This window comes from Alphaproteobacteria bacterium LSUCC0684 (genome assembly GCA_041228335.1).
In the GTDB taxonomy this organism is placed as follows: domain Bacteria; phylum Pseudomonadota; class Alphaproteobacteria; order Puniceispirillales; family UBA1172.
In genome coordinates this window covers 1,949,730-2,006,724 of sequence record CP166130.1, presented here as the reverse complement: position 1 = coordinate 2,006,724, position 56,995 = coordinate 1,949,730, and the positions used below count along the sequence as shown (strand labels likewise).

Genomic DNA, 56,995 nt, shown 5'->3' with positions numbered 1-56,995 from the left:
ATCCGTGCCATGGCATCGCGGATACTGTCTCCGGAAGCGGAACGCGTGCCCGTGATGCCCGTTATGGATACATAATAGACGAAACCGCTGGAATTTGCCATCACCTGCGGCATGCGCGCATCATCTGTTGTGGGAGTGATGAGCCGGATGAAATCAAGTCCCGCAGCCCGGGCCGGAAGGCATAATTCGTCGTCTTCCTCCGGCGGTAGATCCACCATGATCAATCCATCAACACCTGCCTTGATTGCATCGGTGATGAAACGGTCAACGCCATAGATATAGATGGGGTTGTAATATCCCATGAGGATAAGCGGCACGTCCGGATGTCGGGCCCGGAACGCACGGGCCAAATCGAGAACATCGCCAAGTCTGGTACCGGCACGGAGAGCACGCAAGGACGACGCCTGTATCGCCGGGCCATCGGCCATCGGGTCAGAAAATGGCATGCCAAGCTCGACGAAGTCAGCGCCATGATCCGGTAATCCAAGCAGGATTTCCCTTGACGTTTCAAGATCGGGATCGCCGCCGGTGACGAAAATCCCGAGGGCGGCGCGATTTTCTTCCTTTGCTTTGGCAAATGCTCTGGCAATACGCATCAGAGTTTCCCCCTGGCTTCGAGCATCGGCAACACGGCGCCAAGATCCTTGTCGCCGCGGCCGCACATGTTCATGATAACAATCTGGTCTTTATCCATCTTGCCGATCATGGTGGCGATGAAAGCGAGCGCATGGGCAGGTTCAAGCGCCGGAATAATTCCTTCAAGACGAGAGCAGAGCTGGAAATATTCGAGCGCCTCCTCATCCGTGGCGCTGACATAATTGACACGGCCGGATTCATGCAGCCAGGCATGTTCCGGACCAATGCCGGGATAGTCAAGTCCGGCCGAGATCGAATACGCATCCTTGATCTGGCCGTCGTCATCCTGAAGCAGATATGTCCGGTTGCCATGCAGAACACCTGGCTTGCCACCGGTGAGTGAGGCGGCGTGATCACCGGTTTTCAAGCCCTTGCCAGCGGCTTCGACGCCGTAAATCGCGACATCCTCATCATCAAGGAAGGGGTGAAACAGGCCAAGGGCATTGGAGCCGCCCCCGATACAGGCGACCAGCGCATCGGGCAGACGGCCGGCGGCTTCCATGATCTGTTGCCGGGCTTCAATGCCGATGATGGACTGGAAATCCCGAACCATGGCAGGGTAGGGATGCGGCCCTGCTGCGGTACCGATAATATAGAAATGGGTTTCCGCGTTGGATACCCAGTAGCGCAAGGCTTCGTTCATGGCATCCTTGAGGGTGCCGGTACCAGAGGTGACAGGATGAACCTTCGCGCCAAGCAGCCGCATCCGGTCTACGTTGGGCTTCTGTCTTTCAACATCTTCAGCGCCCATGAAGACTTCGCATTCCATCCCGAAGAGGGCGCAGGCGGTGGCCGAAGCGACGCCATGCTGGCCTGCACCTGTTTCGGCAATGATCTTCGTCTTGCCCATTTTCCGCGCAAGCAGGGCCTGGCCGATGACGTTATTGATCTTGTGGGCGCCGGTATGGTTAAGCTCATCGCGCTTCATATAGAGCCTGGCGCCGCCAAAATGTGCCGTGAGGCGTTCCGCAAAATACAAAGGCGAGGGACGCCCGATATAATGCTTGCGATAGTATTCCAGTTCATTCTGGAAATCCGCGTCGGTGAGGGAATCTTTCCAGGCTTCCTCAACCTTGAGAATCAGCGGCATCAGGGTTTCTGCAACGAATCTGCCGCCATGAATGCCGAAACGTCCATCTTCATCAGGTTGGTTGCGCCACGAATTCGGCGATTGCTCATTCATAAAGGCATCTCCGTGAGATCAAATCGTATGATTATTCCGTTTTAGCCGAAAGCGCGGCAGAGACAAAGCGCTGAATAGCCGCATGATCCTTAATTCCCGGGGACCGCTCAACCCCGCTTGAAACATCCACCGCTTCAGCGCCGCTGATCCGGATGGCTTCGGCCACGTTACCCGGTTCAAGTCCGCCTGCCAGCATCCAAGGCGTGGTGCCGGTGTAATGCTGCATCAATCCCCAGTCAAAGCGGTGGCCGGTGCCCCCGGGAAGATCGGTATTTATGGGAGCGGAATCAAACAGCAGCATATCCGCCGCCCCGTCATAAGCGCGCGCGTTGATCAGGGTGTCCGGGCCGGTAACCCGCAAGGCCTTCATCACCGGAATGGCAAAGCGATCCCGGATGGTGGCGATTTTCTCCGGGCTTTCACTGCCGTGGCATTGAAGCATGTCCGGGTTTGCGTATTCGGCGATTACGGCCAGTCTGTCGTCATCCGCATCAACCACCAGCGCCACGAGATCAGGGGCGTTTTTGAGCTCATCCGCATGCTGGCGAAGGATTCGGGCATCTTCATAGCTGATATGGCGCGGTGATTTTTCAAAGAAAACCATACCCGCCCAACGGCCTTTTGCTGCAGCCACGATGGCCAGGTCTTCCGGTGTTCGGATGCCGCAGATTTTGGTTCTGGCCATGGGTTTGCCTAAAACTGGGGTGGAGGGAGTGCGGATTGTTCCTGATCGTCTTTTTCTGTTTCGTGCTGTTTGCGCTCAAGGTCTTTCATCTTCCGGGACAACCGGCGCCGTTCAAGGCTGCTGGAGGTTAGCGGAACAAGCATGCTGAACGCACCGAGAAGAAGACCGATGGCAACACCGCCTATTCCCACAACCCAGAGCGGGACCAGAAGTCGCGCCTCAAGAGGCCAGAAGCCAAGCGAAACCGAATCGGAATTGCTGATCGTGAACAGGATCGTGAAAACGATCACCGCCAGGGTCAATGCCAAGCCAAGCAATCTGCCAAGAAAGCTGAAAATGGAAAACTCCACCTTTTCTGGATCATCCTTTTATGCGGAGATCTACTGATTCAGGCGCTCACGCATGCCCTTGCCCATTTTGAAGAAAGGGACATTTTTCGCATCAACATCAACACTTTCGCCTGTTCTTGGGTTGCGGCCCCGGCGGGCATCGCGGTGACGGATGGAAAATGCGCCAAAGCCGCGCAACTCAACCCTGTCTCCCCGGGCCAACGCGTCGGAAATCGTATCAAAGAAACAGTTTACGATGCGTTCAACATCGTGGTGATACAGATTATCGTATTTTTCCGCGAGAACAGCAATCAGCTCAGACTTTGTCATCCCTACCTCCGAAACGATAGGGTTAGATGATGCCCACTCCCCTTTTTTTTGTCAACTGTTTCAACACGTTGTTAAGGGGAGTGGGAAAAAGATATGTGGCCGTCTATTCGGAGGCCTCGCCGCTGTCTTCGTCTTTGGCGGCCTTGCTCTCTTTGGCAGCTTTCTTCGGGGCTTTTTCCGTGGTCTCGCTGTCACGTTTTGCGAGGGCGGCACCAAGGATGTCGCCAAGGCTTGCACCGCTGTCGGAAGATCCAAATTCAGCCATGGCCTGTTTTTCTTCCGCCATTTCACGAGCCTTGATGGAAAGGTTCAGCTTGCGTGCTGAGGCATCCACCGTGGTGATTTGGGCATCCACCTTTTCGCCAACGGCAAATCGATCCGGACGCTGCTCGCCCCGATCACGGGACAAATCGCTTCGGCGAATGAACCCGCTGACACCTTCGCCAACCTCGACTTCAAGACCGCCATCGGTGACGGCGCTGATCGTGCAGGTGACGATATCGCCCTTCTTCATGTTGGAGAGAGATTCGCCAACCTGATCTTCGGTGAGCTGCTTGATACCAAGGGAAATACGTTCTTTTTCCACGTCGACTTCAAGCACCTTGGCCTTGACCATATCGCCCTTCTTGTAGGACTGGATGGCTTCATCGCCCGCCACATCCCAGGAAATATCAGACAGGTGAACAAGGCCGTCAATCTCTTCGTTGAGGCCGATGAACAGACCAAACTCAGTGATGTTGCGAACTTCACCTTCGATCTCATTGCCTGCTGCATAGGTGTCCTTGAAGGATTCCCATGGATTCGGGTTGCACTGCTTGAGGCCGAGTGAAATCCGGCGCTTGACGCTGTCAATATCAAGCACCATGACTTCGACTTCCTGGCTGGTTGAAACGATTTTGCCAGGATGAACGTTTTTCTTGGTCCAGGACATTTCAGAAACGTGAACCAGGCCTTCAACGCCGTCCGCCAGTTCAACAAACGCGCCGTAGTCGGTGATGTTGGTGACGCGGCCGGTTACCTTGTTGCCGATCTGGAAATTCGACTGCGCGGCTTCCCATGGATCGGACTGCAACTGTTTCATGCCAAGCGAAATACGCTGGGTTTCCGTATTGAAACGGATAACCTGAACTTCAACGGTTTCGCCAACCTGCAGGGCTTCAGAAGGATGGTTGATCCGGCGCCAGGCAATGTCGGTCACATGAAGCAGGCCATCGACCCCGCCAAGATCGACGAACGCACCATAATCGGTGATGTTCTTGACCACGCCGCTGAGAATCTGGCCTTCCTGAAGGTTGGACACAAGTTCCGAACGTGCTTCGGCGCGTGATTCTTCGAGAACGGCACGACGTGACACAACGATATTGCCGCGTTTCCGGTCGATCTTGAGGATCTGGAAAGGCTGCGGGGTGCCCATGAGCGGGCCGAGATCACGCACCGGGCGGATATCAACCTGACTGCCAGGCAGGAAGGCGGTGGCGCCGTCGAGATCAACGGTGAAGCCACCCTTGACCTTGCCAAAGATCACGCCGGTAACACGTTCCTGCTTTTCATGTGCAGTTTCAAGCGCGGCCCAGGCTTCTTCGCGGCGCGCCTTCTCCCGGCTGAGCATGGCCTGACCGTTCCGGTCTTCCATGCGTTCGATATAGACTTCCACTTCATCACCAACCGAGATAGACGGCTGCTGGCCGGGTGGGGTGAATTCCTTGATCGGAACACGTCCTTCAGATTTCAGGCCGACATCGATGATCACGGCCTCCTTGTCAACGGCAACAACAATACCGCGGACAACACTGCCTTCAATGGTGATCGTCTCATCGAAGCTTTCTGCCAGCAGGTCGGCAAAGTTTTCATTCATCGCATTGGCGATGGCACTATTGGTTTCAGTCAAGATTTTCTCCGTGTGGTGCCGTCTCAAGGTTTCAGCAAGGCTGAAGCCCCGCCCTGGCTGGTTCAGGGTGCCCATGATGCCAAAGCTGCCCTTTGGGGGCCACCACGGATGCTCGGCTCTGCATATCCAGCAATCCGAAAGTTACAGGGTCTTCCGTGGCTTTGGTTCCAGAAGACGGAAATGTCAACGGTTGAGCGCTGACAGCGCGAACGCCACCATCTCTTCTATGTTTTTTGCGCTCGTGTCAACAAAAATGGCGTTTTCGGCCGGGACAAGTGGGGCATGACTTCTGTTCCGGTCCCGATGATCCCTTTCCTCAAGCTGTTGCCTGACTTCATCAAGGCTGAGCGAACTCCCCGATTCATGAAGCTCCTGATGGCGGCGGCCTGCGCGGATATCGATATCAGCATCCACAAAAAACTTGGCATCGGCATCCGGCAGAACAACCGTGCCGATGTCGCGACCATCGAGAATGACGCCGGATTTATCCGCGGGATGATTCCGGGCAAATTGCCGCTGGTAATCGAGAAGGTGTGCACGAACCTCTGGCAGTGCCGCTATAATTGAGGCCATCTGGCCGGTTTCCGCGCTTCTGAGCGCATCATCAGCCATCAGGGCATCGTCGATCCTGCGGGCAGCCGCCACCGCGATGTCGGGGGTGACGTCTTTTGCCGTATATCCTTCATGCAAAAGGCGAAGCCCGACGGCACGATAGAGCGATCCGGTGTCAAGATAGGCAAGGTCAAGGCGCCGTGCCAGATGCTTTGCGAGTGTTCCCTTGCCTGAGGCGGCCGTGCCGTCCACCGCGATGATCATGCGTCGTCCGGCCGTATATCGGCGCCGATCTCATTCATCAGCGAGGTGAAATCAGGGAAACTTGTGGCAATGGTTTCGGTGCCCTCGACGCGAACAGGCTGATCGGTGCGCTGGCCGAGGACAAGGAAGGACATCGCGATTCGATGATCGTGGCAGGCATCGACGGTCATGCCGCCCCGGATATGGTCAGCACCCGTCACGGTCATGCTGTCTTCGGTGCTGAGAACAGTGGCGCCGGCGCGGACAAGTCCTTCTTCCATCAGGGCGATGCGGTCGGTTTCCTTCACCCGAAGCTCGGCAATGCCGTGCATGCGCGTCGTGCCTTCGGCAAAGGCGGCAGCGACCGAAAGAATGGGATACTCGTCGATCATGGACGCGGCGCGTTCAGCGGGAACATCTACCCCCTTGAGGCGAGAGGACCGGACGGTGATATCGGCGACAGTCTCCCCGCCTTCTATTCGCTGGTTCGCAAGGGTGATATCGCCGCCCATTTCCTTCAAGGTTTCGAAAAGCCCGAAACGCAAGGGGTTTGTACCAATGCCCGTCATGGTGATTTCCGAGCCTTCGGTGATCAGGGCAGCAACGGCTGGAAAAGCGGCCGAAGACGGATCAGCCGGAACATGAACATCCGCTGCGGTGAGTTGGGCATCGCCGCCAATCGTCACGGCCATACCGCCGTTTTCCGTTGGCGATTCCTCAACGGGAACGCCAAAATGCCTCAGCATGGCTTCGGTGTGGTTGCGGGAAGGTCGCGGCTCCACCACCCGGGTCTCACCCCGAGCGGTGAGCCCGGCGAGAAGAATGGCGGATTTGATCTGGGCCGATGCATGGGGGCTTTCATAGGTGATGCTCAAAGGTTGAAGAACACCTTCGATCAGCAGCGGCAGATAGGTGCCGTCCCGCGCTGAAACCTTCGCTCCCATTTTTTCAAGCGGGGTGGTAACCCGGGCCATCGGCCGCGCGGAGAGCGAGGCATCCCCGGTAAAGACAGCTTTTATCCCGCTGCCGGCGACAACCCCCATGAGCAGCCTTGCGCCCGTGCCCGAATTGCCGAGATCAAGAGGTGAATGTGGTTCAAGAAACCCGCTCAGGCCAAGCCCGTCGATGATCCAGCTGCCGTCGCTGTCCTTTTTGATATTTGCACCAAGCTGACGTAGAGCCCCGGCGGTGGCGAGAACATCCGCCCCTTCCAGCAGGCCGCGAACCCTCGTCTGTCCCCGGGCCAGCGTCCCCAGGATCAGTGCCCGATGCGAGATGGATTTATCCCCGGGAAGGATAATCGTCCCATGCAAATTGCCGGTGCGATGGGAAATCAGTATTGGCATGATGGGTAATTTCCTCAGAACCTTGACGGATGCAGAGTTTTACCACTTGATTGATGAAAAAATCAAATTATTGCTAATGAAGATTTTTGCTTGACCTTGTTTTGATTTCTTATGAAAAGAGCTTCATTAACAAACAATCATTAACACGTTCGGAGTTGTCCATGGCATCGAAGAAACTGGGTACCAAGAGGCACTGCCAGTCCTGTGACGGGAAGTTCTATGATTTAAACAAGCCTGAGATTGTCTGCCCGATGTGCGGAACGGTATTCGATCCTGAAGTGCTGCTCAAAAGCCGTCGGTCCAAGCCGATGCCCCAGGCCAGCGTCAGAAAAACCGAAACCGCCGATGATGCCGATATCAATTCAGATGAACTCGATGACGATATTGACATGGTCGATGATGACGCCGATGCGAGCGATGACATGCTCGATGATGATGACGCGGATCTGATCGTTGTCAAAGGTGATAATGACGATGATGAGAGTGTCTCAGGTGCGGATGATGCGGCGGATATCGATGCTGACCTCGATGCAAGCGAGGATGATGACGACGAATAGCAGGGCGAGCCTGCCGCAATTTGGGCTTGCACTCTGATCCGGTTGCCGGTAAAACCCTTTCAGAATTTGGCAAGGGGCTATAGCTCAGCTGGGAGAGCGCTACAATGGCATTGTAGAGGTCAGCGGTTCGATCCCGCTTAGCTCCACCAAATTCCCGAAACCCGCCATATGGCGGGTTTTTTCATTTCGCGGGTTTTTAACGCATTTCAACAAGAAACATCCAGCCATATCCGATCAACAATGCCGGGATGGCCGAATAGAGTGTTGCGATGATCGCGACCTTCGGGGCAATGGCTATGGCCGGGAACAGCGCATCGCCATCGTTCGAGATGGCATTGCCGATCTGTGCCGATAACGGTATTGCCCCGGCGAGATACAAGGTGGTGACAAGCACTTGTGGCCCGCAGCCAGGCAGAAAGCCAAGCAGAACGGCAATCATCGGGGCAAAAACAATATAGCCGCTGAACAGATCCTTAAGATCAATGTCAAAGACATAGACGCTGACCTCAAATGTCAGAAAAGCCAGCACAACCCAGGCGGTCACAAAATTCGTATCTGCAATGACCCGGTTGAATATGCTTGGCGGCTCAGGCAGGGGGGTGACTGATTTTGGGGCGAGGCGGGTAAGTATCTTCGGCAGGAGGAACATCATTACCGAAAGGATGCCCCCCGCGGCCCCGAGTGCGAGGCTGGGCGAGGGCAGAAATTCGCTGCCGAACAGCGCATCAATATCTATCTGCAGCGCCGCCATGATCCCAAAAACCAGCCCCGGGATGAAGAGCGCGATCCAGAAACGATCAAGCCAGCCACCGATGCCTATATGTTCCGGGCCGAGATCCGAGACCGACGAAACCGCGGGCTGGCGAAGAAAATCAGGTCCATGCAGGGCATTCACCGCATATCCCGAGACGACGCCAACGCCAAAACCCATTGCCAGAATGGAAAGGCCGGTCAGGGGTTCCTGGGCGATCAGAAGAAATGCCGCATCGCCCATGGTTGCCGTGAGGGCAGCCATCACCGCACCAAAGGAAAGCCGGCCCGTCACATATTGGGTGATAACGATAATGGCGCCGCCACATCCGGGCAGAGCGCCGAGAAAAGCTGCCATCACAACCTGGCTTTGCCTGGATTCGGCCAGCATCTTTTCTGCATCAATGCCGGTGAGCTTTTCTGCGGCATAAAAAAGAAAAAGGGTGGCCGCGACAAAAGACGTGACCTGGATATAGGCATCTGCCAGCGCTTTGAGCACTACGTCGGTCAATCCTGACGGCGCCAGAATGCTGAGCTGGAACGCAAATAAAGCCATCAGCACGATCACCGCAGATTGGATCTGTCGAACGGGAAGGGCTGTTGCATGCATGTCCAGATATTTCCTTCGGGTTATTAACTTAGTTTAGGCAAAGTTTTAATCTATCTATTTATATATGTAGCCTGATATGATTGTCAATTCGGCAGAATGGGAAAGCATGTCATTTTCAGCCGCGTGTTTTGGCGCTACACTCCCATCATGAGCAAGGACAGGACACCTACGGTCTTGAAATACGAGAGCCCTGTTGTGCTGGTTGGTGGCGGAGATGTTGATGCCGGGTACCTTCGGGCATGGGGGCGGCAATATCCCGTGATCGCGGTGGACAGCGGGGCCGATGAAGCGCGAACCCTTGGTCTTGAGCCGGAGGCGATTACCGGCGATATGGATTCGATCTCGTCCCCCGATGCCTTTCCCCGGAGCCGTATTCTTCCCACACCTGATCAGGATCAGACGGATTTTGCGAAGGCGCTCGCCCTTGTGGATGCGCCGCTCATCCTCTGCCTCGGCTTTCTCGGCCGGCGATTTGATCATGCGCTGGCGGCAATCAATACCCTGGCGCGGGCGCGCCAGGACAGGATCGTGCTGGTCGGGCCCAGTGATGCGATTGTCTTCCGCCGTGGTGATACCGCCCTTCAGCTTGCCCCGGGCAGCCGTATTTCGATCTGGCCGATGGGGGAGCAATCTTTCCTTGGCTCCGAAGGGCTTGAATGGCCGCTTGACGGGCTGTGCATGAGCCCCGGCGGGGCAATCGGCACATCAAACCGTGTGGCCCGGGGTGATGGTGAGGTTCGTATCAAGGCAAATCCGGAAGGTGGCGGATATCTGATCATCACCCCGGTCGATGCGGTCAACAGGCTGATCTCGGCCATTGCGCCGGAAGACGATCATCCAGCGGTGGTGGTGCCGTAGGTCAAATCGCGCAAATAGGCGGTGATTTCGTTACGTCCGGAAAAGCGTCCAAGTTCTTCGGTGCTGACCGGCTTGCGGATGGTCACGTCGACATTGGTGCCGATGCGGCGGACAATTTCCCGGAACATCAGCGAATATCCCAGCGTCTGGCTGACCTTGCGGGCTGCCTGATAGCTGATGCTGTTCTGACCGGTGAAAAAGACCGGCAGGATGGTTGTGTTTTCAATCAATGCCAGTTTTGCCGCAAAGGTTTTCCATTCCACATCCTGGGCCGGGCCGATGACTTTCGGGGCAAGCGAGATGCCGCCTGCCGGAAACAGGATCAATGCCCCGCCATCCTGAACCTGGCGGATCGCATCTTTTCGTGTCTGCATATTGGTGTGGAGGGCATGTTCGGTTGTGTCGAAATCAATTGGCAGGATCTGATGCATCACCGCCGGGGCCTGCCGGAGAACCTGATGCGTGATGATTTTGAAATCCGTGCGAACCCGGGATATTTCAGAACAGATGACCAGCCCGTCAATGACGCCGAAAGGATGGTTGGCGATAACCACAAGACGTCCTTTTTCAGGGATGTATGCGCCGGGATCAAACTGAATATTCACGTTGAGATTAAGCCGCTCCACCGCATCCTGCCAGAAGAGATGGTTGGGCCGGTCGTCGTTGACGTAATCAACATAGATCTTCTTGATACGCGGCTGGCCGGTGAATTTTTCAATGCCCCGGATGAGGGCGTTTGAAATCGGTCCCAGTTCACCATTGGCGAAGGAAAAAATCGGGATGCTGTTTTTCTTCTGTGCCAGATCCATGCCTAGAAATACATCATTCAACGAATAGCAAGTTCGAGTGTCATACTCGATTATAGCAATATTTATAACATTTATATGACATGAATTAAAATAGTTTGACGAAAGTTAACCCGCGGATGCACGAGGGGGCAGATTGCACCATCCGGCAGGGTGATCATCACGCGGAAAGTCATGGCCGGATCCCCGCATATGGCAGGTTTTCCCTAAAGCCTGATCGCGTGCTTCAGGTGATAATCGTTACCGCCGTATTATCGTTCACCGGGTCCGGAAGTCGGGCATTTCCTTCATCATCAAGATCATCAAGGCCGAGATCGACAAGGGTGTCCTCACTGTCCAGGACTTCGGCTTCGCCGGTGCTTTCAATGATTTCAATCAGCCGGTCTTCAGGAGAAATATCCGCATCATGGATGATGGTAATTGCCACCAGCGCGGCAAGTGTAGTGGCTTTCACGTTCTGGGAGGGAAATTCGGGTCTTGCGAAAGGCAGAATTACGCATCCTTCACGGATGCCAGTTTCCGTTTTTGGCATTGAACGTCTCCATGATTTGGATTGATGGTTGGCGGACAGTACCACCTGCACCGAGATTGGCGCTTAAAGGAATCCATCCTTTGATACCGTCATCTTTCATCATCTACCATTTGACGGAACTTGCAACCGCTTGTCAATGAGCAAAGGCTTATCTGCCACAAATTTCACAAAAATGTTAAATATGCCACAAGATGTAGTGGATGCTCCCATGCTCCCTGGAGGCAGGCGAGATGCGGATGTCAAGAAATGGCCCGGGTCCGGCAGGCCAAATCCTGGCTGTCGTGAAGCGGTATGGCTTTAATCAGGAGCCGACGCGGCGGACGGTGATCGTGCCAACCGGCGCGTTGTTGACGTTCTTGACCGCGTTGGAAGGCTTGCTGAAGATCACGGTTTCGACACCGAATGTATCCACCACCGTGGCCTTGGCGCGGATCTGCATACCGACGAAACTCTGATCCAGTTTGATCGTGGTCGTTGACGGCATGTCAAGGGCGCGCCAGTTGCGGCCATCCTTTGAATGTTCCCAGGATACCGAAAGACTGGCGATGCCGTCTTCGTCGGAAACATTGTCGGTGCGGACAGATAATGTATCACCCTCGATGGGGTTGCCGGAAAGGAGAATTTCGCCTTCCACCGGATCATCGACGTTGAGCACGATCTCCGAGACATTGGAGATCATCACTTCGCGTGTGTTGTAGCGATCAACATAAGTGATGATGGCGCGATAGGAATAGCCTACATTCTTCTGGCCGAGACGAAGAACCTCCGTCGTTGCATCGGGGTAGGTCTCCCATTCGGTTTTGGTGGAGGAGCGCTGCCAGATGACATCGTAAAGTCCCATCCCGTCTTCATCATAGATGGTGCTGGTATCGACCACCAGCGCATCACCTTCCATGGCGGTGCCTGAAAGTATGGGCGATCCCGTGGGCTTGTCATTCACGTTCTGCACCGGGTTCGAGGCCGGGCTGCGCAGGACTTCCATATTGCCCTGCCCGTCAACATAGTTGATCATCACCCGCAGGCGCTGGCCAACATGCTTCTGCTGGGGGGTGAAAGACTGCTGAACGGCACCGGTGATATTCACCCATTTATCATCATCCGAACTGATCTGCCATTGAACGGAGACCTTGCCCATGCCATCGTCATCCATGATGGAACTGGTATCAACGATCAGCGGATCATCTTCGATGGCGATGAATCCGCCCGCACTCGACCCGCCATTTGAGTTTGCGCTGGACGAGGATGAAGAATTCGATGCGCTGGATGAAGATGTGCCGGACGAGCCGGAGGAGAAGTCAGAAGACGAGCCGGATGAAGCAGTTGAGCTGGTATTGGCCGATGAAGAGGTCGTTCCACTCTGCCCGCCAGATGCACCGCTGTCGGTAACCGATGACGATGTTGAAGTGGCGGAATCTGTCTCCGTTTCCGGTGTTGGTGATCCACCAGCAAAGGCGGAAAATGCCGTGACTGTTGTCAACACAAAGGCTATTGAGCGGACAGAACTACGCATATCAAGACCCTTAATCTTTTCTTAATTCCATGCTCTAAAAAATGCATACTAAAGGAATATTAGCAAATAAGATAATGAAAATGAAAATAATTTTGTTTCACGTTTCAATTTAATTCAGCAAGACAATTATTAAAAAATCATTAAATTCACAAAATGCGAGCTTCCGCTACACCCCCTAACATGCTTTCGGGCATGCAGCCATAACCCATAACGGCTAAATCTCCTCCAAAAAACAGGGGGGAGGGCCCGGATGGTGGCGGCGAGCGGGCCGAGGCAAACCAGCCGAGGCAGGCCATGGTGGCGGCGAGCGGGCCGGGGCAATCCAGCCGAGGCAGGCCATGGTGGCGGCGAGCGGGCCGGGGCAAACCAGCCGAAACAAACCAGCCTAGACAAACCAGCCGGGGCAATTCGGCTGTGACAAACCAGCCGGGGCCACCCGTGGCGGGCCACCCGTGGCGGGGCCACCCGAAGCAGGCCAGCCGAAACAAATCAGCCTAGACAAACCAGCCGAGGCAATTCGGCCGGGGCAGGCCATGGTGGAGCAAGACGGGGCAAGCCGTGGTGGAAAACAGTGTTGTTTTCCTTGCCTCACCTGCCCGGGGGCGATCAGGAACAGCCCTGATCCCATCACCTGGACAGTCTTGCCTTGAACGACTTTCCCTGACGCGCCCGGAGGACATGGAGCTCGTCTTACCTGCCCGGGGGCGATCAGGAACAGCACTGACCCCATCACCTGGACAGTCTTGCCTTCAACGACTTTCCCTGACGCGCCCGGAGGACATGGAGCCCGTCTTACCTGCCCGGGGGCGATCAGGAACAGCCCTGATCCCGGCCTATCGGTTGGACAGTCTTGCCTTGAACGACTTTCCCTGACGCGCCCGGAGGACATGGAGCCCGTCTTACCTGCCCGGGGGCAGATCAGGAACCGCACTGACCCCATCACCTGGACAGTCTTGCCTTCAACGACTTTCCAAGACCTGCCCGGAAGACGTTAAGGCCGTCCTGCCTGCCGCCGCGACAAAGACCATATCGCGGACAAGATGATTGCCGGACAAAACCAGTATCGGTGCCGGTTTTTTTTTCATCATGTAAATATACCGGCTGGCCGGTCGCCGCCGCGATGCCCCCGGGATCAGGCTGGGCCTGTACCTGGACGAGCCTGTACCTGGACGAGCCTGTACCTGGCCGGGTCTGTGTCTGGCCGGGGCTGACTGGGCCTGATGCCGGGATGGCTTCACGTCGCGTCGATACAGGGAGAATCTACTTCGGCGATGAAGCGGGTTCAATCCCCATCATGGCAGATCAACGGTACCTGAAACGGTTGGTTCCAGCGCAAGAAACAGGAAAATGGGTTCGTTTCGGGAAAAAAGGGTTGGCGGCGGCAGGACAGCGCCTCGCAGCCGTCGATTGACCATGTATTATTGTTATATATCAATAGGTTAGATAATAAATGCGCTTTTCTTTCCTCTTGGCGGCGGCGCTGGCCTTCTTTCGCGTGAGGTGCCCCGGGGGCGAGATGTTGCGCCCCACGGGTTCGGATGAGGGTTGGGGGGATGCTTCAGGAGGCGGCGGGATTCCAGCGCTCAAGAATAGACCTTGCTTCGGGGTTGCCCGGGAAAAGCATGTCGTCGTGGTTGGGTTTTTTCGCGGTCAGTTCGACCACATACCCGTTCGGGTCCCTGAAATAGATCGACGAGATGAAACCATGGTCCGAAATGCCCCGGGTTTCAATCCCCTCGGCCTTGCCACGTTCAAACATGTCGTGGAGTTCCTCCATGCTCACTTCAAGGGCGAGATGAAGATCATAATCATGGTGGTCCTTGAATTCGAAGGCGCGGTCCGGGGCTTCGAAAAACGCAATATAGGACCCGTCACCCATCTGGTAGAAGGAATGCAGCACACGGGTTTCACGGCCGGTTTTGGTTTCCTTGATTTCCAGGGCCCCGGCGAGCGGAAGGCCGAGAAAATCTTCATAAAAAGCCCGGGTTTCATGGCTGTTCCGGCAACGATAGGCTTTGTGGTGAAGACCTTTGATCATGATATGCTCCTTTTTCCATCTTTTATATGGGAGCATGGCGGCGGAATTAAACCTGCGGTGATGCAAAAAAGCAGCCACGAGGGCTGCTTTTTCAGGTTTTGTGCGATGGAGCTCTAGCCCGGGATTTTGCCGTTGACGCCCTGGAGGTAGTAATTCATCCCCCAAAGCGCGCCGTCATCAAGCTCTTCCCCGGCGCCGATCACCTCTTTGCCGGTATTGTCCTTGAGCGGGCCGGCAAAGATCTTGATCTTGCCTGACCGGATGCCTTCCATGGCATCCCGGGCGGCGGCGGCAACATCTGCCGGCATGTTCTTGAACTCCGAGAGGACAAGCATGTCGCTGGCAAGACCGCCCCAGGTGTTGCCGGCCCAGTGATCAGGGCCGTCGCCGGTGGACCAGCTGCCGTTGCGCAAGGCTTCGATCCGCTCAATGTAATACGGACCCCAGTTGTTGATCGAGGCGAACAGCTGGGCGTCCGGTGCAAAAGCTTCCATATTGGTGGACTGGCCAAAACCAAGCGCGCCATTCTTTTGTGCAATCTGGAGCATGGCCGGGCTGTCGGTATGCTGGGCCAGAATATCGGCACCTTCGGCAATATGAACCTTGGCGGCGTCGGCTTCCTTCACCGGATCATACCAGGTATTGGCCCAGATGACGGAAATCGAGGCGTCAGGATTGGTTGAACGAAGCCCCTGGGCGAACGCATTGATCCCCATGATGACTTCGGAAATCGGGTAGGCGCCGATATAGCCGATCTTGTTGGATTTGGTCATCATCCCGGCGACAACACCCTGAACATAGCGGCCTTCATAGAACCGGATATTGCCGGTGGCCATGTTCGGGGTCCGCTTGTACCCGGTCATGTGTTCGAATTTCACATTCGGGAATTCCTTCGCGACCTTGAGGGTCGGGTCCATATACCCGAAGGAAGTGGTGAAGATGATCTCGTTCCCCTGCTGGGCAAGTTCACGGATCACGCGGGTAGCGTCAGGGCCTTCGGGGACATTTTCAACATAGGTGGTGACCACGTTGTTGCCGAAATGCTTTTCGACCATCTGCCGGCCCAGCTCATGAGCGTAGGTCCAGCCGTGATCTCCCGGGGTTGTCAGATAGACGAACCCGACTTTTGTCGGCTCAGCCGAAGCCGTGGCGGCAGTCAACATGGCGATGATGCCTGCTGTCAGGGCGATGAGTTTGCGAAACATTAAATCCTCCTTGAAATGGCAAGGCACAGGGCTGCCTTGACCGGTCTCCTTCTCTTTCCTAGCTGCCTGGATGGAAAGGTTTCCCGATACAGGCGGGCACGGTCAGATACGATGATCTTCCACGCATCGAAATCAGAACCAGCGCGATGATAGTGGCAAGATATGGCAGCATTGACAAGACCTGTGATGGAATAGCCCAGCCCCGCGCCTGACCTGCCAGCTGCATGATGGTGATGCCGCCGAAAATCAACGCCCCGATAATCACCCGCGACGGCATCCAGGAGGCAAACACCACCAGCGCCAGCGCGATCCATCCGCGGCCTGCGGTCATGCCTTCGGACCAGTGCGGGGTCAGCACCAGCGGGATATACGCCCCGCCCATCCCGGCGCAGAGGCCGCCAAACGCCACCGCCATCCAGCGCACCCGGGCCACCGAATAGCCAAGCGCATGGGCGCTGTCGTGATTGTCGCCAACCGCGCGGAGAATCATCCCTGATCGCGTCTTGCGAAGAAACCAGGACGTGCCCGCGATGATCAAGAATGCGAGATAGAACAAAAGATCCTGGGCAAAGAGAATTTCACCGACCCCCGGCAGATCCGACAGGAAGGGAATGATGATCCTGGGGAGTGATTCGCTGGTCTTGCCCACGAGCGGCGCCCCGGCAAGCCCCGAAAACCCGGTGGCAAAGATCGTCAGCGCAAGGCCGGTGGCGACCTGATTGGTCAGCAGCGTCACGGCAAAGAAAGCAAAGATGAGCGATACCGCCATCCCGGCCAGCGCGCCCGCGATGATGCCGGTATAGGGGTTGCCTGTATAGAGAACCATGCCGAGCGCCGCCACCGCCCCCATCAGCATCATGCCTTCCACCCCGAGGTTGAGCACGCCTGATCGTTCGGCAATCAGCTCCCCGTTAGCGGCGAGAAGCAGCGGGATCGAAGTGGCAAGCACGGTGAGAATCAAGGCGGTCATGATGATGTCTCTGACGGTTGTGTCTGCTGCAAGCGAGGTTGCCAGATGATGCGGTAATGCTGAAGCGTGGCCCCGGCCAGCAGGAAGAAAAGCAATATCCCCTTGAAAAGCCCGGTCACCACTTTCGGGATGCCAAGGGCTATCTGGGCATTGTCGCCGCCAAGTTCAGCCATGGCCACCAGAAGCCCGGCGAAAATGACCCCGACGGGATTGAGCCGCGCAAGAAAGGCGACGATGATCGCCGTGAACCCGTAGCCGAAGGAAACATTGGGCTGGAGCTGGCCGATATTGGCGGACACCTCGATCATGCCCGCCAGCCCGGCCAGCGCGCCGGAGAGAAGAAGCACGGCAATCGTTGTCCGGGCCTGGCTGAAGCCGGCAAACCGCCCTGCCCGGGGAGAGGACCCCATGACCTTGACCTGGAAACCCGGCAACGTCCGGTTAAGGAGCCACCACGCCAGCGGCGCCAGCGCAAAGGCGATCAGCACGCCGTAGTGAAGCTGGCCGATATAGCCAAGCCCGGGCAGCGGCATGCGGGAGATGAGCCCGGCATCGGGATACATGGGCGTCAGCGGAAAGCCGAAAGCCATCGGATCACGAAGAGGGCCGCGGACCAGCACATCCATCACCAGCGCCGCGACATAGGAGAGCATCAGCGTGACAAGAATTTCATTGGCGTTGAAGATCGTCTTGCACAAGGCGGCGATGGCCGCCCAGGCCGCCCCGGCAAGAAGGGCGATGGCCATCATCCCAACAAGAAGCAGCGGCGAGGTGGCATCCGGAAAGGACAGCGCCAGCCATCCCGCCGCCAGCGCGCCGATGATATACTGCCCTTCGGCGCCGATATTCCAGATATTCGCGCGATAGCAGAAGACCAGCCCCAGCGCGATGATCATCAGCGGGCAGGCCTTGACCACCAGATCGGTGATCCGGTCAATACGGCTCAGGGGCGAGATGAAGAAATGATAGAGCGACTCCGCGGCGTCATATCCAAGCAGACCGAAGATGAGCGCCCCGGCCAGCACCGTTGCAACGATGGCCGCAACCGGGCTGATCACGGCAAGCCATGGCGAGGGATCTGTTCGCGGGACAAGACGGATCATGCGCGCGCCTCCTCTTCGGATGCAGCACCGCCCATCATCAACCCGATATCTTCGGCGGTAAGATCGGCGGCGGGATATCCTTCGGTCAGGCGGCCGTTATTGAGGGCAGCAATGCGCGTGGCCAGCCCGAAAATCTCTTCAAGATCCTGGCTGATGAGAATGATGGCGCAGCCAGTTTCGGCCAGTTGCAGCAACGCGCGGCGGATGGCTGTGGCCGCGCCCACATCCACGCCCCAGGTCGGCTGGGATATCACCGCCACAAGCGGCCTGGTCGAAAGCATCCGGCCCATGATGAATTTCTGCAGGTTGCCCCCCGACAGCTGGTTGGCCCGGGGGTTGGAACGGGGGGTGCGGACATCGGCGGTGCGGATGATCATCTCGGTCGCGTCCTGCCCGAGGCCGGGATGGGCAAGCTGACGCCGAAGCCATGAAGTGCCGGTGCTGAAGCGGAAATACTGGGTAAGAAAGGTGTTTTCCACCATGGTCATATCCGGGACGGCGGCATGACCGTTGCGTTCTTCCGGCACGGTTTCAAGCCCCATCTGGCGGCGGCGCTCCGGCCCTGTATGGCCGATATTCTCCCCATCAAGCCGGATCATCGCCGGATCGGGGGAAAGCCATTCACCGGAGAGCGCCTCAGCCAGTTCTTCCTGGCCATTGCCGGAAATGCCGGCGATGCCGAGGATCTCACCCGGCCGGACGCTGAGATGGATATCCCGAAGCGGGGTTGCGAAAGCCGAGGCGGCGGGGCGATTCAATCCGATCAGTTCAAAGAGCGGCGGCTTGCTTGTGTCACTATCATGGGTTTTGCGGCGTTCGATCCAGTCCACGGCATCCCCCACCATGATCTCCGCCATATCCCGGGTGCTGCTCTGGCGCGGGATGACTTCACCGACATTCCGGCCACCGCGCAGGATGGTGGCCTTTTCGGTGAGTTCCATGATCTCATCAAGTTTGTGGCTGATATAGAGGATCGCGCAGCCATCGGCGGCAAGGCGCCTCAACACATCGAAGAGACGCAAGCTTTCCTGCGGCGTCAGCACCGATGTCGGCTCATCCATGATGAGCAGTTTCGGGTCCTGCAGGAGGCAGCGCAGAATCTCAACCCGCTGCTGCTCCCCCACCGACAGCTCCCCCACCGGCCGATCAGGATTGATGGCAAGACCCCAGTGGTCTGACGCCTCCCTGATGCGGTGGCGCAAGGCCGAAAGCGTATCCGCATCATCCATGGCAAGGGCGATATTCTCCGCCACCGTCAGGGCCGGAAAAAGCGAGAAATGCTGGAAAACCATGGCAATGCCAAGGGCGCGGGCCATTTTCGGCGACGTGATCCGGAGAGGCCGGCCCTGCCAGAAAAAACGGCCTTCATCCGGCTGAAGCACGCCATAGAGCATCTTGACGAAGGTTGATTTTCCGGCGCCGTTCTCCCCAAGCAAGGCATGAATCGAACCTGGCTCGATGGCAAAACTCACCTCATCATTGGCGGCGAAATGGCCAAATTTCTTGGTGATGTTCTCAGCAGAAAGCAGAGGCATGGCAAGACGTCTCGCGGCAGTGATGAGCAAGGCACTGACGTGAACTTATCGCCAAACAACGGATTTGACCAGTCTCAATCCTGCCCTTTTCGGGCATTGACGGATTCCCGGTGGAAAAGATAGAGCCCCGAGGCAACGATGACGGCAACACCGAGAATGGTTTCAAGATCAGGGATATTGTCAAAGACGAGATAGCCGAACACCGTTGCCCCGATGATCTCAAGATACTGGAAGGGCGCAAGCAGGCTGGTGGGCGCATCGCGCACCGCCAGAACCAGCATCAGATGCCCCACCGTTGCGATCAGGCCAAGGCTGAACACCCAGGCGATCTCAATCCCTTCGGGCAGGGAGGCCCTGAACACATCAATGCCGGAGAATTCACCCAGCACCAGCGCAAGAGACATGACGGTCAGCGCCGACAGCCCGACCATCCACTGCATCTGAAAAGGATTGACCCGTTCGGTCAGGGTCCGGGTCAGCATCACATAAAAGGCAAAGCACACCGCCGTTGCAAGAGGCAGAAGCGCCGGCAAACCGACCGCGGCAAAACTTGGCCGGATGACGATCAGCGCGCCGACGAAACCTGCCAGAATGGCAAAGATCCGCCGCATCCGGATGGTCTCACCCAGAAAGATGACCGAGAGAATGGTCAGGATCATCGGTTCAATGAAAAAGATGGCAATGGCCGCCGCGATGGACAGATAGTTCAGCGCCGCGAAGAAGAAGAGGGTGGCCGCCGCGATCAGCACCCCGCGGGCGATCTGCACCTTCACGGTGCCTGGCGACACCCGCCATTCCCCGAGATAAAGGATGATCGGCGTGATCAGGAGGCTCTGGACGAAAAAGCGGAACCACACCACCTGCCCCGGTGACATCGTCTGGCCGAGCAGTTTGGCAAACACATCGATGGCGGGAATCATCAGCATCGCCAGCGCCATGAGGACCATCCCGCGAAGAGAATGGCCATCCCTGTTGCCGGTTGCCGGAAAGGCCTGGGTTCGTGCTGATTCCTTCAAGACAGATCCACCAAATGTTCATCGGACGCCAGTCTGGTCCCATTTTTTAACCTTGGCTAGCCAAATAATCAGGAATAATCAAACCTGCTTGTGATTTTGCCCGGACGCAGTAGAGTAAGGGCCATCACCATTTCACTAAGGGGAATTAAAGATGACGGAACCTCATCTTCTCGTGCATCACGATGGAGACAATGTCGGCGTTGTGGTTGTCGAAGGCCTGAAGGCAGGGACGGAGATGCTCTGCGTTGTGACCGAGAACAACACCGACTTCACCATGACGGTCAATCACGATGTGCCAATCGGACATAAAGTGGCGCTCAAGGATCTTGCCGAAGGCGACACGGTGATCAAATACGCACAGGATATCGGCCGCATCGTCGCGGCAACGGGCAAGGGTGATCACATTCATGTCCATAATCTGAAAACCAAGCGCTGGTAGGAGACACAAATGGCATCCAATAATTCGTTTTTTGGCTACAGACGCGAAAATGGCCGGGTCGGTGTTCGCAATTATGTTGCCATCCTGCCGGTGGATGATATCTCAAACGCCGCCTGCGAATCCGTTGCAAACAACATCAAGGGCACGATGGCGCTGCCCCATTCGTATGGTCGGCTTCAGTTCGGCGAGGATCTGGAGCTGCATTTCCGCACCATTATCGGCACCGGCGCCAACCCGAATATCGCCGCTTGTGTCGTGATCGGGATCGAACCCGGCTGGACCCAGCGCATCGTCGACGGGATCGCCAAGACCGGCAAGCCGGTCGCGGGGTTCTCCATCGAGCAGAACGGGGATATCAACACCGTTGCCGCTGCCTCCCGGACGGCGAAGGAATTCGTCCACATGACCAGCGAATACCTGCGCGAGGAATGCGACATGTCCGAGCTGTGGGTTTCCACCAAATGCGGTGAAAGCGATACCACCACCGGGCTGTCTTCCTGCCCCACCGTCGGCAATATGTACGACAAGCTTCTGCCCAGGGGGATCTATGGCTGTTTTGGGGAGACATCGGAAATCACCGGTGCCGAGCATCTGTGCAAGGCCCGCGCCGCAACCCCCGAAGCCGGTGACAAGTTCATGAAGATCTGGCAGGCCTATCAGGATGAAGTCATCGAGCCGTTCAAGACCTCCGATCTTTCGGAATCCCAGCCGACCAAGGGGAATATCGAAGGCGGCCTGACGACGATTGAGGAAAAGGCCCTCGGCAATCTCGAGAAGATCGGCCGCACCTCCACCTATATCGATGCACTTGGCCCGGCGGAATCACCGGAAAAGGGGCCTGGCCTCTATTTCATGGATACGTCATCGGCGGCGGCGGAATGCGTCACCCTCATGGGAGCGGCAGGCTATGTCGTGCATACCTTCCCCACCGGCCAGGGTAACGTCATCGGCAACCCGATCGTCCCCGTCATCAAGATCAGCGGCAACCCGCGCACGATACGCACCATGGGCGAGCATGTCGATGTCGATGTATCCGGTGTCCTGCGCCGGGAGCAGACCATCGATGAGGCGGGCGATTCCCTGATTGAAATGATCCGCCGGACGGCGAATGGCCGACTGACCGCAGCCGAAGCGCTGGGTCACAAGGAATTTGTCATGACCAAACTTTACCGGAGTGCTTGATCGGGTGAACCCGGATCTGGTGATTTCGGAATTCATGGAAGAACGGGTGGTGGCTGAACTCAGCCGCCTGTACCGGACGCTCTATGATCCCGATCTGGTCCGAGACAGGCCCCGGCTGATGGCGGAACTCGCCACCGCCCGGGGGCTGATCGTCCGCAACCGGACCGAAGTTGACGCGGAACTCATCGCCGCGGCCCCCCGTCTTTGTGTCATTGGCCGGCTTGGAGTGGGCCTTGACAATATCGATCAGGAAGCCGCCTCAAGACGTGGCATCGCCGTGTGCCCCGCGACAGGCGCCAATGCCGACAGCGTTGCCGAATATGTCATTGCCGCCAGTCTTCAGTTGCTGCGGCCGGTGTTTTCCTCCACGGCCGAGATGCTGGCCGGAACATTCCCCCGGGCAAGGCTTTCCGATGGCCGGGAGATTGCCGGATGCATCCTCGGGCTGGTGGGCGGCGGGATTATCGGCCGCGCGGTTGCGGCGCGTGCTTCGGCCCTGGGGATGGAGATCCTCATAGCTGATCCGGCACTTGGATCGGGAAGGACAGCGGAAGGCTGGCAGGTCACCTCGCTTGAAGACTGTCTTGCCGCGGCCGATGTGGTCTCCCTGCATCTGCCCCTTACCAGGTCCACGGCCGGGCTTTTTGGTGCCGAACGTCTCCGCTCCATGAAGCCGGGATGCGTGCTGATCAACACGGCAAGGGGCGGGATTGTCGATCATTCGGCCCTCGCCGAATTAATGAAAGCCGGTCATGTTTCCGGGGCGGCGCTGGACGTGTTTGAAGAAGAACCCGCCGATGCGGCCTCCCTTGCCATGTTCGAAGGGGTTGAAAACCTGATCCTGACCCCGCATATCGCCGGATTGACCCATGATTCCAATATCAGGGTATCGGAAATGACGGCCCGTAATGTTCAGGCCCATATGGGACCTGATGGAGAAGGCAGATGACCACGATTACTGAAACTGACCTCGAAGATCTTGTTACCAAGGCCCTGACCCGGAGCCGGACATCCGAAGCCAATGCCCGTTCGGTTGCGCGGGCGCTTGTGCTTGCGGAAATCGATGGCAAGAAAGGCCATGGCCTGTCGCGGGTGCCAAGCTATGCCGGTCAGGCGCAGAGCGGCAAGGTCGACGGGATGGCTGTTCCGCAGAGCCGCCAGCCCCGGTCCGGGGTGCTGGCGATTGATGCGGGCCATGGTTTTGCCTATCCGGCCTTTGATCTCTTGCAGAAAGAGGCCCCGGCTGTCGCCCGTGAGGCCGGCATTGCCATGGCCGGGATATGCCGCTCGCATCATTACGGGGTTGCCGGGCATCACGTCGAGGCCATGGCGGAGGAAGGCCTGATTGCCCTTTTGCTCGGCAATACCCCGGCGGCGATGGCTCCCTGGGGAGGCAAGACGCCGCTTTTCGGCACCAATCCCATCGCCTTTGCGGCACCTCTCGCCGGTCGGCCGCCGCTGGTGATCGATCTTGCCACCAGCCGTGTCGCCCGCGGTAATATCCTGACCGCAAAGCAGAAGAACGCGCCAATCCCCGAAGGCTGGGCGCTGGATGCCGACGGCCAGCCCACAACCAGCGCGGAGGCCGCGCTCAAGGGCTCGATGGTGCCCATGGCCGAAGCCAAGGGCGCGGCGCTGGCCCTGATGATTGAAATTCTCGCCGCCGGCCTCACCGGGGCGAATTTCGGCGTTGAGGCAACATCCTTCTTCGAGGCCGAAGGCCCGGCCCCGAATACCGGCCAGATCATGATCCTGATCGACCCGGGCGTCATGGCCGATGGCGTGCCGGAGCGGCTGGCGGAATTTGCCCGGCTGATCGAAGATGACGGCGCGCGCCTGCCCGGAGGCAACCGGCAAGCCCGCCGCCTTACGGCCCGGGCAGAAGGGTTGAGCGTGGATGACGCGGCCCTCGATGCTGCCCGCGCCCTCGCATCCGGGGGATGATCTGCCGCAGGCGCCCGGCCTCAAATAAGTTGGAAACAGCCCGCCGCTTCGCTAGACTGGCCCCGGAATGAATGGGAGCGGAAAGATGCAATGGCAACACTGGAAACTTGAAACCGATGATAGAGGTATCGCCCGGCTGACCATCGATGTCAGGGAAAAGTCGGTCAATGTGCTGACACGGGAAGTGGTTGCGGAAATGGCCGATGTCGTCACCCATCTGGAAGGTGCCGCCGGGATAAAAGGGCTCTGCTTTCGTTCAGGCAAGGAGGTCGGCTTTGTTTACGGCGCCGATATCAATGAATTCGAGGCTCTTGAAACCGAAGAGGAGGTGGCCGCCCTCCTCGATGAGGTGCATGACACGTTCAACAGATTTGCCGCGCTGCCTTTCCCTGTCGTGGTGGGGATTGATGGCTATGCTCTTGGTGGCGGGCTTGAAATTGCCCTGCTCGCGGACCGGCTGGTGCTGACGGACTCGCCCAAGACCCAGGTCGGGTTTCCGGAAGTCAAGCTCGGGCTGATGCCGGGCTATGGCGGCACCGGCCGGGCTTACGGACGTGTCGGGGCCTATATGGTGCTGGACATGATGCTGACCGGGCGGATGGTTCCTGCTGCCGAAGCGCTCAAATCCGGTCTTGTCGATGCTCTCGCCGACGGGCGTGAACACTTGGACGATGCCATGATGGATATGCTGATGCGTCTGGGGGGAGAGAAACCGCCGCGCCATCAGATCCGCGGGGAGGATACCGCAGCCGAGGTCGCGAAAGCCCGCGAGGCCTTTGCCGGGCGGGTGCGGCCTGATCATACCCCGGCGCCCTTCGCCATTCTTGATCATATTGCTGCAAACGCCCCGGATCCGGCGGCAATCTCCGATGCGGAAAAGATCATCTTCCCGACCCTGATGGTGAGTGATGCGTCGGACGGGCTGCGCCGTGTCTTCCAGCTCACCGATGCCGTCAAGAGGACAGCACGCGGTGATGCCGCGATCCAGCATGTTCATGTCATCGGCGCCGGCGTGATGGGCGGTGATATCGCTGCCGTCGCGGCGATGGAAGGGCTGACCGTCACCCTGAGCGATCAGGATGATGCCGCGATCGCCCATGCGGTGGAGCGGGCGCGGAAACTCTATGAGCGTCGGCTCAAGACCCCGGCGAAGATCGACGCCGCCATGGACCGGCTGATCGCCGACAGGACCCAGGCCGGGCTTGCCGAGGCTGACCTGGTGATCGAAGCCGTGGCCGAACGTCTTGACGTCAAAAAGGCGGTGTTTGCCGCCCTTGAGCCGAAGACCAGACCCGAGGCGATCCTCGCGACCAATACCTCGGCCATTCCCCTTGAAGAGATTGCCGCCGCGCTGGCGAGGCCGGAACGGCTGATCGGGCTTCATTTCTTCAATCCGGTTCCCGTGCTGCCGCTTGTCGAGGTGATCTGGTCAGAGGTGTCGGATCAGGATCTGGTGGCGCGGGGGATGATGTTTGCCGGCCGGCTCCGGAAGATGCCGATCCGCTGCAAATCCGCCCCGGGGTTTCTGGTGAACCGGGCATTGCTGCCCTATCTGCTCAAAGGGATTGAGGCGATGCTCGATGGCATGGATCCCGATCAGATCGACGAGGCGATGGTGAATTTCGGCATGCCCATGGGGCCGGTGGAACTGGCTGACCAGATCGGGCTTGATGTCACCCATGACGCTTCCGTGCCGCTCGGCATGCCGAAAAAGGTGGCGGCGGCGCTGAAGGAGAAAATGGCCGCCGGAACAATCGGCCGTAAATCCGGGTCTGGTTTCTATGACTGGGACGGCAACAAGGCGGTGCGGGCCCGGGCGGTCTATGATACAAGGGCCCAGGAGGCGCTGGCCCGCGAGCTGCTGGCCCCGATGATCGAGGAATGCCGCAAGGCGGTGGCCGAAGGCGTGGTCGACAGCGCCGACATGGCCGATGCCGGCATGATTTTCGGGGTCGGTTTCCCCTCCTTTCGGGGCGGGCCCCTCCATTACCGGAACAGATATCAGGATTAACCGAAAAAGGTCAGAACGATGTATACCGCCCCCCTCAAGGATATCCGTTTTGTGCTCAAGGATGTTGTCGGCATGGAAAATGTCCTTGCCCGGCTCGGACGTGCAGATGATATCACGCCTGATCTTGCCGAGGCGGTGCTCGAGGAGGCCGGAAAACTTGCCGCCGATATCATCGCCCCCACCAATCATCCAGGTGATGTGGAAGGGTGCATTCATCATGACGACGGGTCGGTGACCACGCCATCGGGGTTTGCCGACGCTTACCGCGCCATGGCGGAAGGCGGCTGGACGGCCATGGATGCGCGCGAGGAATTCGGCGGCCAGAACATGCCGATGATCATCTCATCGATGGTCAACGAGATCTGGCAGTCAGCCAATATGGCCTTTGCACTCTGCCATCTTCTGACGCAAGGCCAGATCCATGCCCTGCAGAAATCGGCAAGCCCCGAGCAGCAGCAGATCTTCATCCCGCCCATGGTCGAAGGCCGCTGGACCGGCACCATGAACCTCACCGAACCGCAGGCCGGAACCGATCTTGCCGCGATCAAGACCCGGGCCGTCCGGGAAGGCGAGCATTACCGGATCACCGGGCAGAAGATCTATATCACCTATGGCGAGCATGACATGGCGGAGAACATCATCCACCTTGTTCTTGCCCGGACACCGGATGCGCCGGCCGGGGTGAAAGGCATTTCGGTCTTCGTGGTGCCGAAATTCCTCATCAATCCGGATGGATCGCTCGGTGAGCGCAACGACGTTCACTGCATTTCCATCGAAAAGAAACTCGGCATCAAGGCCTCGCCCACGGCGGTGTTGTCCTACGGGGATAATGGCGGCGCCATCGGTTATCTGGTGGGCGAGGAAAACGAAGGGCTCAAGATCATGTTCGGCATGATGAATCACGCCCGGTTTTCCGTTGGCCTGCAAGGGCTTTCCATATCCGAACGGGCGCTGCAACAGGCGATCTGGTATGCCATGGACCGAAAGCAGGGTGCGCCGCTTGGCGGCAAGGAGGGCGATGCCATCATCCATCATCCCGATGTCCTGCGGCTGATCACCACCATGAAAGCCGAGATCGAGGCGATGCGGGCGCTTGCCGCCATGGGTGGTGCGGCGCTTGATCTTGGTCATCTCGACAATGCGGAGGATGCCGCTTTCTGGGAGGAACGTGCGGCCCTGCTCATCCCTGTCATCAAGGGCTGGCTGACGGAACGGTCGCTTGATCTGACCTCCCGGGCCGTGCAGGTGCATGGCGGGATGGGATTCATCGAGGAGACAGGCGCAGCCCAGCATTTTCGCGACGCGCGGATCCTGCCCATTTACGAAGGCACGACCGCCATTCAGGCCAATGACCTTGTCTTTCGCAAGACACTCCGCGATGAAGGCCGGGCGGTGACCACGCTTCTCGATGAGATCGATGCCGAAATGGAGCAGCTCTCCGGGCATGAAGACAAGATCGCTGCCAATGCCGCCGCCGCCGTTTGGGAGGCAGTTGGCGAAACCCGAAAAGCTGTCGCGCATCTCCTGGCCACCTCAAATGATCCGCGCAAGCCTGCTGCCGGCGGGGTCAATTACCTGATGATGCTCGGCTACCTGACGGGGGGATGGCTGATGGCCAGATCCGCCGGTATCGCCGCCGATATGATCAACAAAGATGGCGCGGATACCGAATTCCTCGCCGCCAAGATGGTGACGGCGGATACGTTCATCACCCATTCGCTGCCGCAGGTCATGGCGCTCGTCCGGACAATCCTTGCCGGAGACGAGGCCGTTCTGGCCATGCAGCCCGCCTGGCTTGCGAGTTAGCGCCAATGACCGAAAATCGCCAGGCGCTGATACTGATGGCGCTGTCGATGACCCTGCTGGCGGCGGGGGATGCCGTGGTGCGCACCATCGGCGAAACCCTGCCCAGCGGCCAGATCATCGGCATGCGAGGTGTTTTTCTGACCGCCATTCTGGTGATCGGGCTGAGGTTGTCCGGGCGCCGCCCGGGCTGGCCTGATCTGGCAAATCGATGGAATCTGGCGCGCGGGCTTGCGGAGACGGTTTCCACCTATTGCTTCTTTATCAGCATCCAGCTCCTGCCGATTGCGATCTCAACGACGGTTGTGTTCATCTTTCCGGTGCTGCTTACGCTTGTCTCGATCCCGCTCTTTGGCGAGAAGGTCGGCCCCTTCCGCTGGCTTGCGGTCCTGATGGGGTTTGCCGGGGTGGTGATGATTTCAGCGCCGGGAAAGGGGACGTTCAATCTTGCTCTCCTCCTGCCTATGGGCACGGCCTTCGGGCTGGTGGCGCGGGATCTGATCACCCGCAAGATCCCGGATCATATCGATTCCGGTACCGTTACCCTGACCACGGCGATGGTCACGACGATCATGGGATTTGCAAGCCTGCCGTTCGGCTGGGTTGACGTGACCATGCGTGAGATCCGGCTGCTGCCCCTCGCGGCGGTGCTGGTGGCCTGTTCCTTTCTCGCCTATATCGTTGCGATCAGGCGGGGCGAGCTTTCGATCATCGCCCCGGCCCAGTATCTCGTCATTCTGTGGGCGACATTCTGGGGGGCGCTCATCTGGCAGGAAATGCCGGATCAATATGCGCTGGCAGGTGGCGGGCTCATCATCGCGGCAGGATGCCTCATCCTGTGGCGGGAACAGGTGGCGGCCCGGCGCGAAACCTAGCGTTTCTTTTCGGGGATCAGCCCCCTTGGGGCAAAACGCAAGACCAGGATCAGCACCAGCCCCATGGTCATATGCCTTGTATGGGAGGCGTTTTCGATGAGATGGGCCTTGAGCCAGCTGTCTTCGGCCATGCCCGCGGTGAGGGCGGCGATGGCCCAGAGCCCGATCGGTTCAGCCTCAATCCAGAAAAACCAGATCAGGAAGCCGCCAAGGATGGAGCCGGCATTGTTGCCTGACCCACCCACAATCACCATCACCCAAATCAGAAAGGTGAAGCGCAGAGGCTGATAGGATGCCGGGGTGAACTGGCCGTCAAGCGTTGTCAGCATGGCACCGGCGAGACCGACAATGCCCGAGCCGATGACAAAAACCTCAAGATGACGGGAGGTGACGTTCTTGCCCATGGCGTTGGCGGAAACCTCGTTGTCGCGGATGGCCCGCATCATCCGGCCCCAGGGCGAATCGAGCGCCACTTCAGCCAGACGATACAGCACCGCCAGCACCACGACGAAAAACGCCGCGTAAGAGATCTTGACGATCAGCGATGATGCGTCGATCACCGAGATATCGAACCGTTCCGACAGCGAGATCAGCCATGGCGCGGCCTGAAGATCCACCTCATAGGGGACGGGCCGCGGCAGGCCGTTGACGTTTTTCACCCCCCGGGCCAGCCAGTCTTCGTTTTTCAGCACATAGATGATGATCTCGGAAATGCCGAGGGTGGCGATGGCCAGATAATCCGACCTGAGCCCGAGGGAGATCTTGCCGATCACCCAGGCCACCGCGGCCGCCATCAACGCACCGGCAATCCAGGAGATGAGGATCGGCAGTCCAAGCCCGCCGAGATATCCGGTCTTTGCCGGCTCAACCGCCTCGATTGCCTCAACCGCGGGATCAAGAATAAGGCGGAAGAAAACAAGCCCGGCCAGCAGCACCAGCGCCGTTCCCCAGATCTGCCTGCGGCCAGCCCCGCCCAGACGTCGCCAGGTGAAGACCGAGGCAAGGATCGTGATGATGGCCGTGATCAGCGCCAGCAGAATCCCGGCGCCGCCAGCGGCAACCGCTTCCCGGACCGGCGGCATCGCCACCAGCACCCCGGCAAGCCCGCCAAGGGCGGTAAAGCCCATCATGCCGAAATTGACCAGCCCCGCATACCCCCACTGGATATTGACGCCAAGGGTCATGATCGCCGATATCAGGCAGAGATTGAGCAGCGTGAAGGCGACGTTCCAGCTCTGGATCATGCCGACAAGCGCCAGCAGAACGGCCATCACCAGGAACAACAGCGCGGAACGGTGCCGGGTTGCAAAAACAGGATCGGTCATAATGTCTTGCCTCCGATGAGGCCGGTGGGTCGCACCAGCAGCACAATAACAAGGATGACAAAGGAAAGCGCGATCTTGTAATCCGTTGACAGAAGCTGCATCAGCCCCGAGGGCTCCAGGCTTTCCGGCAGAAGATAGGCAAGAAACTTCTTATAGGCAAAGGTGAGGGTCAGCTCGGAGAAGGCAATCACGAAACCGCCGGCGATTGCCCCGACCGGATTGCCGACCCCGCCGACTATTGCTGCGGCGAAAATCGGCAGCAGAAGGGAAAGATAGGTAAAGGGCTTGTAGCTTTTATCAAGCCCGTAAAGCGTGCCCGCCGTAGCCGCCAGCGCCGCCGTGATGATCCAGGTGATCAGCACCACCCGCTCCGGATTGATCCCCGATAAAAGGGCCAGATCCTCGTTATCGGAATAGGCGCGCATGGATTTGCCGGTGCGGGTCCTGTTCAGAAACCAGAAAACAAAACTCACCATAATGATCGCGGTGATGACGGTGATGCCCTGGGTCATCTTGATGGCCAGCCCCTCATTGAGGCCGGTCATGGTCTTGAACGCCCTTGCCTTGAGGATGAACCGCTCCCCATCGGTGAAAACCTGATCATTGGGCCCGATGATGAAGCGGATCAACCCGCCGATGAAGAACATCACCCCGATGGAAACAATCAGATAGGTGACGTTCTCCGCCCGTATCCGGCGGTAATAGCGGAAGACAAGACGGTCGGTGATGAGCACAAGGGCAATCGTGGCCAGAATGCCGATGGGTATGGCGATCAGCGCCGTCGGAAACGGGCCCAGGCTCACCCCCTGGCCTTGCAGATACCAGGTCATCAATATCGTTGCCATGGCGCCGAAGGACATCATCTCGCCATGGGCGAAATTCGAAAACCGCAACACGCTGTAGATCATGGTCACGCCGAGCGCCCCCAGCGCCAGCTGGCTGCCATAGGTCATGGCGGGGATGATGATGAAATTGGTGATGAGCACAAGGGCGTTCAGCAGATCGGTCATCATCTATCCTCCCAGAAAGGCCCGGCGGACTTCAGGGTTGGCCATCAGCGCGGCGCCTGTGTCGGTGTAGCGGTTTTGCCCCTGCACCAGAACATAGCCCTTGTCGGCGATGTTGAGCGCCTGCTTGGCGTTCTGCTCGACCATCAGGATGGCTATGCCGGTCCGGGCCACTTCGATGATGCGGTCAAAGAGTTCATCCATGACGATGGGAGAGACGCCGGCGGTGGGCTCGTCCAGCATCAGCACCCTGGGCCGGGTCATCAAGGCACGGCCTACCGCCACCTGCTGGCGCTGGCCGCCGGAAAGCTCGCCTGCGGGCTGGCGCCTCTTTTCTTTCAGGACGGGAAACAGGGTGAAGACCTGCTCCATGGTTTCGCTGATATCATCATTGCGGATAAATGCCCCCATCTCCAGATTTTCCTCCACCGTCATGGAGGTGAAGATGTTTGCCGTCTGGGGAACAAATCCCATGCCCTTCATCACCCTTTCATCGGGTTTGAGCCGGGTGATATCCTCGCCATCGATCATGACCTGACCTTCGCGGAGGTTCAGCATCCCGAAAATGGCTTTCATCGCCGTTGACTTGCCGGCGCCATTGGGCCCGACCACCACCGCGATCTCCCCCTTTTCGACGCCGATCGTGCAGCCATGCAGGATATCTGCGCCGCCATAGCCGCCGGTCATGTCTTTGCCAATCAGATAGCTCACGCTGATGATCCACTCATGCTGTTTTGTTCTTGAGTCCGGTGCCGAGATAGGCTTCGATCACCATCTCATTGGCCTTGACCTCTTCGGCCGTGCCCTCGGCAAGCACGCTTCCTTCCGCCATCACGATCACCGGATCGCAGAGGCGGGAGATGAATTCCATATCATGCTCGATCATGCAGAATGTATATCCGCGTTCCTTGTTCAGGCGCAGGATGGCATCACCGATCGTGTTCAGGAGAGTCCGGTTGACGCCGGCCCCCACTTCATCAAGAAAGACGATCTTGGCATCAACCATCATCGTCCGGCCCAGCTCGAGCAGTTTCTTCTGGCCGCCGGAAAGATTGCCGGCGCGCTCATCGGCGACCTGCCGGAGCTGGAGAAAATCAATCACTTCATCGGCTTTACGTCCTATTGCCTCTTCCTCGGTGCGGACGCGTGCCGGACGGAACCAGGCATCGATGAGGCTCTCGCCGGACTGGCCCGATGGAACCATCATCAGGTTTTCCCTGACGGTGAGGGAGGAAAATTCATGGGCGATCTGAAAGGTGCGCAACAGGCCGCGATGAAAAAGCTCATGCGGGGCAAGCCCGGTGATATCCTCGCCATCAAGATAGACCTTGCCGGCGCTTGGCTTGTGGACGCCGGCGATAATGTTGAACAGCGTGGTCTTGCCCGCGCCATTGGGGCCGATCAGCCCGGTGATCGACCCTTCCCTGATGGTGAGGGAGGCATCCTCAACGGCGTGCACGCCGCCGAAATATTTATAGAGATGCTCAACAACGATCATGGCGAATATCAGGAAATCCGAAGAAGGAGGAAAGGCGCGTCATGCGGGAGGTGACCAGGCGCAACACAAGACCTGAAAACAAGTTTCGGTGAAACACGGCCCGGAAGATCCCGGGCCGTGCAAACGGATGTCTAGCGGTAGCCAACCGTGGTGTTCTTGCCGCCATCGATAAGGATTTCGGCATAGCTGCCTGCACTTTCACCCGAGCCGATCAGTTCAACTGCGGAAGCGCCGACATAATCAATCGACAGGCCCTGACGCAGATACTTGATCCCTTTGGCCAGTTCACCCGGGTAAATCTTCTCCCCCGGCGCATTGGCAACATTCATCAGGTGATCCTTGAAGACCTGGCTGTCGGAAGAATTTGCTGCCTGCATGGCAAGGATGATCAGGGCGGCGGCATCATAGGATTCACCGGCAAATGGGCCAGCGGCAAAACCGGCGGCTTCGGCCAGGCTTGCAAATTTGGCCGCACCCGGGCTGTCGGTGCCGGGAAGGCTGCCGATCGAGCCGTCAAGATCCGAGCCGATTGCCTGAGGCAGGCTGTCACCGATCATGCCATCGGGAAGGAAGAACATATCAAACGCCCCGGCATCGAGCGAGGCCTGAATGATCCCCTTGCCGCCCTGGTCGAGATACCCGGCGACGATCAGGATGTCACCACCTGCCTGGGCAAGTGCGGCGACTTCCGCCCCGTAATCACCCTTGCCGTCTTCATGGGCGGCGCTGATGGTGATCTTGCCGCCGGCGGCGGTGAAGTTGGCTTCGATACTGTCCGCAAGACCTTTGCCGTAATCGTTGTTGGTGTAGGTCATTGCAGCGGAGCTAAAGCCGCGTGCCTTGAGGATTTCAGCAACAACCTGACCCTGGCGGGCATCGGAAGGTGCTGTCCGGAAAAAGAGGCCGTTATCTTCAAGGGTCGAAAGCGCAGGCGAGGTTGCCGAAGGCGAAACCATGGCGATACCATTTGCCATGGCAACATTCTGCAGCACCGCCGTGGTCACGCCGGAGCAATCTGCCCCCATGATCGCGCTCACCTTGTCAGCGGTGATGAGGCGTTCGGCAGCCGCCGTTGCCGCGGCGGCATCAATGCAGGTGGAATCCCCGCGAACCGCGGACAGCGTGGTGTTGCCCTGCATGAAGTTGCCGGCGGCATTGACTTCATTAATCGCAAGTTCAGCACCGGATGCCATGTCGGGTGTCAGGGATTCGATCGGGCCGGTAAAGCCCAGCAGAATGCCGATCTTGACATCATCGGCCAAAGCCGGTGAAGCCAGAAGCGCGGATGTAGCAAGCGCCAGTATTGTTTTTTTCATGGAAAACTCCCAAATTTAGTCTGAGGCCGATTCATTGATTCATTTTTTGTGAAAAGTCTAGTTGATTCGCGGCTATTTATCCAAATAATCGCTTGTCCGGGCTGTTCAAGATGAAAAAGGGGCGAAGAATGGATCATGGTGGCGACATTATTTCGGCGGCGCGGCGCTTCGGCATCGATCCCGGTGACATGCTTGATCTCTCCACCGGGATAAGTCCCCGTCCCTGGCCGGTTCCGGCACCGCTCCATGATCCGGTGCAATGGCAATCCCTGCCCCAGAAAGAAGATGAAGAGAGGCTGAAAGATCAGGCAAGGCAGGCCTGGTCCCTTGCCGATGATGCGGCAATTGCCACCGCGCCGGGAAGCCAGATACTCATCTCTCTTCTGCCCATGCTGCGCGGCGGCGCGCGTGTCTTCATCCCGTCGCCTGCGTATTCGGAACATGGCAAGGCCTGGCAGAATGCGGGGCATGAAATCATCACCTATCCGGCCGGGGATCTGCCTGCCTGCCCCGGCGGGGGGAGCGTTCTGGAAGTCCTCATCGCGGTTCAGCCCGGCAATCCGCTTGGCGAGGTGGTGCCGGTGGCGGTGCTGGCCGAACGGGCGGCGCAATTGGCTGAAAAAGGCGGGGTTGTTGTTGTCGATGAAGCGTTCATCGACGTGATGCCCGGGATGAGCCTTGCACCATATGCCGGCCGGCCCGGGCTCGTGGTGCTGCGGTCTTTCGGCAAATTCTACGGGCTCGCCGGGCTCCGGCTGGGCATGGCGATCGGATGTGCCGAAGATATCGCGAAACTTGAGCTGCTGCTCGGCCCCTGGGCGACGTCAACGCCCGCGCTCAGGATCGGGGCGGCGGCGATCGCCGATACCGCTTTTGCCGAAGATCAGCGGGCATTTCTGGCGGCTGGCTGCCTCCGGCTCAAGGCCATGCTGGACCGTCACGGTCTTGCGGTGATCGGCGGCACGGACCTTTTTGTGCTGGCCGAGGTGCCAAAGGCGGCGGCGTTGCAGGATCATCTGGCGCGGCAGGGAATCTGGACCCGGGTTTTTCCCGATGCCCCGGGCTGGATCAGGTTCGGGCTTCCCGGGGAGGCCGAAGATGAGGGGCGACTTGACCGAGCCCTCACCGATTGGCGACAACACAGCAAATAATGTCGCTTCTGGTTGACACAGGAAATACCAGCGTGGGATGGTGTATCTTGTAAGGGTGGTGATTTTGCCGAAGCTGATCACCTGAAAAGGGAATATGGTGCGGGTGATGATGATCAATCTGCCCAAGTCCATAGCCGCCCCCGCGACTGTCATTAGGCAGGCGCCCCCACAACGCCACTGGGAAACTGGGAAGGCGGGGGTTGCCGCAACGCCTTGAGCCAGGAGACCTGCCTTTACATGAAGTAGTGCATGGCCGGGGTGTGCCAGTTGCAGCAGGATGAACGTAGCATTTGCTGTGGCGAGACCCCCGACCGAATACCGGAGGGGTATCATGATTAAGCTTTTTTCCACCATTTTCGCGGCTGCAATTATGGTTGCAGCACCTGCATTCGCACACCATCCCATGGGTGGTGCCGTACCCGGGACAATGCTCCAGGGGCTGCTTTCCGGGATCGGCCATCCGATCATCGGGGTTGATCATCTGGCGTTCGTTCTTGGCATCGGTCTTCTGGCCGCGTTTCAGCAGGCTCGTCTTGTGCTGCCTGCCGGGTTCATTGCCGGAACCGCGCTGGGAACGCTGCTGATCGTCGGCGGTGTCGTCCTGCCGATGGTTGAAGTGGTGATCGGCCTCTCGGTCCTCCTGATTGGCGGGCTGGTCATGGCCGGGCGTCGCCTCGGTGCGGGCGCGGCTCTGCTGATGGCCGCCGGTGCCGGGCTCTTCCACGGCTGGGCCTATGGCGAAGCCGTGATCGGTGCCGAAACAACCCCGATCATCGCCTATGTTGCCGCGTTCAGCGTAACCCAGTTCGGGATTGCCCTTGGTGCGATGCTGCTCGCCCTTGCTTTCAGCCGCAAGGCAGAAGACGGATATCCGGCACCAGCGCTCCAGCCGCGTCTTGCCGGGGCCATGATTGCCGGTATCGGCCTTGCCTTTGTGGCGGAGACGGCTGAAGCCCTCCTCCTTGCCGGTATCTGATCGCAGGTGACATGATTGCGGCGGCCGGGATCATGCCCTGGCCGCCCGGGTTTTCGAGGGCTTCTGGATGACTGGTGAGCGCATTCCGGCAACGGTGATTACGGGATTTCTCGGGGCGGGGAAAACCACCCTGATCCGGCATCTGATCGAGCATGCCGGCGGGCGGCGTCTCGCGCTCATCGTCAATGAATTCGGGGATGTCGGCGTTGATGGCGAGGTGCTGGCCTCCTGCGATATTCCGGGATGTTCGGCCGATGACGTGATCGAACTGGCCAATGGCTGTATCTGCTGCACCGTCGCCGATGATTTTCTTCCCAGCATGCAGCGCCTGCTCAGCCAGACGCCGCCACCTGAACAGATCATCATCGAAACCTCCGGCCTTGCATTGCCGCAACCTCTTGTCCAGGCTTTCGGCTGGCCCGATATCCGCTCCCGGGTCATGCTCGATGGCGTGATCACCGTGGTTGACGGGGCCGCGCTTGCGGCGGGGGATGTGGTGGCTGATGCCGAGGCCCTCGAAGCCCAGCGGCAGGCTGATCCGGAACTCGATCACCTGACGCCGATAGAAGAGCTCTTTGAAGATCAGGTCGCGGCGGCGAACCTGCTGGTGGTCAGCAAGGGTGATCTGATTTCAGCCGTGCAGCGCGCCGAAGTCGAGGCCCGGCTCAGGGCCCGGACCGGCGGCGGAACACCGATCCTGGTCACGGCAGGTGAGGGCGTGCCCCTGCAGGCGATTTTCGGCCTCGGCCTCGAAGATGAGGCCTTTGCCCGGAGTGAGCATTTCCACCACCATCATCACCATGATGATGACCACGACGATGATGACCATGACCACGATGATGACCATCATCACGATCACGGGCATGATGCTTTTGCATCGGTGGTCATCCGCCTGCCGGCACTCGGCGATGCCGACCAGTTTCTTGCCCGGCTTGGTGCCAGCGCAACGGCTTTCGGGCTCTTGCGTGCCAAGGGCTTTCTGCGGGTTGACGGCAAGGCCCTGCCGCTGGTGGTGCAGGCCGTGGGCGCACGCGTGGATTCCTACTATGGCGGCAAGCTCGAGGGCGATGAAGGCAGGCTGGTGCTGATCGGCCTTGCTTCGACCGATATGCCGGCGCTCGCCGACAGCCTTGGCGGCATTATCGTCCCCGGTCACGCCTAGATCATGCATCTTCTGCGAATTGAGCAATCCGGCGATCTCTACGCAACCGGGGAAGCGGTTGATCTTGGCCAGTCACCGGCAAGAATTGTTTTTCTTTCTGCCGCGGATACGGAAATCAGCCTCATCGCCGCGGCGGTTGAAACGTCAGGCCGCGACGGAACGGCGTTGCGGGCGGCCAATATCCTCAGCCTCAGCCATCCCTATTCGATTGATCTTTATATCGAACAGACCCTCGCGCATGCCAGCGCCGTGGTGATTCGCCTTCTTGGCGGGGTTTCCTACTGGTCCTACGGGATCGAACAGGTCACCCGGGTGGCACGGCAGAAAGGCATTCACCTTGCCCTTCTGCCCGGCGACGGCAAACCTGATGCCGAACTTGACCGGCTTTCGACGCTTTCGCCAGATCAGCTCAGCCGGTTCGGGGCCTATCTGGCGGCAGGCGGGATGACCAACGCGATGCGGTTTCTCGATGCCGTCGAGGATGTGATTGACGGCACCGACAAGGCCCTGCCGCCGGTCCCTTTTCTTCCCGCAGGGCTTCACGCGGCGGTATCGGCGACCCAAGGGCTTGAAGATCTTCGCCGCCGCTGGAATGCGGCCGGGCTTGCCGATGCACCGGTGGCGGCGGTGGTCTTTTACCGGGCGCAGGCGCAGGCTGGCGATACGGAACCGGTGGACGCGTTATGCGCAGCCCTTGAAGCTGAAGGCCTTGCCGCCATGCCGGTCTATGTTGCCAGTCTCAAGGATCCATCCAGTGCCGAACTGCTCCGTCGGCTGCTTGAGCAGGCCGAGGCGGATATCATCCTCAACCTGACGAGTTTTGCCGTCTCCGATCCGGCATCCGGCCAGAAGGACAAGGCAAGCCCGGGACCTTTTGGCGCGCGTGATGTGCCGGTTCTTCAGGTCATGCTGTCCTCCGGTACCGAGGCATCCTGGCAGGACAGTTCCGCCGGGCTCAACCCCCGCGACCTTGCGATGCATGTTGTCCTGCCCGAACTCGACGGCCGCATCACCACCCGTGCCGCGGGGTTCAAATCCCCACCCCGGAAAGACCGCCTGACCGAAGCCATGCTGACCGGATACGAGGCGCATCCATCCTCGGTTGCGTATATTGCGGCGCTGGCGGCTTCCTGGGTCAGGTTGAGGCAGTGCCCGATTGCCGAAACCCGTCTCGGGATCGTGCTGGCAAACTACCCGAACAAGGATAGCCGTCTTGCCAATGGGGTTGGCCTCGATACGCCGGAAAGCGCGGCCCTGATCCTCAATGCGCTGGCCGCAGAAGGGTATCAGGTCACATCCCCGCCCCGGGGGTCGGCTGATCTCATGCCACGTCTTGCGGCGGCCCCGACCAATGCCGGCTGGCAGGGGCGAGAAGTGGATGCCTGGTGTGATCTTGATCTCTATAAAGCACATTTCAACACCCTCGCTGACGCGATCCGGCAGGCGGTGACGGACCGCTGGGGCGCGCCCGAGGATGATCCGATGGTCGGGCCCGGGGGGTTCGCCCTGCCGGTGCGGCTCTTCGGCCATGTCGCGGTGGCGATCCAGCCCTCCCGCGGCTATAACATCGATCCCAAATCAAGCTATCATTCGCCTGATCTGCCGCCGCCGCATCACTATATCGCCTTTTACTTCTGGCTTCGGCATGTCTTCGGGGTTCAGGCGGTGATACATCTTGGCAAGCATGGCAATCTCGAATGGCTCCCCGGCAAGGCGCTGGCGCTTGACCGGTCCTGCTTTCCCGATGCCATCCTCGGGCCGATCCCCCATCTCTATCCGTTCATTGTCAATGATCCGGGGGAAGGAAGCCAGGCCAAGAGGCGGACATCGGCGGTTATTCTCGATCACCTGACCCCGCCGATGACCCTTGCCGACAGCCACGGCGTGATGGCGGAACTTGAAACCCTGATGGATGAATATTACGAGGCGATGGGGCTTGATGATCGCCGCACCGCCGCCCTGATGGATGCAATTCTGATGACCGCGGACCGGGCGGGGATTGCCGGAGACTGCGGCATTGACCGCGACGATGCGGCGGAGGAAAAACTGCTCAAGCTGGACAGTTTTCTCTGTGATCTCAAAGAGATGCAGATACGGGACGGGCTCCATGTCTATGGCAGGTCGCCCGAAGGACGAGGTGAACGTGACCTCATCACCGCGATTCTCCGGATTCCGCGCGGCGATGGTGAAGGCTCAAGACAGTCGATCCTGCGCAGTCTGGCGGCGGATCTGGGGCTTGATGGCTTTGATCCCCTCACCGCTGATCGTGCCCTTGCCTGGGAAGGGCCGCGGCCAGATGTGCTTGCCTCTCTCGATGCGGCATCATGGCGGCATCAGGGGGATACGGTGGAACGGCTCAACATTCTGGCAGGCCGGCTTGTCGAAGGCGCGGCCCTGCCTGCACCTGAATGGAAGCAGACGAAAGCCGTGCTGGATGAGGCCCTGCCATCGCTCAAAGACGCCATCGCTGTCTCCGGTGCCGAAGAGATGAAGCATCTCCTGAAAGGGCTTGGCGGCGGATATGTTCCCGCCGGGCCATCCGGTGCACCGACACGGGGCCGCCCGGAAGTTCTGCCCACGGGACGGAATTTCTATTCCGTGGACAGTCGCGCCATCCCCACCGAAGTGGCCTGGCGGATCGGCTGGGCTTCGGCAAGCATGATGATCGAGCGCTATATTCAGGATCATGGCAATTATCCGCGGGCGGTGGTGCTTTCGGCCTGGGGAACGGCAAATATGCGCACGGGCGGGGATGATCTGGCCCAGGCCATGGCGCTGATGGGGGTCCAGCCCAGATGGGATGGTGTCTCACGCCGGGTCACCGGGTTCGAGATACTGCCGCTGTCGGTGCTGGGGCGCCCGCGTATCGATGTGACCTTGCGCTGCTCCGGCTTTTTCCGGGATGCCTTCCCGCAGCAGATCGCGCTCATCGACAAGGTGGCGCGGGCTGTAGCCGCGCTGGATGAACCCCATGACCAGAACCCTCTGGCCGCGCAGATGAAAGCCGATACCAGCGCCCTCATCGATGCCGGTCTTGCGCCGGAAGATGCCAGTTTCCGGGCCGGGTTCAGGGTTTTCAGCAGCAAGCCCGGGTCCTACGGCGCCGGTCTCCAGACGCTGATCGATGAAGGGATCTGGAATGAACGCGGCGATTTCGGCGAGGTGTTTCTGGGCTGGAGCGGCTATGCCTATGGCGAAACAGCCCATGGTCTTGCGGATCGGGCCGGGCTTGAACGCAGGCTTGGTGCCGTTGATGCCGTCATCCACAATCAGGATAACCGGGAGCATGATATCCTCGACAGCGATGACTATTATCAGTTTGCCGGCGGGCTTTCGGCGGCGGTGGCGTCGCTCAAGGGAGGGGATGCGCCGGTTTATATGGGGGATCACAGCCTGATGGAACGCCCCGTGATACGCAGCCTCAAGGAAGAGATCACCCGGGTTGTCCGGGGGCGCGCCAGCAATCCCAAATGGATCGCCGGGGTGATGCGCCACGGCTACAAGGGGGCGTTCGAGATTGCGGCGACGCTTGATTATCTCTTTGCCTTTGCCGCCACCACCCGGCAGGTGCCGGACCATCTTTTTGATGCGGTTTATGATGCCTGGATCGAGGATGAAGAGGTCAGGGACTTTCTGGCCGAGGCCAACCCGAAGGCCCTTGAAGACATGATGGACCGTTTCGCCGAGGCGGTCACGCGGGGGCTCTGGCAGCCCCGCCGCAACAGTGTCCGCACCAGTCTTGTCGAGCGCATCCCGGATGCCTGAACCCACGGGTGGTTGAAATACTGGTGTTTGACCCATAAAACCGCCATGATATCCTCATCAATACTGGAGAACGCCATCATGACCGAAGAGCAAGACGATATCGCCCGCCATAACGCCAAAATGGCCAAGAAAAAACAGGCCCGCGACCGGATCATGGCCACCAAGACCGAAGAAAAGGGGCTGATCATTGTCCATACCGGCAAGGGCAAGGGGAAATCAAGCGCGGCTTTCGGCATGATCTTCCGCTGCATCGCCCATGGCCTGCCATCGGCGGTGGTCCAGTTCATCAAGGGCGGGCTTTCCACCGGGGAACGTGATCTCATCACCGCCCATTTTTCCGATCGCTGCCAGTTTTTCACCATGGGGGAGGGGTTCACCTGGGAAACACAGGACAAGGAACGTGACATTCAGGCCGCCCAGGCCGCCTGGCAGAAGGCAAAGACCCTTATCGCCGATGGCGGCATGCGCATGGTCCTGCTCGATGAGATCAATATCGCCATGCGCTATGGCTATGTGGACGAGGCCGAGGTCATCGCGTTTCTGCGCGAACACAAACCGCCCATGACCCATGTCGTGCTGACGGGGCGAAATGCCAGCGACGCGCTGATCGAAGAAGCGGATCTGGCAACCGAAATGACCCTGCTCAAGCATCCGTTCAGGTCCGGGATAAAGGCGCAGATCGGGGTGGAATTCTGACATGACCGGGGCCGTGATGGTCCAGGGGGCCGGCTCCAATGTCGGCAAGTCGCTGCTGGTTGCGGGGCTCTGCCGGGTCTTTGCCAGAAAAGGGCTGACCGTTCGTCCGTTCAAGCCGCAGAACATGTCCAACAATGCCGCCGTCACCCGGGAAGGCGGGGAGATCGGCCGCGCCCAGGCCTTGCAGGCAAGAGCGTCTTTTGCTGAGCCGAGCATTCACATGAATCCCGTTCTGCTCAAACCTGAAACCGATACAGGTGCCCAGATCATTGTCCAGGGCAGGCGCATCGGCTCCATGCGGGCCAGGGAATATGGCTCCCGGAAGGCCGAGCTGCTCCCCCGGGTGCTGGAAAGCTACGCGCATCTCCGCGCCGAGGCGGATCTGGTGATCATCGAGGGGGCCGGCAGCCCGGCCGAAGTCAATCTCAGGGCCGGGGATATCGCCAATATGGGCTTTGCCGACGCTGCCGATGTGCCGGTGGTGCTGGTCGGCGATATCGATCGCGGCGGCGTCATTGCATCGCTGGTCGGCACCGCAACGGTGCTGGAGGAGGCGGAAGTCCGGCGCATCAAGGGGTTTCTTGTCAACAAGTTCAGGGGGGACACCTCGCTTTTTGCCGATGGCATGGAAATCATCGAAAAGGCAACCGGCTGGCCCGGGCTTGGCATCCTGCCCTGGTTTGAAGGTGCCCGCGCCCTGCCCGCCGAAGATATTCTCGATCTTGCGGGCAAGGCTGACAACTCCGCGCAAGACCGCCCGTTTCATGTGGCGGTGCCTGTTCTTCGCCGGATTGCGAATTTTGATGATCTTGATCCGCTTTCGGGCGATCCGGCCATCCGGCTTACCCTGGTTGAGGCGGGCACGCCCCTGCCCATGGACGCGGATCTGGTGCTGGTGCCGGGGTCAAAATCAACGCTGGCGGACCTCGCCTTCATCTATGAGCAGGGCTGGGATATCGACCTTAAGGCAATTCATCGTCAGGGGGGGCGTATCGTCGGTCTCTGCGGCGGCTATCAGATGCTTGGCCGGTATGTCCATGATCCGATGGGGCTTGAAGGCGCGCCCGGCCGCATGGAAGGCCTTGGCCTGCTGGAGGTGGAAACCACCCTTGAAGCGGAGAAGACCGTCCGCTTTTCCGCCGGGACCGAGCTTCTTTCCGGGGCTGCTGTTGAAGGGTATGAAATTCATCTTGGCCGGACGGACGGGCCCGATACCAGACGGCCGATGCTCAGGCTCGAGGATGGCCGCGCCGATGGCGCGATCAGCGCCGATGGCCGGGTCATGGGCTCTTATATGCATGGTCTTTTTGCAAGCGATGCCTATCGTTCCTTCTGGCTCGATGGCGCGCATGGCAAGGCCAGCAGCCTCAATTTTGATCAATCCATCGAAGCGGGGCTGGAGGCGCTGGCCGATCACCTCGAAGCACATGCGGATATCCCTGCATTGGCCGGGATTGCCGGTGTAACCCTGCCCTAGCCCGGCAGGATCAGCGCAAGCCCCGTGATCAGCAGTATCAGGATGAAAAGGGCAATCGCGCGCCACATGACCTTGAGCCCGTCGAGCACATCCTGCGGCGTTGCCTCGCGCCTGCCCTCGGCATGCATCGGCCGGTCCGAGGTCATCTTCACGCCATAGCGGCGGGGACCTGCCAGCGCGACATCAAGAACCGCTGCCATCGCGGCTTCGGGCCAGCCCGCATTCGGCGACCGGTGGTGGCCGGCGTCACGCCACATCACCTTCACGGCCTGGGTGAGCCGGGAAGGGACAGCCATGGAAAGAAGACATCCGGTCAGCCGGGCCGGGACCAGATTGGCAAGATCGTCCATGCGGGCCGCCCCCCAGCCAAAGGCCAGATATCTTGCGGATTTATAGCCGATCATGCTGTCGGCGGTGTTGATCATCTTGTAGGCGAGTATGCCGGGCAAACCGCCTGCGAGATAAAACAAGGCCGGGGCGATGACGCCATCGGAGAGATTCTCTGCCGTTGTCTCAATCCCGGCCCGGGCGATGGCATGTTCATCAAGGCTGTCGGGGTTGCGGCCGACAATCATGGAGACCGCCCGTCTTGCCGCCTGTAAATTCCCCTCGCGCAGGGCCATGGCCACGGCGCGGACATGTTCATCGAGGCTGCGGCCGGCAAGAAGGATGGCGATGAGGAGCATTTCCACCATCAGGGTGAGTGCGGTGCCGCCGAGGGCGCTCAGGCTCATGATCGCAAGCCCGGCCATTAGCGAGAGAAGAACAAGCCCGATGATGCCGGAAAAACCGATCCGTCGCCGTGTCCGGGCGCGGAAGCGCCGCCGGTTTCCCCGGCGCTCCATCATCGAAATGGCCCGGCCGAACACCACCACCGGATGCGGCAGGTGCCGCCACAGCCAGGGCGGCTCCCCAAGGGCTGCATCAAGACCGAGGGCGATGGCAAGAACAAGGCAACGCGTGCCGATCTCATGCGGCAGGACCAGGGCAAGGAGGTTTTCAGTGAGACTCATCCAGGGGTGGTCCTGTTGCGGGTTATCGTTGTCAAATGGTGCGGAATCATATTATACCCATAGCCATTGGGTTCCTTGTTAACAAGGTGGAAGTGATTCCGGTGCGGCTGACCCAGCCAGGGGGCCAAGACCGGAAACCTCGATTGAAACGGCATCATCTTGTGCCGTCCTCTACACCTTCCCTTCTGGGCATGGGGCCGAACGCAATTCAGGTGAGCGGAAAGGTCTTGAAATGCCCCATGATACATCTGCCGGCCAGCCGGAAGCAAAATATGGTGTCATGATCTGCGGTCATGGCAGTCGATCGAAATCAGCGGTGGCGGAATTTGCCGTGCTGGCGGAAAAACTGGCGCCGCTGTTCCCGGACTGGCCCGTGGAATACGGATATCTCGAATTTGCCACCCCGGTGATCAAGACCGGGCTCGACAAGCTGCGTGCGCAAGGGGTCAACCATGTGCTTGCCGTGCCGGGGATGCTGTTTGCCGCCGGCCATGCGAAGAACGATATTCCCTCGGTGCTCAACACCTATGCGCTGGAGCATGGAATCACCATCCAGTATGGCCGTGAGCTTGCGGTCGATCTCAAGATGCTGGCGGCGGCGGCGGATCGTGTTCAGGCCGCGATGACGCGTGCCGATGCCGAGACAGGTCCGGTTGCGTATCACGATACCTGCCTTGTGGTGATCGGCCGCGGGTCTTCGGACCCGGATGCCAATTCCAATGTGTCCAAGGTTGCCCGGATGCTGGTGGAATCCCTCGGGCTAGGCTGGTGTGAGACCGGGTTTTCCGGCGTGACTTTTCCGCTGGTCGAACCCTGCCTTGAAAAGGTGACGCGGCTCGGCTTCAAACGGGTTGTGGTTTTCCCCTATTTCCTCTTCTCCGGTATTCTGATTGACCGTATCTACGGCTTTACCGATGAAGTCGCCGCCCGCCATCCCGAGATCGAGTTTGTCAAGGCCGGGTATCTCAATGATCATGATCAGGTGATTGCCACCTTTGCCGACCGGGTGCGGGAAATCCTCACCGGCAGCAACAACATGAACTGTTCGATGTGCAAATATCGCGCCCAGGTGCTCGGCTTTGAAGACGAGGTAGGCCTGCCCCAGGAAAGCCATCACCACCATGTCGAAGGCAAAGGCGTTTCCGCGCCGGGCAGCAATGTGGAAGACTGCACGCTCTGCACCACGTTCTGCACCGGGGAATGCCGTCTTGTGGCCGATCATCACCATCACCATCATGATCACGATCATCATCATCATGACCATCACCACGATCATGGCCATCATCACGGCCATCATCACCATCCCTACCCCCAGGCGGATCATCCCCTCGGGCCGAGATCGGTGTTGAACCGGCCGAAGACGAAAAATTGAGGCATGGCCGGGCTCTACACCTATATTCGTGATCCGGACGCCATCTACGCCCTTTCCTTTGAGCGGGTCAGGGCCGCGGTGGAGCTTGCGAGGTTTCCCGAAGATGTGGCGGAAATCGTCCTTCGTGTCGTTCATTCCTGCGGCATGCCGGAGATCGCCGAAGACATCATCTATTCCGAGGACGTGGCGAGACGGGCGGTGGCGGCACTGCGTCGTGGCGCGCCGATCATCGCTGACTGCGCCATGGTTGCTTCAGGCATCACGAGGCGGTTTCTGCCCGCGCAGAACGAGATCATCATGACCCTCAAGGACGGGGATATACCATCAAAAGCCAAGGCCCTTGGCACAACGAGGTCAGCGGCGGCGGTGGAATCCTGGCCCCCTTTCCTTGATGGGGCTGTGGTGGCGATCGGCAATGCGCCGACGGCGCTCTTTCATCTCCTTGAACGACTCGATGAGGGCTGGCCCGCCCCGGCGGTGATCTTCGCCTTTCCCGTCGGCTTTGTCGGGGCGGCGGAATCCAAGGCCGCGCTTGCCGCCAACCCGCCGCTGAATTCAGCCTTCATGTGTCTCAGCGGAACACGCGGCGGCTCGGCCATGGCTTCGGCGGCGATCAACGCGGCGGCGCTGCTGGCAGGGAGGGATGCATGATCTGGATCGATATCATCGGCCTTGGCGAGAGAGGCGTTATGGCCCTCGACAGGGAATGTCTTGACCGTCTTCGCCAAGCCGGTCTCGTGATCGGTGCCGAGCGCATGATCTGTGAACTCGCGGGGCTCGATGGGTTTAAGGGCAAGGCGATGCCCTGGCCACAACCCTTTCTTGAAATCATCCCTCTTATGGAAAAGCACCGCGGCACGCCGGTGGTGGTGCTGGCCACGGGAGACCCGCTCTGGTATGGCGCCGCCTCAACGCTGGTCAGGTATTTCAGCACCGATGAGATGCGGATCACCCCGGCGCCTTCCGGCTTCCAGCTTGCGGCAAGCCGCATGGGATGGCCGCTGCATCAGGTGGCAACCCTGACGGTGCATGGCCGCCCCCATGAAAGCGTGCGGCGATATCTCGCCCCCGGGGCAAGGGTGCTGGTGCTGGCGCATGACCGCACCAGCCCTGAACGGATCGGCGCCCTGCTCACCGAGGCGGGGTATGGGTCGGCAAGGATCACGGCGCTCGCCCATATCGGCGGGGCGGAGGAAAGCCGCGAAGAAGCGGCGGCAGATCGCTGGGCCGATGGCGGCATCACGGTGCCGGATTTTCATGTGATCGCGATCGAGTGCCCGCGTCAGGTGGACGGGTTCACCCCACTTGTGCCGGGCCTGCCGGATACGGCATTTGATTCCGATGGCAAACTCACCAAGGCTGAGGTGAGGGCCGCAACCCTGGCGCAGCTCCGGCCTTTCCGGGGCGGGCTTCTGTGGGATCTCGGCTGCGGCTCCGGATCCATCGGCATTGAATGGATGCGGGCAGCACCGGAGGCAAGGGCGATTGGCATCGACCTGCGGGATGACCGGCTCGCGGTGGCGCAGAAGAATGCGGAAAAACTTGGCGTGCCTGAATGGAAGGGTGTTTCCTGCAAGCTGCCTTCAGGCCTTGAGGGGTTGCCGCAACCCGATGCGGTTTTCATCGGGGGCGGGTTGAGCCATGAGCTGATTGCACGGGTTCTTGAACGCCTCCCCGAAGGCGGGCGGCTGGTGGCCAATGCGGTCACCCTTGAAAGCGAAATGGTGCTGCTGGCCGCCTCGCAGGAACTTGGCGGGCAGATGAGCCGGATAGCGATCAGCCGCATGGAACAGGTGGGCAGGCTTCACGGCTGGCGGCCGCTGATGCCGGTGACGCAATGGGCGCTCAGCAAGGGGGAGATAAAGCCATGACGGCAGGGGTGCTCTATGGCATCGGGACCGGCCCGGGAGATCCGGAACTGGTCACCCGAAAAGCCTGGCGGATCACCTCGGAGGCAGACGTGATCGCCTATCCGGCGCCGGAAGGCGGCGACAGTTTTGCCAGATCAATCATGGCCGGGGCAATCCGCCCTGATGCCGAGGAGATTGTCATGCCTGTCCCCATGGTGGCAGGACGTGCGCCCGCGCAGGCCATCTATGACGAGGGGGCCGGGCGGATCGCAGACCATCTTGACGCCGGCCGTGATGTGGTGGTGCTGTGCGAGGGCGACCCGCTTTTCTATGGCTCGTTCATGTATGTTCTGGCGCGGCTTCGTGACCGCTTCACCACCCGCATCATCCCGGGCGTCACCTCCATGACCGCGGCGGCGGCGGCCCATCATCACGCGCTGGTGGCGCGCAACGATATTCTGACGGTACTGCCCGGCACGCTGGATGACGAGATGCTCGAGCGACGTCTTGCCGGGTGTGATGCCGCGGTGATCATGAAAATCGGCCGCCATCTGCCCCGGCTCAAGATCGTGCTGGAGCGGCTTGGCCTTGCCGAAAGGGCGCTTTATGTCAGCCATGCCTCGCTTCCCCATGAGAAGGCATTGCGGCTGGCCGATGCCCCGGATGAAGCGCCCTATTTTTCCATCATCATCATCTACAAGGGGGATGATCCATGGATCTGATGTCACCTGTTTTTGTGGCGCTGACCTCAGGCGGGGCGGAACTGGCCTGGCGACTTGCCCTTGAAACAGGCGGCGTCTGGCACGGGCTTGCGGGGCGCACCGGCACCGGCCATGCGCCGGAAGAGCAGTTCGAGGATACGGTGGATCATCTTCGTGATCTTTTTTTGAGCGGCCGGCCTCTGGTGGGGGTCTGCGCTGCCGGAATCCTGATCCGGGCGCTGGCCGGGCATGTGCTGGACAAGAGAGCGGAATCCCCTGTCCTTGCGATCAGCGAGGATGGCAAGGTCATCATCCCGCTTCTCGGCGGCCATCACGGGGCCAATACCCTTGCCGAAAAACTGGCCGGGATTACCGGGGGGCTTGCCGCCATCACCACCGCCGGGGATCGCGCTTTCGGCCTTGCGCTGGATGAGCCTCCGGCGCCGCTTGTTCTCGCTGATCCGGACAAGGCAAAACCGGTGATGGCGCGGCTTCTTGCCGGTGAGGGCGCCCGTCTTGAAACAGATCTGCCCCCGGGGCTTGAGCATATTGACGAGCGCTGGCGTGCCTGGCTTTCCCCCCTTCCGGTGGATGCGGGCGGTGATGGGCCACGCCTTGCCCTGACCCTCAAGCCAGCGGCAGGCATGGAGGCGGATCTTGTCTTTCATCCGGTGGTGGTGACCCTTGGGCTTGGCGCATCGCGCGGATGCCCGGAAGCCGAAATGGCGGCACTTGTCGAGCGCGGCCTCAAGCAAGCGTCCGTTGCCAAGGCCGCTATCCGGGAGGTGGCCAGCGTTGATCTCAAGGCAGATGAGGCGGCGATGAACGTGCTTGCAACGAAATTCGGCCATCGGCTCAGGCTTTATTCGGCATCCCGGCTTGAAGAGGAAGCACCGCGGCTGGCCAATCCCTCCGAGGTGGTGTTCAACGAGATCGGGTGCCATGGTGTCGCGGAAGCGGCGGCGCTTGCCGCGGCCGGACCGGACAGCCGGTTTCTGCTCCCCAAGATCAGGGATGAGCACGCGACCATGGCGCTTGTTCTTGATCGCTCCGGGGAATTCAGGGACGAGACCGCCCGCCATGCCGGGCGGGTGATGCTGGTGGGTATCGGCCCCGGCCAGTCCATCTGGCGCAGCCCGGAGGCAACGTCGATGGTTGCCGCGGCAGATGAACTGGTGGGATATCATTTCTATATCGATCTTCTCGGGCCGGTTGCCCGGGGCAAGCCGCGGCGTGACTTTGCGCTCGGCGAAGAGGAAGCACGTTGCCGATATGCGCTGGAAGAAGCGGCAAAGGGCAGGGACATTGCCATCATCTGTTCCGGTGATGCGGGGATTTATGCCATGGGGGCGCTGGTCTATGAGCTGCTGTCGCGGGATGAGGCCAGCAAAGGGGTGAGCGCGGCGGCGCGGCGGGTTGAAGTGCTCACCGCGCCCGGCGTGTCTGCCCTGCAGGCCGCCGCTGCCCGGTCCGGGGCCATTCTCGGCCATGATTTCTGCACCATCTCGCTTTCCGATCTGATGACGCCCTGGGCCCAGATCGAAACCCGTATCGAAGCGGCCGGGATGGGGGATTTCGTCATCGCCTTCTATAATCCGGTATCGCGGCGGCGGCGTGCAGGGCTCGCCAAAGCCAAAGAGATACTTCTCAAATATCGCCCGGCATCAACGCCCGTGGTGCTGGCATCAAGCCTCGGCCGGCCGGAGGAAGAGATCCGCTTCCGTGACCTTGGCGGTCTTGAAGTGGATGAGGTGGACATGCTCACGGTGGTGATGGTCGGGGCGTCGAGCAGCCGGATCATCAATCACCGGGGCGGGAAGGCGGTCTTCACCCCGCGCGGATACGCAACACATCTCGACACAAAGGGAGACGAGACATGACGGTCTATTTCATCGGTGCAGGGCCCGGCGATCCGGACCTGATCACCGTCAAGGGCCAGCGGCTGATCTCATCCTGCCGATATTGTCTTTACGCAGGCTCGCTTGTCCCTCAGGCGGTGGTTGCGGCGGCACCGGCGGGTGCAGAAGTGGTGGATACGGCCTCGCTCACGCTGGATGATATCATGGCCATCATCCGCCGCGCCCATGACGAAGGCGAGGATGTGGCGAGGGTGCATTCGGGTGATCCTTCGCTCTATGGCGCTATTGCCGAGCAGATCCGCCGCCTGCGGGTGATGGATATTCCCTGCAAGATCATTCCGGGGGTGCCAGCCTATGCGGCGGCGGCGGCGGAAATGGGGGTTGAGCTGACCATCCCCGAAGTTGCGCAAAGCATTATCCTGACCCGCACGGCCATGAAGTCTTCTTCCATGCCCCCCGGCGAGGACCTTGACAGTCTCGGCCGGACCGGCGCGACGCTGGCGATCCATCTTTCGATCCGAAACCTGCGGGAGATCGAACGCGTGCTGACGCCATATTACGGGGCTGACTGCCCGGTGGTGGTGGCGTATCGGGTGGGCTGGCCGGACCAGGATTTCATCCATGGCACGCTCAGCACGATCCGGGGGCTTGTGCGTGAGGCGAAGATCACCCGGACGGCGCTGATTTTCATCGGCCCGGCTCTCGGTCAGGCGGGGGATTTCCGCGATTCCGCGCTTTACGACAAGGACCATGTTCATGTGCTCCGAACCTCGCGCGGCAACCTTGAGGAGCGGCAGAATTCCGGCTGATCAGGGGGCGGCGATCAGATGGGCGTAGGAGCCGAAGACCGATCCTTTCTGCAGTCCCATCGTGCCGAGATCGTTGTTGTCCCGGTCCCGGGCGGCAAAGGCCGGTGCGCCTTTTTCCGAAATGGCGGTGGTGTAGTGAAACTCATGGGCGGTGGCGTGAGATGGCAGCGGAATCCCGCCAAGCCGTTCCAGCCGGCGGTAGCCAAGGCTGAGCCGGCGGCGGGCAAAACTTGTCTCGCAATCCAGCAGCCCGGCCATGGGAACAGCCGTGCCATCGGCGTCGATGATCGACCGGCCCAGCACCATATATCCCCCGCATTCCCCGTAGATGGGGATATTCTTCCGCGCCGCCTTGCGGAGGCTTTCCATGAACCCCTTGGCGGCGGCAAGTTCAGGCAGATGCAGTTCAGGGTAGCCGCCGGGAAGAAAGACAAAATCACTGCCCATGGGCAGAGTTTCATCCGCCAGGGGCGAGAAAGGCGTGACCTCCGCGCCGGCCCGCTGCCATCCGGCGAGCAGATGCGGATAGGCAAAACCGAAGGCGCGATCACGGGCAACCGCAATCCGCTGCCCCGGGGGCGGGATGGCAATGCCCGGATTGCCGCCGTTTTCAGCATCACGCCGCAAGGGGCGGCCTGCGGCGATGATTCTGTCCAGATCCACCTGATCTGCCATCACTTCAGCCGCGGTGCGGATGATTGTTTCAGCACCGTTGAGATCTTCGGCCTGCACCAGCCCCAGATGCCGGGACGGCACCGACATTCCCTTATCTTCCATGACGGCACCGAAGAGAGCCATGCCGGTTTCAAGAAGGGCGGATGCCGCCATATCCCGATGACGAGGTGACCGGCACCGGTTGAATATGACCCCGGCCAGCGCCACCCCCATCGGCTTAAGGCTGTCCCTGATCCCGGCGGCCACGGCGGCCGCGGTTTCGGCCTGCCCGCTGATATCCATCACCAGTACTATCGGCACGCCAAGGGCACGGGCAAGCGCCGCCGATGAGGCATTGCCGCCATCATGGATGCCCATCACGCCTTCAATCATCAGGAATTCGCCGCCCTGACCGGCCGCAAGGGCGGAAAGGAGCGGCGGCGCCATGGCGAAAGGATCGAGATTGACGGAATCCCGGCCAAGGGCAACGCGGTGAAATCCCGGATCGATATAATCCGGCCCGGCCTTGGCCCCCCGGATATCAACGCCCCTCTTCTTGAGCGCCCGCATCAGGCCGAGGCTGATCAGGGTCTTGCCGCTGCCCGAGGAAAGGCCGGCAATCATCAACCCGTTTTGCGAGTTCATCTCCCCCCGGGGAGCTGGGCCGGGTGAAGGCATCAGGCCGTATCCCGGCGATGCCGGTTGCCGAGGGGATCAAGATCGCGGGGTGCCTCGCCTTCGGCCTGGCTCAGCCAGTCAAGGCACTGGCGCATCAGCACCACATCCCCGACGCAGATAATCGCGGGGGGCTCGATATTGTTCTCAATCACGTCACCCGGCGCCCGGCCAAGGGTTGTTTCAAGCACTTTCATATCCGGCAGGGTGGCGTTGCTGACCACGGCCACGGGTTCCGAAGGGCTGCGGCCGGCATTGATCAGGTTTTCGCATATTTCAGGCAGATGCTTGATCGCCATATACATGACGATGACCTGGCTTCCTGCGGCAATGCCTTTCCAGTTGACCGCGGCGGGGGTAAGGCCGGTGCGATCATGGCCGGTAAGAAAGGTCACCGCCTGATTGACATCCCGGTGGGTGACGGGAATTCCCGCATAGGCGAGCCCGCCGATACCGGCAGAGATGCCGGGCAGTATCCGGCAGCGTACCCCTGCCTGGATCAGGGTCTGGGCTTCTTCGCCGCCACGTCCGAAGACGAAGGGATCGCCGCCCTTGAGCCGCAGGACACGTTTATTCTCCCGGGTGAGTTCAATCAGGCGAAGCGTGATATCGCGCTGTTTCGGCGAAGGCTTGCCGCCGCGCTTGCCGGCGTATTCCACCTCGGCGCCCGGCCGCGCCCAGTCAAGGATGCGGGGATCGATGAGGGCATCGTAGACAATCACCTCCGCCTGCCGCAACGCATTGAGCGTGTGCAGGGTCACCAGCCCCGGATCACCCGGCCCGGCGCCGGCCAGCCATACCCATCCCGGCTCCATCACCGGCCATTCGGCGCCGGTGATCGGGGGCATCAGGTGAAGATTGTCTTTGGGTGACGTCATGGCCTTGCTGGAATTCCTGTTTCTCTTCATGAAGAATTGGCTGATAATACCCCAATAATCAATGCAGGAAAAAGAAAATGCAGAGCAGGCTCACCACATCCCTACGCTTTGGCTGGACCACCGGCACCTGCGCAACCGCGGCCACCTATGCAGCATACATGGCGATGGTGACAGGTGAGTTTCCCCAATCCGTCACGATTGATACGCCATCCGGCAAAACCGCGCATCTCGGCATCCATTCCGGCACCAGAACCCCTTCGGGCTGGATGGCCGGGGTGATCAAGGATGCGGGGGATGACCCTGATGTCACCCATGGGGCGGAAATCCGGGCGACGGTCTCCCCGGGGCAGGCCGGTGGCGGGGTTGTGTTCCGTGGCGGGGAAGGGGTTGGCGTCGTGACCAAATCCGGGCTTCCCGTCGAGGTGGGGGAACCTGCGATCAATCCCATTCCGCGGCAGATGATGCGCGAGATCATTGCCAATCTCTCGCGTGAGCTTGAAGGGCCGCCGGATGTGGTGATCACCCTCAGCGTGCCGGAAGGATCAGCGCTGGCGGAGAAGACGTGGAATCCGCGTCTCGGGATTGTCGGCGGAATATCCATTCTGGGCACAACCGGTGTCGTGCGTCCGTTTTCCTGCTCGGCCTGGATCGCCTCCATTCATCGCGGGATCGATGTTGCCCGGGCCAACGGCCTTGGCCATGTCGCGGGTTCCACCGGCGCCACTTCCGAGGCGGCGTTTCAGGGGCGGTATGATCTGCCCCAGATCGCGCTCCTCGATATGGGGGATTTTGTCGGCGGCATGCTGAAATACCTGCGCCGCCATCCGGTGCCGCGGCTGACCATCGCCGGCGGCTTTGCCAAAATGGTCAAACTTGCCCAGGGGCATGGCGATCTGCACTCCGCGCGCAGCCAGATTGATTTCGCCTCGCTTGCTGATACGGCGGCGGGGGTCGGGATGGACCGGGCCCCTGTGGCCGGGGCGAACACCGCCCTTGAGGTGCTGGATATGGCAGCGCCTGAGCAGCGGCTGCGGCTGGGAGAGGTGATCGCCCGCGATGCGCTCATCCAGGCAAGAGAGATCCTGCGTTCGGATGAGGTTGCGCTTGACGTCATGATCGTTACGCGGAGCGGTGAAATTCTGGCGGAGGCCTTCTGAGTGATGATGCGTATCCTGCTTCTGGGCGGCACGCTTGAAGCCCGCGAGCTGGCGGGCAGATTTGCGTTGCTGGATGATATCTCTGCCACCCTGTCGCTGGCCGGGGTGACGAGCGCGCCTCCCGATCCCGGCATTCCCATGCGGGTTGGCGGGTTTGGTGGCCCCGAAGGGCTCACCGCATATCTTGAAGCAGAACAGATCACCACCATTGTTGATGCAACCCATCCTTTCGCCAGCACCATCAGCGCCAATGCCGCCCGGGCGGCGGAAATGGCAGGTATCCGCCGTCTTGTTCTGTGGCGTCCCGCCTGGCAGGCCGGGCCCGGGGATGACTGGCAGGAATTCGGAAACTGGGATGATCTGATCCCGGCGATCCCTGACGGCGCGCAGGTCTTTGCGGCGGCAGGGCAGGACGGGATGCGGGCGCTCGGCCGTGAAACACGGTTCGGGATTCTCGCCCGCGCCCTGAAAAGGCCCGAAGGCCTGCCCGAACATATCCGCTTTCTTCGCGGACTTCCGGGGAAAACGGCGGCGGCCGAGGAAGATGTTTTCCGCGCCGAGAAGATCACCCATCTGGTGGCAAAAAACGCCGGCGGCGAGGCGAGCCGTGCCAAGCTCATCGCCGCCGGAAGGCTGGGGCTGCCGGTCCTGCTGCTGGCGCGTCCGGTACCGCCGCCGGGAGAACTCTTCGAGGATGTTGAGCGGCTTATCGCGGCGCTTTGAGGGTTGAGATTGCCGCGGCCATCCGGCCAAGCGCGGTGCTGAGATCCTCGCTCGAACAGGCATAGGAAATGCGGAAATGACCCGGTGATGCAAACCCTGACCCCGGGATGATGGTGGTATCGGCCGCATTCAGGATGAAGCGGCAGAAATCCTGATCATTCTCAAGCGGCTGGCCTTCGGCTGTGCGGAAACCCCTGAGTTTCTGCCAGGACGGGAAGACATAGAATGCCCCATCAGGGGTGGTGGTCTCAATCCCGTCCATATCACGAAGATATCCAAGCACGAGATCACGGCGTTTGCGGAAACTGTCCCGCCGGGTGGAGAGCAGTTCCTGCGGGCCGGTGAGCGCCGCAAGGGCCGCCGCCTGCGAGATGGTTGACGTGCCGGATGTACCCTGGCTCTGCACCACGGTCATGGCGCGGATCAGCTCTTCGGGGCCGATGGCAAAGCCGAGCCGCCAGCCGGTCATGGCATAGGCCTTGGAGACGCCGTTGATGATCAGGCAGCGATCCTGCAGCTTAGGCAGCGCATCATGGGCGGAGACGAACGGCATGTCATAGGTCAGGTGCTCATAGATCTCATCGCTCATCAGCCAGCATTGCGGATGGTGTTCCAGCACCTCGCCGATGGCGCGGAACTCCGCTGCTGTGAGGACGGACCCGGACGGATTGCCGGGCGAATTGAGCAAAAGCCAGCGAGTCCTGGGGGTGATCGCCTTTTCGATCGCATCCGGGGCAGGTTTGAAACCCGAGGCGGCATCGGTTTCAAGGATGACGGGCACGCCTCCCGAAAGGCGCACGATATCGCTGTAGGAAGTCCAGAACGGGGCGGGCAGGATCACCTCATCCCCCGGGTTGATGGTGGCCAGAAAAGCGTTGAGCAGGCTGTATTTCGAGCCGCTCGAGATCAGCACATTGGCGGCATCCCGCCCGGAATAGAGCCTTGCGACCGCCTCCCGCAGCTCAGGCTTGCCCGCGATCGGCGGATATTTCGTATCATGGGCATTGATGGCAGCAATCGCCGCCTGGTTGACATGCTCCGGGGTGGTGAAGTCAGGCTCGCCTATGCCAAGGCTGATCACGTCATGGCCTTCGGCGCGGCGGGCGCGGGCCGCTTCGGACATGATCACGATATCGGATACGGTCACGGTTTCAATGCGGCTGGCGCGGCGGAATTTCGGTGTTTTTTCCATCTTCATGCTTCCCCGGTCATGCTGAGTGGAACGCGCATCATCGCGTCGGCGCATGATTTTAACGATTACGGGAATTGGCAAGTCCTTGCAACTGGATTTCCGGGCAAAACGCATCTAGGATCGGGGTGATGATTCTTGGAGTTTGAACATGCGCTATCTGCACACAATGGTCCGGGTGACCGATGTTGAGGCTTCGCTCCGGTTCTGGTGCGATCTGATGGGACTTGAAGAAGCCACGCGAAAGGATGTTCCGGAAGGCAAATTCACCCTGATCTTCCTGACCGCACCCGAAGACCGGCAAGCGTTTGAAGAGGGCCGCGCCCCCGCCCTTGAACTGACCTATAACTGGGACAGCGATGAAGTCTATGAAGGCGGCCGGAATTTCGGCCATCTTGCCTATGAGGTGGATGATATCTACGCCACCTGCCAGCATCTTCAGGATAACGGCGTGACGATCAACCGCCCGCCCCGGGACGGCCGCATGGCCTTTGTCCGCTCTCCTGACGGTATTTCCATCGAGCTTCTGCAGAAGGGCGGCGCGCAGGAGCCCAAGGAACCCTGGGCATCCATGCCTAATACCGGGAGCTGGTAGGCTCCCCCGAATAAAGTATAGTAGTCATGCTTCACGCACTTGGTCGCAACGTCTGGCTGTTTTTTCTGGCCCAGGGGTTGTCGATGACGACGATCAATATCAATATCATCATTGTCGGCCTTGCCGGGCTGATGATCGCCCCTGAACCGTGGCTTGCCACCTTGCCGCTGTCGGTGCAGTTCATCGCCTCGATGCTCACCACCCTGCCGGC

At 59.7% G+C, this 56,995-nt stretch carries 56 protein-coding genes, 1 tRNA gene and 1 riboswitch (2 of these 58 only partly in view); of the genes, 28 read left to right on the top strand and 29 right to left on the bottom strand.

Annotated elements, in window-relative coordinates; all coding sequences use genetic code 11:
• From trpA to aroA, 8 genes are all read right to left on the bottom strand, one after another.
• A protein-coding gene (trpA, locus tag AB8880_09635) for a tryptophan synthase subunit alpha (GenBank protein ID XDZ65181.1) crosses the window boundary here: on the bottom strand, window positions 1-596 show its 5' portion. It extends 217 nt beyond the left edge of the window; 596 of the gene's 813 nt are visible here — the first part of the coding sequence; the start codon lies at window positions 594-596; its stop codon lies off the left edge, out of view.
• Complete coding sequence (gene trpB, locus AB8880_09630) at window positions 596-1,819, bottom strand: tryptophan synthase subunit beta (GenBank protein XDZ65180.1); 1,224 nt, start codon at window positions 1,817-1,819, stop codon at window positions 596-598. Before trpB ends, trpA begins: the two co-directional genes overlap by 1 nt.
• A 31-nt stretch (window positions 1,820-1,850) precedes the next feature.
• A complete protein-coding gene (locus AB8880_09625; protein XDZ65179.1) occupies window positions 1,851-2,504 on the bottom strand; it encodes a phosphoribosylanthranilate isomerase in 654 nt (217 codons plus the stop codon).
• Window positions 2,505-2,512: 8 nt separating this feature from the next.
• On the bottom strand, window positions 2,513-2,854 hold the full coding sequence (locus AB8880_09620; GenBank protein ID XDZ65178.1) for a lipopolysaccharide assembly protein LapA domain-containing protein: 342 nt from the start codon (window positions 2,852-2,854) through the stop codon (window positions 2,513-2,515).
• 30 nt (window positions 2,855-2,884) lie between these two features.
• Window positions 2,885-3,163 (bottom strand): integration host factor subunit beta, encoded by a 279-nt coding sequence (locus AB8880_09615; protein ID XDZ65177.1) that lies wholly within the window; start codon window positions 3,161-3,163, stop codon window positions 2,885-2,887.
• Window positions 3,164-3,266: 103 nt separating this feature from the next.
• Window positions 3,267-5,018, bottom strand: coding sequence for a 30S ribosomal protein S1 (gene rpsA / locus AB8880_09610; protein ID XDZ67056.1), 1,752 nt, complete (start codon window positions 5,016-5,018; stop codon window positions 3,267-3,269).
• A gap of 216 nt (window positions 5,019-5,234) precedes the next feature.
• On the bottom strand, window positions 5,235-5,867 hold the full coding sequence (gene cmk / locus AB8880_09605) for a (d)CMP kinase (protein ID XDZ65176.1): 633 nt from the start codon (window positions 5,865-5,867) through the stop codon (window positions 5,235-5,237).
• Window positions 5,864-7,192: a 3-phosphoshikimate 1-carboxyvinyltransferase gene (gene aroA, locus AB8880_09600; GenBank protein XDZ65175.1), complete on the bottom strand. Its 1,329-nt coding sequence runs from the start codon at window positions 7,190-7,192 to the stop codon at window positions 5,864-5,866. Before aroA ends, cmk begins: the two co-directional genes overlap by 4 nt.
• Window positions 7,193-7,353: 161 nt before the next feature.
• On the opposite strand from aroA, the gene AB8880_09595 reads away from it, so the two are divergent.
• Window positions 7,354-7,749, top strand: coding sequence for an FYDLN acid domain-containing protein (locus tag AB8880_09595; protein XDZ65174.1), 396 nt, complete (start codon window positions 7,354-7,356; stop codon window positions 7,747-7,749).
• A 73-nt stretch (window positions 7,750-7,822) separates the two neighbouring features.
• Window positions 7,823-7,898 (top strand) — tRNA-Ala (locus tag AB8880_09590).
• A 47-nt stretch (window positions 7,899-7,945) separates the two neighbouring features.
• Here AB8880_09590 and AB8880_09585 read toward each other — a convergent pair.
• Window positions 7,946-9,109 carry a putative manganese transporter gene (locus tag AB8880_09585; protein ID XDZ65173.1) on the bottom strand — a complete coding sequence of 388 codons (1,164 nt, stop codon included), beginning with the start codon at window positions 9,107-9,109 and terminating at the stop codon, window positions 7,946-7,948.
• Window positions 9,110-9,256: 147 nt separating this feature from the next.
• Here AB8880_09585 and AB8880_09580 point away from each other — a divergent pair, with 147 nt between their 5' ends.
• A complete protein-coding gene (locus tag AB8880_09580) occupies window positions 9,257-9,967 on the top strand; it encodes a thiamine diphosphokinase (protein XDZ65172.1) in 711 nt (236 codons plus the stop codon).
• Here AB8880_09580 and AB8880_09575 read toward each other — a convergent pair.
• From AB8880_09575 to AB8880_09565, 3 genes are all read right to left on the bottom strand, one after another.
• The gene (locus AB8880_09575) at window positions 9,943-10,776 is read right to left on the bottom strand and encodes a lysophospholipid acyltransferase family protein (GenBank protein ID XDZ65171.1); all 834 of its coding nucleotides are present in this window, start codon (window positions 10,774-10,776) and stop codon (window positions 9,943-9,945) included. The genes AB8880_09580 and AB8880_09575 overlap by 25 nt on opposite strands.
• A gap of 223 nt (window positions 10,777-10,999) precedes the next feature.
• Entirely contained in the window at window positions 11,000-11,305 is a 306-nt protein-coding gene (locus tag AB8880_09570; protein ID XDZ65170.1) for a hypothetical protein, read from the bottom strand.
• Window positions 11,306-11,606: 301 nt separating this feature from the next.
• On the bottom strand, window positions 11,607-12,440 hold the full coding sequence (locus tag AB8880_09565) for a hypothetical protein (protein XDZ65169.1): 834 nt from the start codon (window positions 12,438-12,440) through the stop codon (window positions 11,607-11,609).
• On the opposite strand from AB8880_09565, the gene AB8880_09560 reads away from it, so the two are divergent.
• Window positions 12,439-12,840 carry a hypothetical protein gene (locus AB8880_09560; protein XDZ65168.1) on the top strand — a complete coding sequence of 134 codons (402 nt, stop codon included), beginning with the start codon at window positions 12,439-12,441 and terminating at the stop codon, window positions 12,838-12,840. The genes AB8880_09565 and AB8880_09560 overlap by 2 nt on opposite strands.
• Window positions 12,841-13,309: 469 nt before the next feature.
• Here AB8880_09560 and AB8880_09555 read toward each other — a convergent pair whose 3' ends face one another.
• Together AB8880_09555 and AB8880_09550 are read right to left on the bottom strand one after the other, a co-directional pair.
• Window positions 13,310-13,495, bottom strand: a complete 186-nt coding sequence (locus AB8880_09555) for a hypothetical protein (GenBank protein ID XDZ65167.1) — start codon at window positions 13,493-13,495, stop codon at window positions 13,310-13,312.
• Between the two features lie 279 nt (window positions 13,496-13,774).
• Complete coding sequence (locus AB8880_09550; protein XDZ65166.1) at window positions 13,775-13,903, bottom strand: hypothetical protein; 129 nt, start codon at window positions 13,901-13,903, stop codon at window positions 13,775-13,777.
• Between the two features lie 140 nt (window positions 13,904-14,043).
• Here AB8880_09550 and AB8880_09545 point away from each other — a divergent pair, with 140 nt between their 5' ends.
• Window positions 14,044-14,226, top strand: a complete 183-nt coding sequence (locus tag AB8880_09545; GenBank protein ID XDZ65165.1) for a hypothetical protein — start codon at window positions 14,044-14,046, stop codon at window positions 14,224-14,226.
• A 147-nt stretch (window positions 14,227-14,373) separates the two neighbouring features.
• Here the strand turns inward: AB8880_09545 and AB8880_09540 are convergent, their stop codons facing one another.
• The 6 genes from AB8880_09540 to AB8880_09515 form a co-directional block, all read right to left on the bottom strand.
• Window positions 14,374-14,853 carry a VOC family protein gene (locus AB8880_09540; GenBank protein ID XDZ65164.1) on the bottom strand — a complete coding sequence of 160 codons (480 nt, stop codon included), beginning with the start codon at window positions 14,851-14,853 and terminating at the stop codon, window positions 14,374-14,376.
• Between the two features lie 113 nt (window positions 14,854-14,966).
• Complete coding sequence (locus AB8880_09535; protein ID XDZ65163.1) at window positions 14,967-16,058, bottom strand: BMP family ABC transporter substrate-binding protein; 1,092 nt, start codon at window positions 16,056-16,058, stop codon at window positions 14,967-14,969.
• 58 nt (window positions 16,059-16,116) lie between these two features.
• A complete protein-coding gene (locus tag AB8880_09530; GenBank protein XDZ65162.1) occupies window positions 16,117-17,028 on the bottom strand; it encodes an ABC transporter permease in 912 nt (303 codons plus the stop codon).
• Window positions 17,025-18,131, bottom strand: coding sequence for an ABC transporter permease (locus AB8880_09525; GenBank protein XDZ65161.1), 1,107 nt, complete (start codon window positions 18,129-18,131; stop codon window positions 17,025-17,027). Before AB8880_09525 ends, AB8880_09530 begins: the two co-directional genes overlap by 4 nt.
• Window positions 18,128-19,666, bottom strand: coding sequence for an ABC transporter ATP-binding protein (locus AB8880_09520; GenBank protein ID XDZ65160.1), 1,539 nt, complete (start codon window positions 19,664-19,666; stop codon window positions 18,128-18,130). The genes AB8880_09525 and AB8880_09520 overlap by 4 nt, the downstream gene beginning before the upstream one ends.
• A 74-nt stretch (window positions 19,667-19,740) precedes the next feature.
• Window positions 19,741-20,682: a DMT family transporter gene (locus tag AB8880_09515; GenBank protein XDZ65159.1), complete on the bottom strand. Its 942-nt coding sequence runs from the start codon at window positions 20,680-20,682 to the stop codon at window positions 19,741-19,743.
• Window positions 20,683-20,833: 151 nt separating this feature from the next.
• Between AB8880_09515 and AB8880_09510 the strand changes: the two genes are divergently transcribed.
• The 7 genes from AB8880_09510 (at window position 20,834) to AB8880_09480 (ending at window position 28,936) form a co-directional block, all read left to right on the top strand.
• Window positions 20,834-21,121 (top strand): UxaA family hydrolase, encoded by a 288-nt coding sequence (locus AB8880_09510; GenBank protein XDZ65158.1) that lies wholly within the window; start codon window positions 20,834-20,836, stop codon window positions 21,119-21,121.
• A 9-nt stretch (window positions 21,122-21,130) separates the two neighbouring features.
• Entirely contained in the window at window positions 21,131-22,303 is a 1,173-nt protein-coding gene (locus AB8880_09505; protein ID XDZ65157.1) for a UxaA family hydrolase, read from the top strand.
• A 4-nt stretch (window positions 22,304-22,307) separates the two neighbouring features.
• Entirely contained in the window at window positions 22,308-23,252 is a 945-nt protein-coding gene (locus AB8880_09500) for an NAD(P)-dependent oxidoreductase (GenBank protein ID XDZ65156.1), read from the top strand.
• On the top strand, window positions 23,249-24,247 hold the full coding sequence (locus tag AB8880_09495; protein XDZ65155.1) for an Ldh family oxidoreductase: 999 nt from the start codon (window positions 23,249-23,251) through the stop codon (window positions 24,245-24,247). Before AB8880_09500 ends, AB8880_09495 begins: the two co-directional genes overlap by 4 nt.
• An 85-nt stretch (window positions 24,248-24,332) precedes the next feature.
• Window positions 24,333-26,258, top strand: coding sequence for a 3-hydroxyacyl-CoA dehydrogenase NAD-binding domain-containing protein (locus AB8880_09490; protein ID XDZ65154.1), 1,926 nt, complete (start codon window positions 24,333-24,335; stop codon window positions 26,256-26,258).
• An 18-nt stretch (window positions 26,259-26,276) separates the two neighbouring features.
• Window positions 26,277-28,064 carry an acyl-CoA dehydrogenase gene (locus AB8880_09485; GenBank protein XDZ65153.1) on the top strand — a complete coding sequence of 596 codons (1,788 nt, stop codon included), beginning with the start codon at window positions 26,277-26,279 and terminating at the stop codon, window positions 28,062-28,064.
• Between the two features lie 5 nt (window positions 28,065-28,069).
• Window positions 28,070-28,936 (top strand): DMT family transporter, encoded by an 867-nt coding sequence (locus AB8880_09480; protein ID XDZ65152.1) that lies wholly within the window; start codon window positions 28,070-28,072, stop codon window positions 28,934-28,936.
• Here AB8880_09480 and AB8880_09475 read toward each other — a convergent pair.
• The 5 genes from AB8880_09475 to AB8880_09455 all read right to left on the bottom strand — a co-directional run bounded on the left by AB8880_09475 (window position 28,933) and on the right by AB8880_09455 (window position 34,082).
• Window positions 28,933-30,261, bottom strand: coding sequence for a branched-chain amino acid ABC transporter permease (locus AB8880_09475; protein XDZ65151.1), 1,329 nt, complete (start codon window positions 30,259-30,261; stop codon window positions 28,933-28,935). The two genes, AB8880_09480 and AB8880_09475, sit on opposite strands and share 4 nt — an antisense overlap.
• A complete protein-coding gene (locus AB8880_09470; protein ID XDZ67055.1) occupies window positions 30,258-31,271 on the bottom strand; it encodes a branched-chain amino acid ABC transporter permease in 1,014 nt (337 codons plus the stop codon). Before AB8880_09470 ends, AB8880_09475 begins: the two co-directional genes overlap by 4 nt.
• Before the next feature lie 3 nt (window positions 31,272-31,274).
• The gene (locus AB8880_09465) at window positions 31,275-31,985 is read right to left on the bottom strand and encodes an ABC transporter ATP-binding protein (protein XDZ67054.1); all 711 of its coding nucleotides are present in this window, start codon (window positions 31,983-31,985) and stop codon (window positions 31,275-31,277) included.
• A 7-nt stretch (window positions 31,986-31,992) separates the two neighbouring features.
• Complete coding sequence (locus AB8880_09460) at window positions 31,993-32,766, bottom strand: ABC transporter ATP-binding protein (GenBank protein XDZ65150.1); 774 nt, start codon at window positions 32,764-32,766, stop codon at window positions 31,993-31,995.
• 131 nt (window positions 32,767-32,897) lie between these two features.
• Complete coding sequence (locus AB8880_09455; protein ID XDZ65149.1) at window positions 32,898-34,082, bottom strand: ABC transporter substrate-binding protein; 1,185 nt, start codon at window positions 34,080-34,082, stop codon at window positions 32,898-32,900.
• A 110-nt stretch (window positions 34,083-34,192) separates the two neighbouring features.
• Here AB8880_09455 and cobD point away from each other — a divergent pair, with 110 nt between their 5' ends.
• From cobD to AB8880_09425, 6 genes are all read left to right on the top strand, one after another.
• Entirely contained in the window at window positions 34,193-35,233 is a 1,041-nt protein-coding gene (cobD, locus tag AB8880_09450) for a threonine-phosphate decarboxylase CobD (GenBank protein ID XDZ65148.1), read from the top strand.
• A 36-nt stretch (window positions 35,234-35,269) separates the two neighbouring features.
• Window positions 35,270-35,483: riboswitch (cobalamin riboswitch) on the top strand.
• An 81-nt stretch (window positions 35,484-35,564) separates the two neighbouring features.
• On the top strand, window positions 35,565-36,209 hold the full coding sequence (locus AB8880_09445; GenBank protein ID XDZ65147.1) for a HupE/UreJ family protein: 645 nt from the start codon (window positions 35,565-35,567) through the stop codon (window positions 36,207-36,209).
• Window positions 36,210-36,276: 67 nt separating this feature from the next.
• Entirely contained in the window at window positions 36,277-37,371 is a 1,095-nt protein-coding gene (gene cobW, locus AB8880_09440) for a cobalamin biosynthesis protein CobW (protein XDZ65146.1), read from the top strand.
• Window positions 37,372-37,374: 3 nt separating this feature from the next.
• Window positions 37,375-41,136: a cobaltochelatase subunit CobN gene (cobN, locus tag AB8880_09435; GenBank protein XDZ65145.1), complete on the top strand. Its 3,762-nt coding sequence runs from the start codon at window positions 37,375-37,377 to the stop codon at window positions 41,134-41,136.
• A gap of 78 nt (window positions 41,137-41,214) precedes the next feature.
• The gene (gene cobO, locus AB8880_09430) at window positions 41,215-41,832 is read left to right on the top strand and encodes a cob(I)yrinic acid a,c-diamide adenosyltransferase (GenBank protein ID XDZ65144.1); all 618 of its coding nucleotides are present in this window, start codon (window positions 41,215-41,217) and stop codon (window positions 41,830-41,832) included.
• Between the two features lies 1 nt (window position 41,833).
• Complete coding sequence (locus AB8880_09425; protein XDZ65143.1) at window positions 41,834-43,309, top strand: cobyric acid synthase; 1,476 nt, start codon at window positions 41,834-41,836, stop codon at window positions 43,307-43,309.
• Here AB8880_09425 and cbiB read toward each other — a convergent pair.
• A complete protein-coding gene (gene cbiB / locus AB8880_09420) occupies window positions 43,306-44,322 on the bottom strand; it encodes an adenosylcobinamide-phosphate synthase CbiB (protein ID XDZ65142.1) in 1,017 nt (338 codons plus the stop codon). The genes AB8880_09425 and cbiB overlap by 4 nt on opposite strands.
• Before the next feature lie 232 nt (window positions 44,323-44,554).
• Between cbiB and AB8880_09415 the strand changes: the two genes are divergently transcribed.
• The 6 genes from AB8880_09415 to cobM are packed head-to-tail and all read left to right on the top strand — an operon-like array spanning window position 44,555 to window position 50,913.
• Entirely contained in the window at window positions 44,555-45,694 is a 1,140-nt protein-coding gene (locus tag AB8880_09415; GenBank protein XDZ65141.1) for a sirohydrochlorin chelatase, read from the top strand.
• A 3-nt stretch (window positions 45,695-45,697) separates the two neighbouring features.
• On the top strand, window positions 45,698-46,345 hold the full coding sequence (locus AB8880_09410) for a precorrin-8X methylmutase (protein XDZ65140.1): 648 nt from the start codon (window positions 45,698-45,700) through the stop codon (window positions 46,343-46,345).
• Window positions 46,342-47,565 (top strand): precorrin-6y C5,15-methyltransferase (decarboxylating) subunit CbiE, encoded by a 1,224-nt coding sequence (cbiE, locus tag AB8880_09405; protein ID XDZ65139.1) that lies wholly within the window; start codon window positions 46,342-46,344, stop codon window positions 47,563-47,565. Before AB8880_09410 ends, cbiE begins: the two co-directional genes overlap by 4 nt.
• Window positions 47,562-48,266, top strand: coding sequence for a precorrin-2 C(20)-methyltransferase (cobI, locus tag AB8880_09400; protein XDZ65138.1), 705 nt, complete (start codon window positions 47,562-47,564; stop codon window positions 48,264-48,266). Before cbiE ends, cobI begins: the two co-directional genes overlap by 4 nt.
• Window positions 48,266-50,125, top strand: coding sequence for a precorrin-3B C(17)-methyltransferase (gene cobJ, locus AB8880_09395; GenBank protein ID XDZ65137.1), 1,860 nt, complete (start codon window positions 48,266-48,268; stop codon window positions 50,123-50,125). The genes cobI and cobJ overlap by 1 nt, the downstream gene beginning before the upstream one ends.
• Entirely contained in the window at window positions 50,122-50,913 is a 792-nt protein-coding gene (gene cobM / locus AB8880_09390; GenBank protein ID XDZ65136.1) for a precorrin-4 C(11)-methyltransferase, read from the top strand. The genes cobJ and cobM overlap by 4 nt, the downstream gene beginning before the upstream one ends.
• Here the strand turns inward: cobM and AB8880_09385 are convergent, their stop codons facing one another.
• Window positions 50,914-52,245 (bottom strand): cobyrinate a,c-diamide synthase, encoded by a 1,332-nt coding sequence (locus AB8880_09385; protein XDZ65135.1) that lies wholly within the window; start codon window positions 52,243-52,245, stop codon window positions 50,914-50,916.
• Window positions 52,245-53,120 (bottom strand): uroporphyrinogen-III C-methyltransferase, encoded by an 876-nt coding sequence (gene cobA / locus AB8880_09380; protein ID XDZ65134.1) that lies wholly within the window; start codon window positions 53,118-53,120, stop codon window positions 52,245-52,247. The genes AB8880_09385 and cobA overlap by 1 nt, the downstream gene beginning before the upstream one ends.
• 77 nt (window positions 53,121-53,197) lie before the next feature.
• Between cobA and AB8880_09375 the strand changes: the two genes are divergently transcribed.
• On the top strand, window positions 53,198-54,277 hold the full coding sequence (locus AB8880_09375) for a cobalt-precorrin-5B (C(1))-methyltransferase (protein ID XDZ65133.1): 1,080 nt from the start codon (window positions 53,198-53,200) through the stop codon (window positions 54,275-54,277).
• Between the two features lie 3 nt (window positions 54,278-54,280).
• Window positions 54,281-55,000, top strand: a complete 720-nt coding sequence (locus AB8880_09370; protein XDZ67053.1) for a precorrin-6A/cobalt-precorrin-6A reductase — start codon at window positions 54,281-54,283, stop codon at window positions 54,998-55,000.
• Here AB8880_09370 and AB8880_09365 read toward each other — a convergent pair.
• A complete protein-coding gene (locus tag AB8880_09365; GenBank protein XDZ65132.1) occupies window positions 54,984-56,192 on the bottom strand; it encodes a pyridoxal phosphate-dependent aminotransferase in 1,209 nt (402 codons plus the stop codon). The two genes, AB8880_09370 and AB8880_09365, sit on opposite strands and share 17 nt — an antisense overlap.
• Window positions 56,193-56,340: 148 nt before the next feature.
• Between AB8880_09365 and AB8880_09360 the strand changes: the two genes are divergently transcribed.
• Complete coding sequence (locus tag AB8880_09360; protein XDZ65131.1) at window positions 56,341-56,784, top strand: VOC family protein; 444 nt, start codon at window positions 56,341-56,343, stop codon at window positions 56,782-56,784.
• A gap of 26 nt (window positions 56,785-56,810) precedes the next feature.
• Window positions 56,811-56,995: the 5' portion of an MFS transporter gene (locus AB8880_09355; GenBank protein ID XDZ65130.1), read on the top strand. 997 nt of this gene lie beyond the right edge of the window; 185 of the gene's 1,182 nt are visible here — the first part of the coding sequence; it begins with the start codon at window positions 56,811-56,813; its stop codon lies off the right edge, out of view.

Bases quoted from the DNA above. Each gene is read 5' to 3' on its own strand.
- AB8880_09365 (XDZ65132.1), bottom strand. From the start codon at position 56,192: ATGGAAAAAACACCGAAATTCCGCCGCGCCAGCCGCATTGAAACCGTG.
- AB8880_09480 (XDZ65152.1), top strand. From the start codon at position 28,070: ATGACCGAAAATCGCCAGGCGCTGATACTGATGGCGCTGTCGATGACC.
- AB8880_09540 (XDZ65164.1), bottom strand. From the start codon at position 14,853: ATGATCAAAGGTCTTCACCACAAAGCCTATCGTTGCCGGAACAGCCAT.
- AB8880_09570 (XDZ65170.1), bottom strand. From the start codon at position 11,305: ATGCCAAAAACGGAAACTGGCATCCGTGAAGGATGCGTAATTCTGCCT.
- AB8880_09370 (XDZ67053.1), top strand. From the start codon at position 54,281: ATGATGCGTATCCTGCTTCTGGGCGGCACGCTTGAAGCCCGCGAGCTG.
- AB8880_09360 (XDZ65131.1), top strand. From the start codon at position 56,341: ATGCGCTATCTGCACACAATGGTCCGGGTGACCGATGTTGAGGCTTCG.
- cbiE (XDZ65139.1), top strand. From the start codon at position 46,342: ATGATCTGGATCGATATCATCGGCCTTGGCGAGAGAGGCGTTATGGCC.
- rpsA (XDZ67056.1), bottom strand. From the start codon at position 5,018: ATGAATGAAAACTTTGCCGACCTGCTGGCAGAAAGCTTCGATGAGACG.
- AB8880_09595 (XDZ65174.1), top strand. From the start codon at position 7,354: ATGGCATCGAAGAAACTGGGTACCAAGAGGCACTGCCAGTCCTGTGAC.
- AB8880_09580 (XDZ65172.1), top strand. From the start codon at position 9,257: ATGAGCAAGGACAGGACACCTACGGTCTTGAAATACGAGAGCCCTGTT.
- AB8880_09460 (XDZ65150.1), bottom strand. From the start codon at position 32,766: ATGATCGTTGTTGAGCATCTCTATAAATATTTCGGCGGCGTGCACGCC.
- AB8880_09505 (XDZ65157.1), top strand. From the start codon at position 21,131: ATGGCATCCAATAATTCGTTTTTTGGCTACAGACGCGAAAATGGCCGG.
- AB8880_09525 (XDZ65161.1), bottom strand. From the start codon at position 18,131: ATGATCCGTCTTGTCCCGCGAACAGATCCCTCGCCATGGCTTGCCGTG.
- AB8880_09470 (XDZ67055.1), bottom strand. From the start codon at position 31,271: ATGACCGATCTGCTGAACGCCCTTGTGCTCATCACCAATTTCATCATC.
- AB8880_09575 (XDZ65171.1), bottom strand. From the start codon at position 10,776: ATGGATCTGGCACAGAAGAAAAACAGCATCCCGATTTTTTCCTTCGCC.
- AB8880_09410 (XDZ65140.1), top strand. From the start codon at position 45,698: ATGGCCGGGCTCTACACCTATATTCGTGATCCGGACGCCATCTACGCC.
- cobI (XDZ65138.1), top strand. From the start codon at position 47,562: ATGACGGCAGGGGTGCTCTATGGCATCGGGACCGGCCCGGGAGATCCG.
- trpB (XDZ65180.1), bottom strand. From the start codon at position 1,819: ATGAATGAGCAATCGCCGAATTCGTGGCGCAACCAACCTGATGAAGAT.
- AB8880_09510 (XDZ65158.1), top strand. From the start codon at position 20,834: ATGACGGAACCTCATCTTCTCGTGCATCACGATGGAGACAATGTCGGC.
- AB8880_09555 (XDZ65167.1), bottom strand. From the start codon at position 13,495: ATGTCCTCCGGGCGCGTCAGGGAAAGTCGTTCAAGGCAAGACTGTCCA.
- AB8880_09545 (XDZ65165.1), top strand. From the start codon at position 14,044: ATGGCTTCACGTCGCGTCGATACAGGGAGAATCTACTTCGGCGATGAA.
- AB8880_09425 (XDZ65143.1), top strand. From the start codon at position 41,834: ATGACCGGGGCCGTGATGGTCCAGGGGGCCGGCTCCAATGTCGGCAAG.
- cmk (XDZ65176.1), bottom strand. From the start codon at position 5,867: ATGATCATCGCGGTGGACGGCACGGCCGCCTCAGGCAAGGGAACACTC.
- AB8880_09455 (XDZ65149.1), bottom strand. From the start codon at position 34,082: ATGAAAAAAACAATACTGGCGCTTGCTACATCCGCGCTTCTGGCTTCA.
- AB8880_09550 (XDZ65166.1), bottom strand. From the start codon at position 13,903: ATGATGAAAAAAAAACCGGCACCGATACTGGTTTTGTCCGGCAATCAT.
- cobD (XDZ65148.1), top strand. From the start codon at position 34,193: ATGAAAAAGGGGCGAAGAATGGATCATGGTGGCGACATTATTTCGGCG.
- AB8880_09615 (XDZ65177.1), bottom strand. From the start codon at position 3,163: ATGACAAAGTCTGAGCTGATTGCTGTTCTCGCGGAAAAATACGATAAT.
- cobA (XDZ65134.1), bottom strand. From the start codon at position 53,120: ATGACGTCACCCAAAGACAATCTTCACCTGATGCCCCCGATCACCGGC.
- AB8880_09520 (XDZ65160.1), bottom strand. From the start codon at position 19,666: ATGCCTCTGCTTTCTGCTGAGAACATCACCAAGAAATTTGGCCATTTC.
- cobM (XDZ65136.1), top strand. From the start codon at position 50,122: ATGACGGTCTATTTCATCGGTGCAGGGCCCGGCGATCCGGACCTGATC.
- AB8880_09625 (XDZ65179.1), bottom strand. From the start codon at position 2,504: ATGGCCAGAACCAAAATCTGCGGCATCCGAACACCGGAAGACCTGGCC.
- AB8880_09535 (XDZ65163.1), bottom strand. From the start codon at position 16,058: ATGTTTCGCAAACTCATCGCCCTGACAGCAGGCATCATCGCCATGTTG.
- cobW (XDZ65146.1), top strand. From the start codon at position 36,277: ATGACTGGTGAGCGCATTCCGGCAACGGTGATTACGGGATTTCTCGGG.
- AB8880_09385 (XDZ65135.1), bottom strand. From the start codon at position 52,245: ATGCCTTCACCCGGCCCAGCTCCCCGGGGGGAGATGAACTCGCAAAAC.
- AB8880_09445 (XDZ65147.1), top strand. From the start codon at position 35,565: ATGATTAAGCTTTTTTCCACCATTTTCGCGGCTGCAATTATGGTTGCA.
- AB8880_09490 (XDZ65154.1), top strand. From the start codon at position 24,333: ATGCAATGGCAACACTGGAAACTTGAAACCGATGATAGAGGTATCGCC.
- cobO (XDZ65144.1), top strand. From the start codon at position 41,215: ATGACCGAAGAGCAAGACGATATCGCCCGCCATAACGCCAAAATGGCC.
- AB8880_09585 (XDZ65173.1), bottom strand. From the start codon at position 9,109: ATGCATGCAACAGCCCTTCCCGTTCGACAGATCCAATCTGCGGTGATC.
- cobN (XDZ65145.1), top strand. From the start codon at position 37,375: ATGCATCTTCTGCGAATTGAGCAATCCGGCGATCTCTACGCAACCGGG.
- AB8880_09495 (XDZ65155.1), top strand. From the start codon at position 23,249: ATGACCACGATTACTGAAACTGACCTCGAAGATCTTGTTACCAAGGCC.
- AB8880_09375 (XDZ65133.1), top strand. From the start codon at position 53,198: ATGCAGAGCAGGCTCACCACATCCCTACGCTTTGGCTGGACCACCGGC.
- AB8880_09475 (XDZ65151.1), bottom strand. From the start codon at position 30,261: ATGACCGATCCTGTTTTTGCAACCCGGCACCGTTCCGCGCTGTTGTTC.
- AB8880_09565 (XDZ65169.1), bottom strand. From the start codon at position 12,440: ATGGGCAAGGTCTCCGTTCAATGGCAGATCAGTTCGGATGATGATAAA.
- aroA (XDZ65175.1), bottom strand. From the start codon at position 7,192: ATGCCAATACTGATTTCCCATCGCACCGGCAATTTGCATGGGACGATT.
- cbiB (XDZ65142.1), bottom strand. From the start codon at position 44,322: ATGAGTCTCACTGAAAACCTCCTTGCCCTGGTCCTGCCGCATGAGATC.
- AB8880_09560 (XDZ65168.1), top strand. From the start codon at position 12,439: ATGCCATCGTCATCCATGATGGAACTGGTATCAACGATCAGCGGATCA.
- AB8880_09415 (XDZ65141.1), top strand. From the start codon at position 44,555: ATGCCCCATGATACATCTGCCGGCCAGCCGGAAGCAAAATATGGTGTC.
- AB8880_09530 (XDZ65162.1), bottom strand. From the start codon at position 17,028: ATGACCGCCTTGATTCTCACCGTGCTTGCCACTTCGATCCCGCTGCTT.
- AB8880_09485 (XDZ65153.1), top strand. From the start codon at position 26,277: ATGTATACCGCCCCCCTCAAGGATATCCGTTTTGTGCTCAAGGATGTT.
- cobJ (XDZ65137.1), top strand. From the start codon at position 48,266: ATGTCACCTGTTTTTGTGGCGCTGACCTCAGGCGGGGCGGAACTGGCC.